Genomic DNA, 51,916 nt, shown 5'->3' with positions numbered 1-51,916 from the left:
CCGCTGCGCTGCGTGTACGCAATCGGCAACGCTGCACTCGTGGCAGTGAGTGTCGCGCTATCATGCAGGTTGTCGATGATCATGCGCATGTTCGGATAGTTCAAAACAGCACCCCCAGGTCAGTAATGCCCGCCGTGGGCGAGCGCGAAATAGAGATAACGCTGCCGATGCGGCCGTCTAATCGAGGGTGGATTACGCTGAGCGCGTCAGAGACATCGATGATGGGAAGAAACGTCTCAATGCTGTACACGTCACGGCGCTCAGAGTGCAAGGCTAGCAGGCGGTCACGCTCAGTTGCGGCGTCAGTTGCGTTCGATATTGGTGTGCTGATAGAGCGTTCTTCGGCAAGAGGGTAGTCGGGTAGTGACTGCGTGCCGCGCACTTCGCTCCATTCGCGGCGTAGGCGGTCGGCGGCAACCTCATCAACCGTGCCTGCCACTTGCGATAGCGTTGAGTAGTTGCGACCCCAGCGCAGCGTTAGTGCTGACCAAGGCGCTTGTGTTTCAGATAGTGCTATCTGCCCATCTCGAATGTCATCGCCAACCAGTGTCACGTCCGCGACAGTCGGCAAAGTCCGCTGACGAACTACCAGCTCGCCAGTCGCATTTAGATACCAATACGCGCCCAGGCCATCGCACAGGTCGTTAAGCACCTGTGCTCCGGAGGCCTCGCTGTTGTAGTAGAGGCCTACGGTGTAAGCGGGCATTTCAATATCGCCGACAGCGATGCCGTATTGCGCGGCAACCCATTCTGCAATGAGAGTAGGTGTGTTGTGCTGCTCCTCGATGTCGACTGTCAAAGTGCCGACAATTCCCGCCGCAAGCTCAAAAGAGCCGTTAGCTAAGTTGTCGGTGTGCGACACTGGATTGCCGTTGTCCTTCGGATTCAGCGCTGTGACCGCAAGAAAAGAGGCTTTAAATTCGTAGGGGCTGGCTGTGAGCAGGTACGCGGGCGCGTTAAACACGCTGCCCAATGCCAGCGGCACGGGTCCAGCGTTATCCGGCAGTTGCCCTGTATCAATCACTTCATCTAGCAGCGCAGACTGATCAACCATCTCGAACGTAATCAGTCCGCGTGTAGCGCTCATTAGACCGCCGTTAATACCTCTGGCCAGCAGACGAAAATCGTCACGCGACCAGTCAGGCCCGCCCAGATATAAACGGATGCCGTGGCCACGCCATGCATCACCCGCCCAGTCTGTTATCTCCCCGTCGTCAGTTAATGTGATCTCTCCAAAACCAACAAGGCCATCGATACGTGTATCTATATCGACGGCCTCTCTCATTAAATCGTCATAGATGCGGTTAGGGTCGCTGTCTGTCGGCCTGGATATGTAGGGCTGGGACGCTACGAAGCGCGTCCCGCCTGCATAATCAAGCTCGCACAGAACGACCCTGGCTGCCGATGTGCTGGCTAGCCAGTTGTCGTACTCTTGGTCTGTCATGGAGTGCGCACCTTCTCCTTAATGTTGCGATTGATCTTATCCAGCTTGTAGCTTTGCTGCTCGCGCTGCTGATGCGCGTCTTTTCCGACACCCATAACTGCGTCACGCGTCTGGCCTGTGTTGCCTCGCACCTCTTTCAGCAGCTCAACTATCTGCTCGTTTTTCTGCTCAATAGTGCGCTGCATGTCACGCATGACTTGCGTTACGTCTTGCGTGTTAAGGAGCGGGAATTGGGGCAGGGGAGGCGCAGAGTAGTTCTTAATACCCAGGCCATCAGCGCCCATGTGTAAAGGCACAATGGCTTCAGGTCCAGCTTCGCCCATCAAGCCCATATTGAAAGGTGTTGGGGAATCGACGATGGAGTTTGTGAACACCCCGCCTTTGGCAAAATAACGGTCGATGGCATCAGTTTGCCCAGGCCCATCTAGCCAATGCCATTTTGCGAAGTCTATGTATGTACTGCCACCATACTTTTTATGAAAAGAGTCCGCGTTTGACTGGTAATACCTTTGTAAATCAGGGTAGCGCTGATAGTACAACCTAGCTCTCTCGTTCAGCGACAGTTGCTCGGTAGATGAATTGCCACCACCACCACTAGAGCCGCTACTCGATCCTCCATTCGAAGGACTGTAATCAAGCCCCCCGCCACCTGAGCCGCTGAATGCTGGGGCGCCCATATCTGCCCACTTTGTGCCCCAGTTATACGCCATGTCGATTAACCCTGACGGGTTGTGGTGACGACCGATGGAAATCTTCATGCCCTCGGTATTGGGGTCTATAGCATCTCCTGTGTTCTTTTCTATGTCGCCCAACTTATCTAAGTCAGTGGCATTAAATGCGACATCGGCCAGCAGATCTAAACGACGCGTGCCCGATGCAGCGTTAATCACTGCCCACTCATCATCCGTCAGCTTTAGCCCGCCAGTTTCCAGGCGTTTGAAAATCGTGTCTGATTGCGCATCAAGCAGGGCGCGCTCATCGTGCGACAGCTTGCCGTCAGCCAGGGCGGCATCAAGAGTCGTAACGAAGTGGTTGCTGTCTTCGAGCGCTAGTGTGCGCACGTCATCTGGCAGATTGGACTCAAGAATGCCGTCGACTGTTGCGAGCAGACTGTTGCTTTTCGATAGCGCGAATTTACGAACATCTGGCGATATGCCGTCAGCTAGCACAGCATCGACAATCGTTTCGTAAGTGTTGCCCGATTGCAGCGCTAGGCGTCGGTCATCGCCTCTTAGCTGCATCCCTAAAACTTGGTCAATTACGCTGATGTAGTTGTGGTTAGACTGTAGCGCCAAGCGGCGGTTTTCAGCCGTTAGTGTTTTGCCGACGATGTAATCGACGTTAGCCAGATACCAGTTGCCTTTCTCAACCGCCAGCGTTCTGTCAGCGCCCGCGATGTCGTTGCGCGTCGCATAATCAATGATCGCGTCGTATTCGTTCAGCGAGCCAAGTGCAAGATGCCGATTGCCGGCCGTTAACTCGGATCGCGTCACATACTCAACAATCGCGGTGTATCGATTAATGCTATCAAGCGCTAGCGTGCGGTCGTCTTTGCTGATGTCACGCTCAATAGCGTACTCAATCATCACGCCGTAAACGTTCGACGACTCAAGCGCTAAGCGGCGGCTCGCGTTATCCAGATCAGACCTGACGGCATAATCAACGACAGCGGTCATCGTGTTGCTACTGCTGAGTGCTAGGCGCTTATCATCCTCCTCAAGCTGGCTAAAAGTAATGTACTCAACTGTTGCAACCAGATTGTTGGTGCTGTCAATCGCCAGCCGTTCCAGATCTGACGTTAGCTGGTTTTCTCCAACGAGGTAGTTGAGAGTGCTATCAAGTCGGTGCGATTGCTCGCCCAAGATAGCGCGCAAATCGGCGGGCAACTGGTCAGTATTGGTAGCAAAATCAATCAGCGTGCTGATCGTGTACTTGCTATCCATGATTGCTCGCTCAATTTCGTCAGCGAGCTCGTTGAGGATGACATCTCTAATTCCATCAACGATAAACTGCTCAGGCGTTAGCTGATCGGGCAGTTTTTCGAGCATTCCCGTTACACGGTCGATGGTGCTAACCGTCTGCTCGCCGCTGGCTGACCAGCCCTTTTGGGCTTCGATAAATCTGTCTGCATACTGCGTGATGCTGCCCAGCGCCGCTTGATCGCCAGATAGGGCTTTAGCGTATTGCTCATCGAATGCCTGAGATGCCGCAGCAAGCTGACCACCAGGAGTGCCAAGGCCTGCATCAGTACCGCGTAGGTTGTCGATCCAACTGTCGATGCTGACGCCGAAAGACGCTAGCTGCTGCTGGGCACGCTGCCATGCGTTCGCCTCTTGCTCGATAGCTCGGATGCGCTCTTGCTGGGCACGCTCCGCCTCCCGCTGTGCCTCTTTCTCATCTTCGATAGCCCAGATTCGCTTCTGAGTCGTGACAAGACCCGCCTCCTGCCAGCCTTGAATCTCTTTCAGCGCATCGATTTCTAGCTGACGCAGTGCGTCAGTATCGCCCTGTGCTTGAAGCAGCTGTCGGTTGAGCTGACCTTGCATGCGCAGTGCTTCTGACGCCGTATCAGCAGCGCTGCCAGCGTCTTCGATGGCGGGCGTTAGTTGAGCAAACGCGCTCTCCAGTCTGAGCAATTCCACCTGCGCGGCGCGTCCCGCTTCGGTGCTTGTATCTTGGGCCAGCACCAACTTTCTAAACTGCGCCGCGTTTTCGGGCATCGCAAAGCCCAGCGCGGCAAACGCGGCGGTAACGTCCTCCGTTTTTTGCGCGGTGCGCTCGGCTTCGGTGTAGTAGTTCTGGTAAAAGCTCGAATACATGGATTCGAGGCTTTGAACACCGCCCGCCATCGCGGCCATGCCGTTGGCGACTTCGTAAGAATAACCGCCGGTGGCTTTAAACTGGACACCAAGACGTTCAGACGCACCTGTTAGAAGTTCGTGTGCCTGCCGGGCGTTTTGCGCCTGAGCAATAATCTCCTCTGTGCTGCCGCTCAAGGTGCGAGCGAATGCGCCAAAGTCACCGGACATCGCGCCGAATGCGGCTTTTGTGCGATTACCCAGCTGCTCAGTAATGCCCGCTGCGTCATTCGACTGGATACGCATTTGTTGAATAGCGTATGTCATCGCTTCAACGTCTTTCGGGCTGAGCGCAGCCATCATGTCATCTGTTGCAGCGATTGTTTCTAAATACTGGCGGGCATTGTCGAATGATCCAAACGTCTCTTCTAAACGGTTGGTATTGCCGCCGTGAAAACCAACGTTGCCAAACGCACCAGTCGCGGTAACGCCATGCTGAACGTCTTCAAAAATCGTGCGCGGGTCCTGATTTGTCGTCATCAGGTCGAAGCTGGGCCCGCGCGATTTGCCGCCGAATAGGCCGGAAATTGCTTTCGTAATACCGCCGCCTAGCAATGAATCAATGGCAAGCCCGCCCGCAATCCAGGGCATTGCAGTGCTGATGCCAGCGGCAATGCTGCTGGCTAATCCAGCCTGCGCCACACCGCCAGTGGCGGCCATGCCGTATAAACTGCCGGCCGATTGAGTCGCAGCAGCCCCCATAAAGCCGCCGCTTAGGGCAGTGCCGCTTGCAGCGGTAGAGCCAAGGCCAAGCAGCGACTTGCCGCCGCTAATTAGGCTGCCGATACCGCCAAAGCTGCCAGAGCTGGAGCCGCCACCAATACCCAACAAGCCCTGCATATCCTGCGTAAAGCCAACAACGATAGGTTTTAGCGTGGCTTGGTAGGCTAGCTCGCCCAGCAGGCGCTTAAATCCGTCCAGTAGCTGGTCGGCAAACGAGTCGAAGCTGTCGAATGCACCGGCGAAGGCGTCGGCAAAGGTTTCATCAATGCGTTCGCCTGCTTCTTCCCAAAGGCGAGCTAGCTCTTTAGCTACAGGGTCGGCCTCAAGGGCAAGCTCGGCCATCTCTTCACGCACACTCGCGACCATGCGGGCGTACTGATCGCCGTTGGCCGGATCGTTGCGCCATGCTTCGTTGATGGCGGCCAAGTCAGTGCTAAGCTGCTGGGCTTTTGCATGCGCCCGGTCGTAGGTATCGGTGAGCGACTTCATGCGCTTAGCTGCATCGTCGCTGCCTTTAGTGGCCTCGGCATAACGCTCAGTCAACAGGCCAACTAAGCGGTTGTACTCAGTCATTCCCTCGATGGTGGTGGTATCAATCGCTTCATTAAGCAGCTCGATACCTTCCCAGAAGTCCATTAGGGAGGAGTAGGAGGGGTCTAGTTGGCGTTTTAGGGACTCGAAGTTGTCGGCTAGGGTCTTGGCGGCTTTGGCGGCATCTTCGCTTGCTGGGTCTGCTAGCGACTGATTCAGTTGATCTAACTGTTCCTGTAAAAGCTGCGCCTGGGTTTTTCCTTCGCTAAATCCCTCTGCTACTAAACCGAAGCCATTGCGAGACATGCGGGCCACAAACGCAGCATCAGAGATGCGGTCACCCAGCGCCTCAAAATCAGCGGCGACAAATTGAGCGCCGCTGCTGAGCGAGTCAAAAGCTTCACCCAGATAGTCGCGACCCATATTCTCACGGAATGCTGAACCTATCTCTCCGGCAGCGCCCGCCATTGTTTCAACAAAGCCGCTTTTTAAATTATCAACGGCTGAATTGAATGCGCTAAATGAAAGGTCACCGCTAAATACTGCCTGCACCGAATCCCAGAAGCCGCCCGCAACAGAAAGAATGTTGTCAAACGCACTAGTAAACAGCGTCTGCATTGTGCGCGTGACGATGCCTACCACATCAATGATGGTGCTGAAGTAGCCGATTATGGAGTTAATGGTGGTTTGGACAATGCTGCCCAGGTTGGTCATTAACGCTTTAAAGGTTTCCCAGATGTAGCTAGTTACGCCGCCAACTGGCTCCGCCATTGACTCAAACAAGCCGATAACAGAGGTGATTGCACCATCCCAATTCTCACTAAACACCTGAGCATTTACCTGCCAAGCACCACTCATCCAGTCTGAAACGCTAGCCTGAGTATCACCGAACTCAATGGTTCGACTCCGAGCCGTATAGAGCGCCCCGGACAGAGATGCAATAGCTCCGGCTGCTAGAACAATAGGGTTCACGCGCATAATGCGCACGAATGCTGTTTGAGCCGCGTGGGCCGCCCAAGTTGCTGCTGTCAGCCCCACATAAGCCGAAGTCAGGCCGCCCACCGCGCCTGCGGTCAATGATATAGCCGTGGCGGTGGTATTTAGATTCCTGGCTTGGTCTTCAGTTAAGCCGTTAGCTTCGCGGAATTGGGGAAGCATCCCGTTATAAACACTGATAACGCCAGTGGCAGTATTAGTGACCTCTTGAAGCGCGGCACTCATGCCGCTGTCGCGGCCTAGCTGGAGGGTTGATTCTCCAATAGCGCTATTTAGTGACCGGAAAGAACCCTCCAACCCAGAACCGAGAACCAGGGCCGCGCGCTCGGCCGTGCCTTCAGCCAGCTCTAGCTCGCCCGTAAACTCATTAACACGGACTGCGCCGGAAGCCAGAATTTGCGCGGCAGGGCCTGCTTCAGAGCCAAATATTTTGAATGAGTCAGCAGTGTTGATATTTGCCTGTTGCAGTCGATCAAGTACGGCAATTAAGCCCTCTTGTTCAACATTCACTTCCGCAGACGTAAGCCCATATCTACCTAAAGCTGCCGTTGCATCTGGCGTCAGGTTTGATAGCTGACGAATAAACCCAAGCAAGCCAGTGCCAGCGCGAGAGCTTTGCAAACCGGCATCTGAAAGCACGCCGATAGCTGCAGCGGTCTGTTCGATAGAAACGCCAGCGGTGGCCGCAATAGGCGCGGCATAGGATAGAGCATCACCAAGTTGGCTAATGCTAGTGTTAGACTTAGCAGCGGTGGCTGCAAGAACATCATTAACCCGGTTAAGCTCTCCAACTTCAAGGCGGAAACCGCCCAGGACGTTAGAGGCTAGATCCGCCGCACTTGCCAAATCCATCTGCCCAGCAGTCGCAAGCTGTAGTATCCCGGGCGTAGCTGACATTACTTCGTTTACGTTCATGCCAGCCATCGCTAGAAAATTCTGCGCATCCGCCGCCTGCTTCGCTGAAAACATGCTGGTAGCGCCTAGCGTCCGCGCCTGGCTTTCCATTGCTGCAAGCTGAGTGGTAGTGGCTCCAGAAACAACTTGTAGCTTTAGTAGGCTTTGCTCAAACGAGGCAGTTTCAGTGATAACTTTGCCAGCACTAAAGCCGCCAGCAGCTGCAGCAGCAGCACCTAGTGCAATTTTAAGCACACCCATGCCTTTGGCTAAGCGGTCACCAGAGCTCTGGGCACGATCTAGCTGATCCTCAAATGCCCTTAATCGCTGCTCACCAGAGCGACTATCAACGATCAATTCAAGGCGCGACTGAAAGCTCATGGCAAACTCCGGGCACAAAAAAGCCCCGGCGAATGCCAGGGCTTAGAAAAAAGAAAACCCGCCGGAGCGGGTTATGTCAGCAGAGCTTTTGCGCTCTCTGAATTATCGGTGTGATAGGTATTCGGGTGCCTGGAATATCTGGATTCCAGCGCCAAATAGAATTGATGCTCGTATAGCCTAGCTGGCTAGCCGTTCCATTGAGCTGGTATTCAAACTCGCCACGCACAAACACCAAAGCTCCTGCTTCACGGCACTCAATGCGGCCCTCGTCAACAGTGAATGGCCAGTTTTCCCCGAATTCGTCTTTTGTTACTAGTTCGCCAGCCAATATTTCATCCTCGCTATTCTTTACTTCTTGCTGATTGGCTTGCATTGCCTCTGGATTAACCATGTAGGCCACAAAGCCAAACACGACCAAAAATAAAAGCAACCCAACTCCAGTCTTGGCAATATTCTTATTCATCCTTCCCCCTTGTTATTCGCAATCCGAAATAAATAGCTTTGTAATCTCGCCGTCTTTCAATAAGGCTTTCGCTTTTACTTTGATAGGCTTATCGCTTCCCACGGCCGCGCTGTACTTGTTGTTGGTAAACTGGATAGCGGGATCGGTTATTTCCGCATTAATCCTGGGCGGCAATCCACCTTCATCAGAATCAGTAGCGGCATCGTCACCAAGCAAGTGAACTTTGCAGCGCCTGTACAGCTTGTCGAACTCCGTAAGCATGACGGTATATTCGCGCTCCTCAAGCAGCTCCCCATCTTCGGTAGAAAGGATTGCTTCTTTGTCGGCAAGGTCAATGCTTTTGTGCTTGGAATCATTGGCGTATAAATCAATGCGGCTACAGCTCTCACCTACGGGAGAAAGAGACTTCTTGATCGAAGGGCCAAGCCCGCTAGTCAAGCGTTCGATAGTATCCATCGCTCGGTCAAGGTTCTTTTGGTTATGCCCCATTTGCTGCTCTAGAAGCTCTCTGAGGTGTCTCATCTCTTCACTCTTGTCGTTACGTTTGCCAAGCGCATAAGTAACTATAGCCCCAATTAGCGCACCAACCGAGCCCTCGAACATTCCTGCCTGTGCGGCGGTACTTATATACCCAACAATGCTGAAGCATTTGGCCTCGGCTTCTTGAGCGTATGTTTTTACAGAGAGCGCCTGAGCCTGCTTGGCATACTGACCAGTAGCCGCGTAGTGACCAATTACTGAGTATATTCTACCGAACCCTTGCAGTGATTCGCCTAGCGACATCATGTCTATTTGGTGCCGCTCGGCATCAAGCCCCTCATATCGGATCTCGAATTTTATTAGCTCTTCGCCAGCGCCATCAATTACAACTGAATCAGACATACCTGCTCCCCATTTATTATCAAAGGGAGCTTAGCGCGGATCAGGGCTAGGGGGTAGGGGAATGTTCGGCGGGTTTTGGTCGGCTAGGCTGCCGGGTAAACTAGACGCAATTGCCCAGGCTTGCCGTAGGCGTGCGTGCATCGTGCAACAAAGTCTTGATAGTCAATGCAGGCGCTGGCCAGGGCGGTGATGTTGATCAACTGTAACTCAACAGCCTTTAACGCGCCGTGAGATAGCCACTGATGAATCTTCTCGCCTGGGCGGCACCGCGCCTTTGCCTCTTCGTATGCGCGCTCATCTAAAGCTACTCGATACACCCAGTCGCGAGTAATGCGAGCAAATAGAGGCGGCGTTCCGCGAGAGTGTCCATTAAATGGCATGCCAGTCATTTTTCCAAGTGACTGATAAAAGCCATCCATGAATCGCTTCTCCCAGCTTGCAGCATCCGGCAGCAACACATGGCCGAGCATGGTGGATAGCGCAGCTTCTTCACGGGCGCGCTTAAAGGCCATCACTAGGTTGGCTTTTAGATCCACTACTTCATCGGTATTTCGAGACAGCGACAGGAGGAAGTAGGCCTGATCTTCATTAAGTAGCGCGTAACGCTCACGCTTGCCGCCGCCTTGTTGACGATTACCATCTGCGTTTTCAAAACACATATGGCCGAATCGCTTAAATCTTTCCAGGTACTTATCGACAAGCCTGATAGAGTGACGGTGCTTATTGCCTAACTGCTCTGCTAGCTGGCGGCTATCAACACGAGTTTCGCCATTGGCATTAACGAGGGTGATATCGGTCATTGCGTCTTTCCTTCTTTAGGAAGAGCCCAGTCGCACAGAAACGCCAGCCCCAAGAGAAGCTCGCCAGCTTTTAACTGACGCTTCACCTGGGCTCTTTCTGAAAAAGGCTCTTGGGTTATTGCGCCGTGCGAGGCGCATACAAAAAAGCCGCCTGATTAGGCGGCTTGGTGTTGCTGTTTTTGCTGGTTGATTTCTCTGAAAGCGTCATCCATTGCGATAACCACAGATAGTGCTTCTTCAGGATCACACGGCCACTCTAGCCGTTCAGCCAGGTCAAGCACCGTTACTGGATTAATCGGGCTGATGCCGCTCATGCCGGGTTGGCGCGTGCGATGGAGAATTGAGAAAGCGCCCATCCAAAAGTTGGTGCGCTCATCAAGCTCAGGGGCGTCATAGTCGACGCCCAAGAATTCACAGTCTGCGCGATACTCCTCCTGAGCCTCTAAGAGGCTTTGGCCTTCGCGGCAGAACTGGCTTTGCCAGCGGAGGAAGCCCGAGGCTTTTTTGCCTGCTCTTCGGCTTCGATGCGATCAAAGCGCTCAAGGTCTACCGCTTTCTGTGCGATGAATGGAACCACGTCAGGGCGGTTCTGCAGCAGATCGGCGACAGCCTCAATGCTGTATGGAACCGGCACTTCATCGCCATCTTCGTTGAGCGCAGTAACGTTGCGCCAATCGCGAATCAAGCCTTCTGCGACAAGCTGAGCTTCTTTGCGGTCTTCCTGCTCAGCGGTCAGCTCGTCGCCATGATCCTTGCGATAGCGTTTATCCAGTTTGCGCTTAACATCGCGGTAAACAGAGTTGTGCATGCGGGCAATTTTGAACTCGCCGCCCATAATTTCGCACCATTCGCCGTCGGTGAATTTAGATGCGTCAAATTTGTCGATACGGAATGACATAGCTATTTCCTCTCAGTCTGTGGGTGTCTGTTAGAAGAAAAGAGGCCCCGTCACGCGACAGACGGGCACGCTTAGGGGCCAAAGCGGTTAGGGGGCTGGGATGGTGCGGGCAATGCTCATCATTACGCCGTTCTCGTCACGCGCTGGCGTGATGTTGAGCTGCTGGTCAAGTATGGCGTCGAGCGCGCCGCTGGGCAGTTCGCCAGACAGGAACACGCGGGGCAATGCCAAGATGTAGGAATAATCTTCAGCCGATAGCGAGAAGCCGAAGGCAATCGGGTCGCTGAGCAGGCCTTTACGCCACAAGCCCATAGCGGCGGTGGAGAGCCGGAAATTGACGTTGCCGCTAAAGTCAAACGTGCCCGGCTCATGATGCTGGTACAGGCTTCCCGCGCACTGATCGCTTTGGAATCCGCCATTGATGGTAATGTCGAAGCCCTTAACACAAAGCCCAGTGGGCGTGGCGCCATCGATCAGAACGCTATGGAAGTTATTGCTCATATCCATGATGATCGTCGCTTCCGGCTCGACGAAGGTATCACCAGATGGGTCGTATTCGTCGTCGTGACCACGCCCCATGACAGTCACTTGGCCGGTTACTTTCTGGCCGGACGTGCCGGATAGCTGTAGCTGAGTTTCCGATGCGTCAGAGATGCGTACGTGCTCATCAATATCCATGTAGCTTTTCAGATATTCCCAGCGCGTTTCTGTGACGCCGTTGCTGAGTGAGTCAGCTACCCACGCATTACTGAGCACAGAAGACATGATCGAATCGAAGTTGGCCGCCGTGAGCTCAAAATCCACGGTGCCGTTTGGATTGATCATTGTCGTTTTCTGGTCGCCTCGAGTGCGGTCGTCGCGGCGCTCGTCTGAGCGCTGAGTTTCCGTCGCAACCGTCAGGCCGTCGCCTGTTGTACGCAGAACCTGCCAGGGGTCAGTTGACCCTTCAGGGCGGCGCGCAATACGGATTCGGGATCCAGATGCCATATTTAGTTACCTCGTGTGGGTTTCAGGTATTAAAAAACCCGCACGATGGCGGGTTGGTGGTGGTGCTTGGTTGGGCCTTACCCCATACGGAAAGGCGTAGTTGCGTTGTACTGATACCAGTCGTTGCTTTCACCAATGCGCTGAACGCTCATTGCCTGCGTTTCAAAGTGGCCGTCTTGGTAGAACTCAAATAACGGTACCAGCGAGTCAGCGAGCAACGCGGCAGGGCGTGAACCTCGATGCTTTGGCGTGAATACTTGGAACTTAACAAGCCCGGTGCGCCGTACACACGGCTCCGAGGCGTTGCCCGCAGGAATAGAGGCGCCGTGCTGGATAGTGCAGCGCACCCAGCTCTCTTTGTTCTCAATCGCTGCTCTAACATCGGGCGTCTGCGGTGCGCCGTCGTACTCGACCGGTACGCCGCCCCAGGTGGACAGACGCCGCTCAATGGCAAGGCGGATGGATTCGAAGGTTGGGTTAGCCATATTTCTCCTTCAAATCGTTAGCTGTCAGGCCATAGATGCCGTGCGGTGCCTGGGTCGAGCTTCCGCTTTCCAGAACTTCACCGTAAGGGGTTGTATTCACGGCGTGAAACACATCGCCAGGGCGAAGAGAGGCGATAGCGCGCCTTGCGTTGGCCAGCGCATCTTCACGCCGAATATCGCGTTTTTCTGGATCATAACTTTCGTCAGGCTCGTTTATGGAGAAGTTGTTGTTCGCCAAGAATCGAGACGTGTCTTTAGGCGAGCGGTATATGATGCCCCGCGCTGCCTCTTCTGACGCCGCAGTCATAGTAACCATCATCATGTCGCGCGACTGATCAATAAAGCCTGATAGCGGCTTACTCCATCCTCTAGCCATGCTCACGTCCTCCGTAGCTGGCATATCCACGACACTTTGGCTGGGTCCTGCTTAACATCCATCACCGTCAAGCCGTTGATAACGTCATCAATCTGAGGTGCGTCAGGAGTATTCGTGACCTCGCCATTTACCACGCGCCAGATTTCGTTTTGCAGCACTGTCAGCTTGGTATCGGTCGCCATGATGCGAGCGCCGTCGATCTCAAACTGGCGAAAGCCGCCGAAAACACCGCGACCTTGATAGCCTATGGTGGTCTGAGGCGTGGTGCCAGTCTCGGGGTCATAGCCGCCGGTGACGATCTCTCGCGTGCAGCTAAACGACGCCACGGCGTCGGCCAGACCGTCTTCATCGTCGAACGCCTCGGCAATATCGGCCTGTAGCTCGTCACGTAAGCTCATGGTTCCCGTACCCCACAGTGATGCCCATCGGGATGACTCGGTATTGTTCAATCAGCGCTAGGGCGAACTGCACGCGCTCAGGCAGTGCTGCATTCTTGCCAAAGGTGGCTGACACGTCTGCATAGCGCTTTTCGCTCTCTACCGTGCCCGCCTTGACGCGTTTCTGCGTCATCACGCCTTGCGTTTGCGTAACGTACAGGCTGCTATCTGCTGCCGCCGCTGCCAGTTCAGCACCGGCCAGCTTGATCTCGTCCGGCACGGGGTCGGGTAGTTGGATGTGTAGCGCCGAAAGATAGGCGTTAGCCATGGCCACAAAGCGAGCCTTGTCAGCTTCCGGCGCCCAGGCTTCGCCCAGCTTTTCATCTACATCGGCAACGGTGACATATTGCATGGCAGCCTCTTGGAATTAGGGAGGGGCGCTTGGCCCCTCGGGTTACTCGGTTTTACCGCCGTCTTTCTTGGTCGGCACCGGGTCCGGCTTGCTTGCCGTCGACTTGACCAGCACGCCGCGCTTGAGCATGCGAGCGAGGCCGGGAGCCTTGTCGTCAAACTCGGCTGTTTTACCGGGGGCGCAGAACGCGCCGCTCACATTGATGACGCCCTTGGTGGTGTTGCGATACAAACCCATGATCAAACTCCCACGGCTTTAGTGAGTGACAGCGGGCGGTAGATGGCCACGCCAGAGCATTTGGCGATGCAGTCGATCACCATTTCGAGGTTGCGCTTTTCGGCAGGTAGCTGCTCGAACGGACGCGGAATTTCGATGCTCATGTTGTCGACGTCGCGCTCGTACATGACGGCAGTCGACTCGTTGCCATTCGCCGCGCTAGGCTCAAGCTCGGTTGAGGCGATGATGTTCACGCCAGGATAGAGCGACTTGAAACGCGCCATCACGCTTTCCCAGTTGCCGCCTTCGTTGACGTTCTTGCGCATTAGCGCAGAGCGGCGAGTCGGCGCTAGGGCTAGCGTATTTGGAATGTGGTTATCGAATGACTGGATTTGCACGGCGTCGTACATGGCGAGCAGGTCATCGAGGATCTGCTGGCCAGTGGTCGCCGGGTTGGTCCAATCGCCTGTTACAGCGGTTTCGCCCAGGTTGGGGTGGTTGGTGAATCCGTAGAAGCCGTGAGCGGCATCGCCCACCAGGGCAACCTTGTTCACTAGCTGGTCAATGGCCTTGCGAGCAACGCGGCCTTTGCGCTCTGACAGGTTGGTGCCCATCGCATTAGCCAAGCGCATTTCGTCCAGGCTGTAGCCGTAGGCATCACCCATGCTTTTCAGCTTGAGCGTTTCCTCTTTGCCGACCACATCGACGCGAGGCAGATCATCGGCGTAGTTCGAGATGAACTTGGCCATGCCTACTTCGTCATAGGTGCGGTAGGTGAACGACTCGGCGTACTCTGGCACCTCGGTGGAAACTGGCACCAGCTGCAGGCCGGTCAGCTGTGGCGTCAGGACTTCGTAAATTCGAGTCTTCACGTAGTCGAGCTGACGTGCCAGGAAGATGCCTTCATCTTCCCGCTCGATGCCCAGGCGTTCGCCTGCATCCATTACCGCCGACAGGTCAGCGGCGTCGTAATTCATATGCTGTTCGAACATTTCTCAGTTCCTTATGCGAAAGGGTGGGCCAGCTCGACGCAGGCGAGGCGAGTGCCGTCGCCCATTACTTCGAGCGCAGAGCGGAACACGGCGTTAGGTACAGCTGTACCGGCGTCCGCGTCTTGCACCTTGCCTGTGGCGTCGACCTCAACGGCGCCGCCATCGGTCACGGTGCCTGCGTCGGTGACCACGCACCACGCTAGGCCACGCGTCAGGACAGACACGTCGTCGTACTGGACGTAGTTATCGATCTTGGTGTGCGTATGCAGGGCGATGCCCGCAAAACGTGTGCCAGCGCCGTTCACAACAGCACCATCGGCATTGACGCCGACTACATGGCCAAAATTGACCACGCCTGCCGCCGGGAAGGATTCGACGCGATCAAAACCAGCATCTGCCTTCATACCCGCTCGGGCTTTATCCATTTCGTAGATCATTGGTCACCCTCCACTTTTTCGCCGCGAAGACGTGCGGACATTTTTTGACGCGCTGAGGCAGCACTAGCCTGGGGCTTCTCGACTGCATCTTGGTTGATGATGGTCGCCGTCTTACGCTGACTGGCGGCATCGTTGCGACGCTGGGTAGCGTCCTTGGTCACGATGTCGAAAGTAGCGTCCACATAGGCATCGGACTGGCCATCAAGAGCGGCATCGGTGCGCAGCTTTTTGATAACTGCTTCTTTGATAGAGCGGTCAGTCGAGTCTTGCTTGATTTCGACGCCATGCTCTTTAGCAGCCGTTTCCAGCTCAACGCGAGCACGCGCCTGCTTAACGCCGTCTTGCTTAAGCTGCTCGATCTCTTGATCTTTAGCGGCCAGCTTGGATTCAGCATCGTCAGCGCGGGCTTTTTCTTTATCCCGCTCTGACTCAATCGCCTTGGCGTCGCTGCGCGCTTGGTTGTACGCCTGGGCCACTTCGGGAACGGCGTCATACTCGATGCCGTTATCCAGTCGGATCTTATTCATAACGGGAGAATCCTCGTTAGTTGGGGTTTCGGCATCGTCGACGCCTTCGATGATGGTTGCGGCGTCGGCCGCGTCCAGATTCAGCCGTGCATTACCTGCCCGACCGATGGGCACAACCGCTAGATGATTCACGCGGATGTTGGTTTGGATAGCGTCGTAACGCTCTCCGTTGTATTCGCCGGGCTCGTCGATCAGATCGACCGCGTAGCCAACGGATAGCTCTTTCCAGCCGTCTTGCTTGATCACGCGAGGGTCGTGAATGACGATGTCGCTCACCACGTTATCGCCGTCCTGGCGCCCCTCGCTGGTGACGGTGCCAATCTGGTGGGCTTTGAGGTTGCCAGCGTTGACCTTGCCGGGGTGCCCCTTGGTGATGGGCTTGTTGCGGTAGGTGGCTAGGGAGTCAGCCTTGAAAACGTCTTCCGGCAGCCGCAGCTCTCGCCGTTCTTTGCCGTTGCCGTCTCTGTAAACGAAAACGCCCGTGCGAGTCAGCACGGGCGAGTCTTCTAGGTAGCCGTCTTCGGTGAACTTCGCACCGATAGGCACCCGGTCGTAGCGGTTTACGCTCATGTCAGTCTTACCTCGTCGCGTTCAGGCCATTTGGGCTCAGCCCAGCAGCGGCATCTAACGGGAATGCCTGGATGACCATCGGGTGGCGGCTGGCTCCACTTGAATGCCTGGTTGTTGCGCCTCTTATGCTCGGGACGCTCGCGGCCATCATCAACGCCGCGCCATGTGTACTCACTGACACCCACGCTCTTTTGACGGTATTCCGTCAGGTTGGCGTTTAGCTTGCCCACTTGGTCGTTGGCGATGAGCTGAGCGCGGTTAACTGGCTGGTCATAAGTAGCGCGTATCGTCTCTTTAAGCTGCGTGACGTTCTGGCCTTCGTTGATAGCCCGGATGATCGTGCCTTGAAGGTTATCGACGTACTGCTCGGGGATAGAACGAATCAGCTTTAGGTTTTCCAGCTCCCAGGCGCGCATCAAGTCATCAAGCCATGGTTCAGCGCGGTTATACGCCTCGCCATAGCGCGCCCGCGTGAGCCTGCGAACTTGCCGCAGGTTGAAATCTTTGATCCGCTCAGCAAAGCGTTTAACGTCCACGCCATCGAAGTTGGCTGTTGATCCGGTGAAGGCGCGAAAGGCGCTTGAACCCAGCGTGACCGACAGCACAGAGTTAAGCAGCTTGTTGAGCCGATCAACCCATGTGCCCTGGTCGCCATCATCACCAATGGAGTCAGGACGGTACCGGTTAGCCATTTCATGCAGCGCCGATATTTCCGGCATCAACTGCTTATTGATCTCTACCCGGCATTGCTTGGCCACGCGCTCAATATCTTTCTGATACTCGCGCTCGATGGCCTCGGGGTGTGCCCACTTAGGCCGAGCCATTAGCCACCCCCAGGTCATAGCGACCCTCGGCAATAGCGGCTTTGCGCAGCTCAGTCTCGCTTACCACGCCCATGTCGTAGTCGATCTGCCGCGCCTCCGCTTCCGCCTTATCGGCTTGAGCGTTCTTATGCCGCGTCTCGGCTTGCTGCGCATCGGTAGGCGTCCAGAGCGAAGGCCAGTCGATTTTCCAGTCGGCAGGTAGAGTTACGCCTTGCTGCTTTCCAATCGCCTCAATAAGCCGCTCGATGGCAGGCTGTGCTGAGGTCTTCTGTATGCCTTCGCAAAGGTCGTACAGGGATTCGAGGTCATTCTCCCCTGTGTTGTTCAGACCAGCAGCCGAGCGCCCAAACAGCTGAGTAACTGGAATACCTGTATCGGCTGATACGGCCACCTGATATTCACCGATCAGGTCTTTAATACCGCTGACGTTCTGGTCATAAACCGTGTAATTGTCCTCAGCATCGACCGCTACGCCATTCATCAGCGAGCGAACGTCATCAACTAAGTCGACGCGCTTGCGAACCAAGTCCTCTTGCTTGTTCTGGATTAGCTCAGCCAGGCCTTTCATTTGGTGCACGGCTTGCTGCTTACGCTTGAGTATTTCGAGCGCCAGAATAAGAGACTTTTTGTACTTCTCGATGGAGTTGTACGCCTCAATCACGGCAGGGCGACCCAGCCACGGCACGCGGGCGCCAATCTTTAAGCGCCCAGGCAGAGGCTCGCCATAAACAGGTAGTAGGCGTGACTCATGGACTGTGAAGAAATTGACGGATACCGACATGCCTGCCTGCTGGGCAGGGCGAACCTGATAAATCTCAGGCTGGCCAAAGGTGGGCAAATTGGGATCGCCGTAATACCCGCCAGGGGCAACCGATAGCTGGTCAATCTCAACCACCCGAATCTCAGTAATGCTGCCGAAGCTTTCAGGCAGCGGCTCATCCAGCGTGCCTGTGTCAGTCAGTAGCATTAGCGCCGAGCCGCCGTCCAATCGCGCCCAGCGAATAGCGTCGGACATATTGCCGACTAAATCGAGTCGGTCGAATTCGTTGGTGATAACGCCCTTATCATCGCCCTTGACCTCAATGCCTCTCGACATGCAGAGGTCGGCGGGAATATCAACTACGCGGGAATAGATGCCGCCGCGTGCGTACAGGGTGGCGTAATCGACAACCTGAGACTGTCGACGGCGACCGCCGGTCAATGCCGAGCGATAGCCGTCCTCGTTGTAACTCGGCATGGTGTCTCCTAGCTGGCGAGGGCTTCAAAGCGACTCTTAAAGTTTTTGCCGCCGATCATCGGCTGCAGTGCGTAGCGAATGGCATCGATGCAGTGGTTGTGCTTATCAACGATTGTGGTCAGAACGTCGCCAGTGAGACGATCTACCTTGTAGCTGTACAGACGCGCCTCTTTGAGCGTTTCCATGCAGCGAGGATGAATAACGATCTCTTGATAGCTGCGAAGATGGGCAATGCCGTCCTCGACGCTACCCGGCCATTTCTCCACGGCCTCGATGCGCGGCAGGTTTTGGCGAGCACCACCGTTATTTGATGCGACGTGATTAATGGTTTCGGGACGCGCCGAGTCAGCGCGCACCACATGGCGCTCGATCTCGGGTATGCGCTCGATCATGTACTTGGCAATGTCGTCGTTCTCCAGTGCGACTTTGCCCGCTTCATATTCGATATACAGGCGCCGGTCATTCACCCAGCACTTGACGCCAGCCGTTGGGTCTTGCGAGAAGCCCCAGTCGATACCGTAATAGGGACCCGACCATTCATCTGTCGGCTCGAACTCTGCAACGCGGTACTTGCCAGCGAGTATTTGCGCCTCACTGTTCTCGCGATACGCGCCGTCCCATATCCAGGCATACGTCTGGTCATCGAGGGTTTCGCGGTCGTTTAACCGCTCCATGTCGAGCACAGCGGGGAACCAGGGGTTGTCGGTGTAGTTGATCTCGACAATCTTGGAGCCTTCCGGCGCGTTCTTGCGAAAGCGGGTATCGGTAGGGCTGCCGTCTTTCTCAGGGTTCCACGTTATCCATACTTCGGAATTTTCTTCGCGCACCGTGGGCAGCAGCTTTTGCCACGCTATCTCGCTGACCGTTTCGGCCTCGTCCACCCAGGCAAGCAGGATGCGGGCCTTTGACTTGATGCTGTCGAGGTTGTGACGCAAGCCTGCGAATGTGTACCAGACGCGGCGGTTTTTGGTGCGGATGTACTTCTCGCCAATGTCAAAATAGGCGTTCAGCCAGTCGACCGAGCGGATCGCCTGCTTCACTTCCTCCATACTCGAGTCTTCGAGGGAGTTCATGTACTCGCGACCGCACAGGATGACCCCAGACTGCTCAGCCTCGGCGAACATGTAGGCACGCACAGCCGACATTAGGGCGAATGTGCGAGTCTTGGCAGACCCGCGCCCACCGTAGCCGCCACGGTAGCGTACTTGCTCTCCTGGCTTGTCAGTGAATACGGGGATTAGCTTCGGCGGTAGCTCAAGCGTCGCTGTCGTCATTGGGCGCTACCAGCTGGATGGTCGTCGGCTTCGGTGTCATGCTGCCGTCACTAGATATGTGATCGTGTTTCTGCGCCGACTCCCAGCCCTGCATCTTGGCAAGCTGCTGAAGAGCCTGAAGCGGGGAGTGCGTCTTTATCTTTATGCCATCTTTACTGGCATTCAGCTCGGCAATGGCAGAGAGGGCGTTAGCATCTTGCAGGGCAGAGTCGCGGATTTTCCACGTCGACTGAATGACCGGCTCGCCATCAACCTCTCCAAGCTCGTATGAACCAAACTCCACCAAGTCGGCAAGGTCGGCGCGGGCGAAATTGGAAAGTCGCTCTAAGGCCTCCTGTCGAGTCATAACAGCGTCCGTGACGGCTGACTGATTAAGCTCTTCAAGCCTTGCCCTAATCTTGCCCATAGCTAGCAAGCGTGAAGCCTTCTCGTTGATCGTCTTGGGGGTCATGCCCTTGGTGCTGTAAGCCTGGCGATACGCCTCGCTAGCATTACCTAGCTTGAGGTATGCCAAGCAAAACCGCTCCTGCTTTGCGGTCAGCTTTGTGCGAGGGTTATCGTTAGCCATTATCTCTCTCTGCTTGCTTACGAGCCTCTACGTACTCGTGCATGTTGGTGATACGAAAGGGGAGGCGTTCTCGAATCTTCCGAGCTAGCTCTTTAATGCGCTCTCTGCGGCGCTCGCAGGCTTTACAGGCCATTTGCATAATCCTTGTCGATTATTGCCCGTGACTTAGCGCACCCGTTCGCGAGCCTGTGTAACTATTCGCCGCTTTTGTACAGCTTTCGCCTACGATGCCAGTACGCGGACATGAGGAAAGCGCCCACAATCCAGCGAACGCGCACCCAGGCCGAAAGGCGTCTACTCGCATAACGAATCCAGCATCGCGCCTTGCTCATCGCTAAATGCCCACAGTTGGTTGATGTACGATTCAATACGCCGGTACTCAGCGTCGCCAACGGCATCCCACAGCTCGCCGCGGTCGATCTCGGGTAGCGCGGGCTGAGGAGGTGGCGTGCATTGCGGATTAACCGGCACATACTCGACCGTTGTGCAGCTAGCGACGAAAAGAGCCAGCGGGGCGCTCAGTAGAAGGGCGATTATCGGCTTCACGTTGCACCTCATTGGATTTCTCGCGCACCTGGGCGCGGGCATCATCAATAGCGCGCTCGGCTTCAAGCACAGCGCTCTTGCTCTTAGCCTCAGCCTTGGCACGGCTTGCGGCTTCTTTTGCTCGATCACGCTGACCGCTGGTGTACAGCAGCGCAGCACCGAGCAGGCCAATAACCATTGCCAAAAAGCCGGCGATTTTTGCCCATAGATTGCTAAACATGGGTCTTTCTCCGCTCTCGCTCTGTAGTGACGCGCTGCTGGGGGATTAATCGAGCAATCACGCCAGCGATGGCTACCAGTGAGGCGAGCAAGGCATAAGCCCACTCAGGCATAACGCCCTCCCAGTGGGGCAATACGGGCTGTAGTCCGCAGAGAAGGGCGGCGATGACTCCGAGGCGTACAGACCACATTGACGGAGCTTTGCGCCACTCAGGGATTAGGTTCATTTCTTCGCACCCCTCACGCGATCAGCAGCGGCCATCAAAATTAGATCGATACTGCGAGGCCCAGCCCAACCGCACACACCGGCAATCGCCGCCGCTGGCCAACCGTCTAGGCCGAAATAGACGTTTACGCCCGCAGCCATCGTAATCATGACGACCAGCGCAGGTGCATCAAGCCACAAGCGGCGCGTAAAGAATCGCTCACGCTCGCCGCTCTTAACTTCGTGCGCGATTTTAGCGAGTAGACCCATAACGACTGCTACCGACGTGCCTAACGCCAGTAGCACCTCCTGTATTAGTCCTGTGTTTCGCCATGGCATTAGGCGGCCCCTATTTAGGTTTCGTTGTAAAAGACTTCGCGAGCATTGCCATTGGCGTACCCTTCAAGATAAACGGCGCGCACTTTGGCGGCTGCCTCGGCTTTGGTTATGCGCCCATCCTGATCAGCGTCTAAGCCGCGATTTTGCGTATATGCCCGCGTGCCATCGTTGAACAGCACAGTGCCGAGCGGGCTGGAAATGTACTTCGGCATGAGAATCGCCATGTACATGTCTTCCAGGCAGCGGACGCGCTCATGCCATCGGTACTTGGTGAAGTAGGCGTAGACGTATTCGAGCTGCTCCACTGCAGTCATGCGAGCTAGGGCGTCAGTAGTGGTGTCTAGATCGCGGGCAGTTGCTTCCATAAACTGGATCAAGCCTCGACCGCTGCTGCCCGCTTGGTTTTTGATGCTGGGCGAGAACGTCCTGGCAGATTCAAACGCCATGCATCCCATTAGCTCGTCGGCTAAATCAGGGCCCCAGCCCATGCGCTCGCAGATCTCAAATAACTTGTCGATAAACGCATCATCGACTTTAGCGCCCCACGGCAGCATGAACGGCTGCGGGGTATACGTAGCCGTACCCTCCTGGGGCACTTCTCGCAGGAAGGTGAAAGCCATGGGATGCCTCAGAAATAAAAAAAGCCGCCAGGGGAAGGAGGGCGGCAAAATCGAAAAGGGAGAAACGAAAAAGCCCGCACAATGGCGGGCCGGTGAGCTCATGCATTTTCTGCAATAGCTCAAATAGAAAAGCCCCGCGATTAGCGAGGCTTTAAGGTATTTGGCGTCGTCTGACTTTTATCGCCAGAATATCAAAAGTGTACATTTGCGAGCATTATTTCGTCAAGCTGCATTTTTTAGAAAGTTGCGAATTTCTCGGTTTGTTTGGGAAACAGCATTGCGAACGGGCTTCATGGCGCAATCTTCGAGGCTGTCAATGATAATTCCCAGCAATTCCCAGACAGCCACCCATCCATCTTGATACCAGTTGTTACGGATGATCTTTACGCCGAGATACTCTGATGCGAACACGCAAACCTCTTGAGGCGTCCACCCCTGTCGGCTTCCGTCAACATTGAGCCGATCCTGCATCATGCGCGCCTGGATTAATGCCTTTGCGCGCTCTTTGCGCTTGTCGCGCCATTCATCCCATGCCGGGGTATTCATGATTAGCCGCATCAGCACAGTGTCGAAAACGTCATCGTGGTAGCGGTTGGCTTGCTCTGTGTCATTCAGGCTCAACCAGTGGCCTACATTGGCCAGGGTTTTGTTGTCACGCTCAAGCTTGATAATTGCAGAGTATACGGCATGGTAGCTGTCGCCAAACGCGGCTCCTGGGCCGCCCTTGCGAGAGCGGTCTTGGCTCGCGCTAATCTGCTCTCGCGTGTACGTGACTATCTTTCCATCATCATTGAAACCGAGCACGTAGCGCTTACGCTTACCGCTCTTAACGATGACAGGATCAGTCTGGCTTTCCTCAAGATCAACCATTGCCTGGGTGCGAATACCGCTTTCAAAAGCCATTGCCCAAGCCTCGCGCGGATTGTTAGCTAGATATTTCATGCCTTCACCTCGCCACGCAGCCATTCATGCAGAGAAGGGCTTGCAGAAACCACCTTCAGCTCAGACTCTTTGCTTTCGCCAACAGTGGGGCCGAATATCTCGAACATTAAGCCGTGATCTTCAGTAACCACGATCAGCTTCTCGCCTTTGCGCTCCAGCTCTTTAAGGCCGTTCCAACTCGAAACCTCCCGCCAGCCTTCCTTCATCACGCCGCCGATTTCGATGTCGTAGAAACGCTCTGTTCTGACTGTCGCTTTCATGCCGCCCCCTTGCGCTTTTCGTTGACCACCTCATCCCATACCGCTTTCACTGCGGCTTGCGTTGCGTGCGGGAATTTCTTTGCCCACTGTGCGTGTATGGCTAACCGGTTTCCCTTGGGCGCTGCCAGCATCTGCCGTGCGATGAACTTCACCTCGCATTGCCGCGCCCATTCATGCCATTCGGGCGGGTAGCCGTTCTCGCCACCGAGTTTTCGACCATCCGGCCACTGTGTAGGGCGCTCGATCATGCAGTCACCTCAACGGGTATCAGCTCAACCCACGTCCCGCTTTCGGCCTTCCGATCAATCTCGGGCGGGTCCATGATGACTCGGCGCACGTACTGTCCACGGTCGTCGGGCAGCAATCCGGCAGCCACCAAGCCATCCTCTATGTGCTTCATGCTGATCGAATAATTACTGGTATCCCGCACCCGCTCGCCTTTACCCAGTCGTGGACGGAACACCAGATCGACCTTGCCGGTAATCGGTTCGACGCCCTGGCAAGCCGCCTTGCACGCCCATGCGGCGGCTTTCACCTCACGGTTGTTTGCGTGCTTATTGGCTCGCAGGGCTACGTTGGTACTGCTGGCGATGTAGGGGACGAATATCAGCATTATTAATCTCCCTCCGCTTCGTGGTGGCCGTTGGCGATCAACTCTTGACTCACCTCTGCGGCACTCGCTTGCCATTCATGACGCGCGTCAGTCAGGGCTCTATTGCAGGCAGACACCTCTTCGTCGTCGCGGCCTTTAATAGCCTCGTTGATTGCGTACTCGGCGACCTGTAGCCGATGCGCTGCTTTGGCCAGCCGCTGACCGGCCTTCGCGCTGATAGATATGCGCTGCTCATACATGTCGCAGTTTTCACAGACGCCGCCATTAGCCTCAATAAACCCCGCGCCGTAACTGTTAGCTGGATAGGAGTCGCCGCATTTGCAATGCACGAACTGTTTTTCTATCGACTCGGGCGGCGCCGTTCTGGCTGGCGGCGTATGGTTTTCTCTGTTCATTCCTCACCCTCCATTGGCTCGCCTTGCTCATCCAGGCCTTTGAAAATGAACGCCGCGAACGCGATCAGCACGACGGCTCCAATGCCCAGCAGGGCGGGGATGGTCCAGATGCTCATTGGTCGCCCCTCAGTGCCAGCTCCAACCGAAACAGGTCACAGCAAATCTTGTGCGCTAGGTGGTGGCAGCCGGTTTCGTCGTCATGCGGCCCATGTAGCGCTAGGGCTAGCTCATGGCGCATCGACGCGGCTTTATAGCGGCGCTCGGCGTCGTCAACGTGCGCCCAGTTACCGGGTGCGTACTTCACTGCCCCTTGGGTGAGTACGTCGATCACTTCATCCAACGCGTGCGGCATATCAAGCAGCAGGTCAGCGCGCAGTTTCTCGCCGTCGAATTTCATACCTCGATTTAACCCTGTAGATCCATTCACAGCACGCCCTCCCGTAGTGCGGTATCCAACGTTCTCGCCACCCACTCCCATTGCTGGTCCCATAGCTCAGGCGTCCGGTGTATCTCGTCGTGGTGGCGGCGGCAGACAGGTATCGCCATCGAGTCAGGCGCAGTCGTGCCCATCCCGCTCATACGGCCAACGCCAATAATGTGATGGGGATCGTCAGCAGGCGCGTGGCACATGACGCAGGGCTGACGCTTTACCCAGTCCAAATACTTACGGTTGCGGTAGGGCTTTTGCTTGAGCATCTAAGCCACCTCCCTGTAATCATGCGGGTTGATTCCCTTTAGGGCGGGATCCGTCAGGCGCATGCCCAAGCCGGCGAAGTGTTGGTAAATCGCATCGAGGTAGCGCGACTTTTGCTCTTTGGTCATTAACCGCGTGCAAGGGAAGTCCAACGGCTCCTGCATCAACTCCAGCTTGGCCTCATACGGCAGTGGCTTAACGATGCGGTCGTACTTCTCTTTGAATTCGGGAAGCTCCCAGCGCAGGATCGGCACGGCGAAGTGCAGCTTGCAGAAGCCACGGTACTCCTCGGCGGTCTGGTCGCCTTGGGCCTCTGCCTCTAGCAGCCATTTGCGTTGGAGCTTGTTCTGATCAACGCTCCGCTTTACCTGTCGCTTTTGAACGATGATCTCCACGTCTCCCCATAGCTGGATAGCGTCAGTCAGCACACGGGGTAGTTTGGAGATAGCAGCCATAGCCTCTTGTAAAGTGGCGGCACGGCTGACGAACGGCTTATTCGCTGGCTTACCCATGCTCCACCTCCCGCGCCCTTGATCTCGCCGCCGCGACTTCAGCTATGTCTCGCAGTGATGTGCCAACTGGTAACGATTTGCGCCAGTGGTAGAACTGGGCCTTGGTGATGCCGTGCTCTTCCAGAAGCGCTTTGACATGCCCTAGCTTCCGCGCCGGTTTTGTAGCTGCTTTTTTGATGTCCCAGCCATAGGAGTTCACTCGTTTCTCGTATGTGATGTACGCAATTCCATTGGCCTTGGCGGCAATCAGTCCTTCTCTGTAGTTCATTTGTCACCGTCCCCGCTAGTCGCCCAGTAAAACAGCGCTAACAGCGCGGCTATGGTGATAATCATGCCTATGCCGATTCCGGCGAGTAGTTGCCAGCTCATGCCGAAGCCCTCCGCTGTTGCCAGTAGCGCAGGGTCACGCCCCGAGCCAACGCCATGATCTGATTGTCGAGCTGCTTCACTCTGTGCAGGCGCGGTGCTGCCTTCACTTGACGCAGCATGTAGCCGTGGGCTTTCACCTCGCCGAACCGGTACGGCTCAACCTCAAGCAGACCGGCGTACTCCGGCAGCTCGCCGTCTTGCACGATGCCGGGGGCCGTCACCATCCAGAAGTAGTTCGGCGGTACTAGGCCACAGCAGTTTGAGCCTGCGGCGTGCATCCTTGACGTTTCTTCGGCGCGCTGTTTGGCGCTGGCCAGCACATGAGCTCGCCACCACTTGGCCGTCTGGCTGTCGCCTCGAATCTGGCGCAGCTCGGAAAGCCAATCGGCACGGCTCACCTTGATCTCGTAGGCATGACCTAGCCGTGACTTGGTGATCGACGCTACATCAGCTTCCGAGCCCCATACAGAGCCGCAGTTCGGCACCGTGATTTCGTGCTTGGACGCTTTGCAGCTGGCGTACACGAGGTCTTGGACGATTGCCTCCGTTAGTGCTGGCAATGAGCTCATGCGACACCCCCGATCCATGCAGTTAGCCGATCCATAAACCCAGGCTTGGCCATCGCTTTTAGGTCGCTTGCCGTGTAATAGCGCTCACCCTCGGGCGTTGAGCACTTCACGCTGCCGTTGCCGTACTCGATGCGGACAACGATTCCCTTGGCTCGGAGCTGGGCGCGTTGTTTAATTGAAAGGGTCATAGGTCGAAGCCCCCGTTTGCTGTGAGCTGAAAGCGAGGTCGCTAAACGTGAAGCAGCGAAGGTTTCCAGAGGCGCGGACGGTGCCGATGCTTCCGCCGCGATGTTTCCTGACGATCAGCTCGGCCACGCCTTGTTCTTGTGTTTGCTCGTTGTAAACTTCGTCTCGGTAAAGCATCACGATCTTGTTGGCGTCCTGCTCAACGCTGCCTGACTCTCGGAGGTCGGCCATTAGCGGGCGTTTATCAGGGCGCGTTTCGACGTTGCGGTTTAACTGGGATAGAAGGAGTACGGGGCACTGGCATTGCATGGCCAGCATCTTCAAGGCGCGGCTATATTCGCCAACCTCAATAGCGCGATTAGCGTTACGACTGCCTTTTGAGCCCACTAGCTGTAGGTAATCAACGACAATTAGGTCGAGAGGCTTCTGCTGGTGGAGTGATCGGCATTTGGAGGCAATACCCTCAATGTCGAAAATGTTATCGAAGCATTTAAGGTCGGCTTCTTTAAGCGCCTTAACAGTCGGGCCGAGGTGTTTATAAAGGCCGTCATCGTCACTCTTGGGTGCTGCGTAGCGATCCGCCCATACCTTCCCGCCCTGGCAAAGCATTCGGTCAAAAAGCTCGCCAGCATCCATTTCGAGGGAGAATACGGCGACGCGCTTGCCTTGCATGGCATTCAGGCGCGCTGCTTGTAGCGCAAGGGCGCTCTTGCCCATTGCGGGCCGTGCAGCTAACACCACTAATTCGCCAGGGCGCATGCCGTAGCAGAGGTTATCTAGGTCTTTCACGCCAAACGTAAGGCCGATGTGCGAGGCTTTGCCTAGCATCCGGTCTTCCAGCGCCATGATGCGCTCGTCGATAATGTCGCGGTTGGTGCGCTCAGCCTTTGGTGCGTCGTCTTCAATGCCTAGCAATAGCTCTCGGGCGTAGTGCAGCAGCATATCCGCATCGTGATCAGATTCAGCCAGCGCACTCAAACCGCTAGCTAGGCGTCGACGGCGAGCCTTACCGCTAATGACGCTTGCCCAGGCGAGCACTAGTTCAGGGTTTGTGCTGTAGCACTCGCGCATAGCCTCAGCAAGCAAGCCAGCAGGGGCAGCGCAATTATCGGACACGCTCACCAAGTCAGGCGTCACGCCCTTGGCTGCCAGTGACTGCATCGTCTGCCAAATTTCAGCGTGGTACTCGCCACCCAAATCATCAGCGCGGACATTCGTTTGACTGATTAGCTCAGGAGACCTAAGGCATGCACCGATTAGTAGCGACTCGTAGTGGATTAGCTCGCTCATCGTGTGGCACCTCCTTGGTTGCAGAGGTTGCCATTGGCAGCGCGGCCAAAGCGGCCCTTGTAGAACAGGCTCCAAATGTCAGCATCAGCGCTGCGGAAGTCTTGTTTGGCGGCGATGGTCTCTAACGCCATGCGCCACCACTTCAAGCCAGTTTCTAGCGAGTCATAGCGAACGCGGCCATTGACCTCAACGCCGTAGAACTCAGCCCAGCGTTCAGCCAGCGCGTCAGCAGACTTCGTGCCTTGCCAGTCAAGCAGGTTGGGCGCTTTTCCTTTCACCTTGCCGCAAGTGTCGTCCCAAATGGCTAGCAGGTCGGCATGGGGGCAGGCGGGGAGGTTGGGGCTGTTTGCCGCAGGCGTCTGCCGCTCCTCGATATCATCAAGCCAGCGCTCGTTGTTCAGGTACGTGGTGGGGTGGAGTAATTCAAAACCTTGCTGTTCGGCAGCGAGGCGCTTACCAATGTCGCTGGCCAGGAATTCGGCAAACTCCATTGGGTCACGCTTGAGCCGTTTGGCAGTGCGCTTGAATTTTTCCTCGGCACGTTTGCGGTCTTTTTTCGGTAGTCCAGCGTTGTAAAAAACTTCGAAGGCGTCACGCAGAATTTGCGCATTAACTACTGCGTCAGCAGTAGTTATGTCTTTCATGTCTTTAGAAGGCAGGTCGTTTTGACCTGAGACAGATAGGTCGTTTTGGCCTGAGTCAGTGCGTTTTGTTAATGGCTCAGGAATGACGCGCTTTGGCTGCTCAACCTTCCATTCTTCAGCATGCTTATTTAACGATACAGGTGACCTGCTGCCACCCTTGCGAACGATGACGTCTTTCTCGATAAGGCTGGAAAGAACCTTTGCGCAAGTGGTCGCATGAATACCCGTCAGCTTTTCCAGCAGGCCGCCTGTAACGCGAGCCTGCTTGCGATTCCAGCCATAGGTGAGGCGAATGACGGCCATCACCACACGAAGCTCTCTCAGCGTGAAAGGCGCTGCCATGACCTGCTCCAGCAGCTCATTCGCGATCCTGGTGTATCCGTCCTCCACCTGCGGGCCTCGCTTTTCCCTGACTTCGCCAGGAGGCGTTGAAGGGAATTGATATATCTCTGCGGATGCCATAGACTTTCTCCATGGATGACGTATGTAAAAGCCCGCTCGCTCCCCAGCGATAAGCGGGCTTTTTGCGTTTAGATGTTCAGTCCGATCTTGCGAATCTGAGAAGGCGTCAGCTTTCCAGTGCGCTGCATACCCGCTAGCACCTCGCTGTATTTCGTTGAACCTTTAACCTCGCTTAGCGGCAGGCGACCTTTGGTCATCCACTCCCAGACTGACTGGCGAGCTTTCCCCAGTTCGTCAGAAACGACGCGAACGCCGCCGCAGTCGGCTATCAGTTCCTTTAGGGTTGGTTGTTTATCCATGTTTATTCCAAAGGTTAGGTTAACACCTAACGATAATAGCCAATAACACCGCACGCAGGCAAGTTTATACCTAACTTTCAGTATTGAGATAACGCCCATTGCGTTTAAAATCAGGTGAATGGCTTACATGTTGGAGAAAGGCATGGCTCGCAGGAGGACTGACGACGATATAAAGCGCCGGATGTGGAGCGCGCTTTTGGCTGCGGCGATGAAGCACCACAACACTGATAGGGAGCACGGAATGCTCACAGCTATCGCAAGAGATGCGGGCGTTTCAAAAGCCTCTGTGAGCGAGTGGAAAACCGGAAAGAGCTATCCCGAGGATGCGACGCTAAGAAGACTTGCTGGTCTATACAGGGTTTCTGCAGAGTCGCTTTCTGGCTACTCGTCTAATGATGAAGAGTACGGCCCACCCGATGAATTGCTTGCTCGCGCTGCCGATATAACTCAGTCGATCATTGAAGAGCTGCTGCCTAACGGGAGCAGCGCCCAATTCATTAGCGTCATGCGTCGCGCCCATGAAATTATTCTTGAGGGCAAGGAGGACGTAGAGGCGCGAGGCATTCTGTTTGAAGAAGTTAGGCAGATGAAGCGAGAAGGCTGAGGGCGCCTAGGGTGGGGTAGTGCAACACTTTCAACTTAAAGCAGATAATTGAAAACAGGGGTATACTGATGTCAGATAAAAAATCACCAGGGCAACAGCCGCGTGACAAATCACGTCCTCAGCAAGATCAACCGAGGCCTTCAAATGAGCAATTCAACGACCGCAGAGATGGACTCAACGAAATCATGCAGAGCCGACCAGCACCGAAGCCCAAGCCAGGTAAGTGAAGATCAGGACGCCGAGTATGATTTTCGCTTTTATGTAGTCAGGAATATTAGATACCACTCCAGGCGAGCATCTTTTTTTGGGTATTGGCATCGCTTGACTGCATTTGTGGGCGTTGTATTTGGCTCATCGGCAGCAATCTCTTTTTTTGCATCTGGAAGCCCTAAGATCGCTAGTGCGCTAGCTGCAGTAGTGGTGATATTTTCAGCGATAGACCTTGTGGTCGGAGCGGCGAGCAGAGAATCACTGCACAACGAATTGCGTCGTCGCTGGGTTGCTTTGCAACGCCGCTTCGAGTCAGACGGTCTGTCTCACGAGCTACAGATTGAGAAACGCTCTATAGAGATGGACGAACCGCCGGAGCTGCCTATTGTAGAGCTTCAGGCATATAACGATGCGTCCTTATCCATCCTTGGAAAGGAGGCGCACGAACACCTGATCACATTTAAGCTCTGGCAAAAGCTGCTCGGCCAAGTCATGTCTCTTGATACGACCAAGCTGCACAAAGAGGCTGATGATCGCCAAGCGGCTTCAACCTAGCCTCATTGCTGTCCAATAACCCGCCCTAGAGGCGGGTTTTTTGTGTCTGTCTGTTTATTTAAACAGCCCCTTTGGGGGCGATGTTAGTCGCGAAGATTCCCCGTAAAATCTAATCAGATGTCTAGTTATTGCTTGCTAGACGAGGTTCTATATACTGTATCTATGTACAGTTAAAAATAAGGGGGCGCAATGACGGGAATGGAAGCAAAAAGCCAGATAGGTAAGGGGCGCCGCGCGCCATCTGAACGATCTGAGCGCCTTATGCGGGCATACGATTACCTCAGAAAAGAAATTTCGCTAAAAAAATTGCCTCCTAAGTGAATGATTTAGCCTTACAAAATATCCGCGCATAAAAAGATTGTCAGGTTTAGCTTGACGATCTTTTTTTATTGCCCTAATGTTAGGTTAACACCTGACGAGATAAAGCCATGAACCTTACTAACCGCCAGACTGAAATAGTTGAACGCTTGGCAATCGGCGCTAACTGCGAAGACATAGCCAAAGAGTTTAACCGCTCGGTTCTGACGATTAGAACGCACGTAAAGCAAGCATGTGAGCGGCTAGAAGCCAAGAACATCGCGAACTTAGTGGCTATCTCGATCAGGAAAGGACTGATCTGCCTAGTAGCAGTAGCAATGCTCACAGGCACAGACGATGCGATGCGCCGCAGTGGCAAGACTCGCATCGCCCGAAAGGCGGATCAGGTTCAGATGATCGCCTAACCGGAAGCTGACCGTAACAGCCGCTCTTTAACAATCGAATATTCCTTCCCCAGGTATACAGGGGCGACCGGCACCCAGTGTTGTCGGGCGATCACGCCACACCCTAGTGGGCGATCAGGACATGCCTTGTGCTAGCCCCTGATTTGGGCGCAAACGAATGAGCGGGAGCCTTTCCGGAGCGTTAAGCAGTAAGCGATGCGGTGGCGTGGGATAAACGAATAGCCCGTTCACTGAGCGGGCATCGGGATGGGTGAATGCGCAGGCTGATGCGCTACGGTAGCGGAAGTGTCCTTAAGTGGGCCTTGGCGAGCCGCGTAAAGTTGACGATGCACCATGAGACCGGCTGGGAAGCCGGCAAGCCGGAGATCAGCACCGGCCGCCCATCCCGATGTTTCACGGATTAACAGGAGAGCGGTATGGAAATTACGCTGCTGAAAGTAAGCACCGGCCCTGATTGGGAATACAAATTTAAGTTCTCATGGACACGATACGTTTTTGGATTTGGATTCAGCACCCCTAATTACGCGACGGGGTATTACGCAAACCCGTTCGCAGCGCTGAAAAACTTCATGACGTTTGTATCTAAGCGAGATATGAAGCTAACCGTGAGTGGCGGCTAGCCGCTAATCAACAGGAGGTGGGTATGGCAGCAGCGGATTACAGGCTTTGCGATGTATGCGAAGCAAAGACTTTTTACGATGCCGAGCTTAATTACGAGTTCGGCGGCGCTGAAATCTCATGCCGCAACGGCGGGGATATGGTTCTCGGCCAAGAGTTACAAGGACTTGGAGACTGGATTGTTATTTGCAAGAGATGCGCGCAAACGCATGAGATTGTCTTGCAGCCAAAGAGCAATACGCGAACCTCTGCGCAGTGAGGACCAAAGCCTGCCGCCTGGGCTGAGAATACAGGCGGCATCCAAATACCTCTTGCCCTGTCGGGACTCGGGGAAGCGCCAAGGGGTATCTGGATGCTAATACCGGCATCGTCCGGCGGCATCACACTGGCATTGCCCGCTCCGGCGGGCTTTTTTAATTCAGAGAGGTGAAATATGCAGCCACATCAGCAACGCGTCGTCACTGAAAAAGAAGAGCTGGACAAGAAAATATTGGCACTTGATGGGTTTATTGGTGGCGATATTTTTTCAGGGCTAGATAAAGGCGAGAAAGACCGCCTTGTCCGCCAGTACAAGCACATGTCTCAGTACAGCGCTGTGCTTGGCGAGCGAATTAGTCATTTCTGACAATCATGTCGCATCAACAGCCTGCAAGCAGCAGGCTTTTTTACACCGGAATGGCTGTATGAGTAGCCATTCCCGCGCTGCTTCCCTCATTAACCTGCACTGGCACTGCGAGAGCCGCGAGGCAGCGCGCCTAATTAGAGAGGTGTTTATGGAAGCATCAGACGAGGTCGTTCGAGATGTAAAGGCCGCTTGCCATCATAGATTGGACACATCCAAGAAGGGTGGCCACGTCAAAAAGCAGTGGCTTGAGTGCAACAAGGTTCTGAACATTATCTATCGCATGGAAATGGCAGAGCAGCGATTAGCCGAACTGGAGCATACCGATGGCTAACCGCCCACTCGACAAAGAAGCGCTCGACAGCAAAGACAGGGCGGCGCAGCGGTTGCTCTATCGCCGCCGTATTGCAGCGGATCACAAGCGCGCTGAGCTAGCGCTACAGCGAGAGCCTAAGGAGTGGGTATGGGTGAGCTAGTGAAGGTAGAGGTCAGCAAGCTAGAAGGCGAAGCGCTTGATATAGCGGTAGAGAAGGCGCTTGGCGGCGTGCGCGAAGGCCATCGAGTTGATTTCCCTAGCGGCTACTGGTGTGTAGGCCTATATCGGCCTTCGACTGAGTGGCAGCAGGGCGGGCCGCTGATTGAGGAGTACGTGACGGCGTTGAATCAGTCTGATTATGGCGGCTGGTGGGCGCATTCAGGCGACCATGTCGGCGAAGCGCTAATGCCGCTAATCGCTGCCATGCGCGCCATTGTTACCAGCAAGTTAGGCGACACCGTAGAGATGCCCAAGGAGCTGGTTACATGACCGTCCGATACATCATCCAGCAGCCCTACCAGGGCCGCATCGTACCACTGGCCCATAAGGGCCTTTTTTATGGCCGTCGTTCTGCCCGCATGGCAGCAAAACACCACGGCCACCCACCCCAGTTAATCAAGAAGGTGACGAGACATGAACGCGAGAACGCTTAGTTTAACCGTCCTAGTGGTGATCATCGGCAGCATGGTACTAGCCGCCAGCCTGGATGCGGCTGACGAAAAGAGCCTGCACCAGGGCTACTGCACGGAAGTGGCAGTTTGGCAGGCCGAGGAGGCGCGCGGCATTGATCCGCTAGATCGCACCGGCCATCCAGATTTTAGAGGCATCGCTGCTGAGTCGTGCCCTGGCCTACGGCCTGCGCCGTGATGCCGCTCGATCTACTCATTCAAATATCCGCAATGTTTGCCGCTGGCGTAGCGGGATTTTGCTGGCTAGCTAGAACCAATTAGGAGGCATGACATGACAGCGATTCAAAAAACGCCACTTGAGCGCTTTCAGGAGACTATTGGCGAGCACCAACTAACCGTTATTCGCGATGACGGCCTATATCGTCACCTGCGTTGCGCTCGACCCCAGAGCAGCGACCGTTATTTCAACATCACCACATGGCCGGGCTTCCTGTGCATAAGCGGTGACATGGGCTGCTACGTGTTCCAACGCATCGAGGACATGTTCGCGTTCTTCCGTAATGACGAGATAGGCATTAACCCCGGCTACTGGGCAGAGAAGCTGCAGGCTGGGCCGAGCATCGCGCCGGACGAGATCAGCAAGGAATGGGTCGAAGACAAGTTTCGGCTTGAGATTAAAGAGTGGTTCGAAGACGCCACCGAGGATTGGAGTGAAGAAGACAAAGCCGAAGCGTGGGAAGAGGTAGAGAGCGAGGTGCTGAGCGAGGCGGACAACGAATGGCGCGCTATCAATGCAGCCATGGAGTTTCGTTTCAACGATGAAGAGCTATTCCAAGACTTTTGGGAAGTCGACTGCAAGCGGTGGAAAACCCACTACCTCTGGTGCTGCTACGCCATCGTGTGGGCTATCCAGCAGTACGACGCAGTCAAGCAGGAGGCATGACATGAACATGGCTTATGCAGTACCCGATCAAACCGCCATCCGGTATCCGCAGTTCTCGCCAGAGGCCGACACGACGCCCTCGGAAATGTTTGCAGAGGGCGATTACAACATGACCGACTCGCTCATGCGTTGGTGTCGGCAAGAGGAAAACGAGCAGTACATTCTCGACATTTTCTGTCACCGCAACGGCAACGGATGCCGAGACGAGGCCATTAAGCAGTGGGAAAAGGAATTGTTAGCGGGAGAGTGGGAATGAGCAACTGGAAAATCACAGGCCCGCCGCGCTTCTTTGAGGGCGTCGGCATGGTCTACCCAGTCACTAAAGGTGGCAGTCGCTTTAACGCCGCTGAGGAAGACGAGCTAAAGGCGCTGCTGGCTGGGTGGATTAGCGTTGATGAGCGACTGCCAGAGAAGTCTCACAAAGAGTTAGCCCTATGGAATGGGCGATGGTCATACGTGGGTAAGTATTTAGGAACCATTGGCGGTGACGGTGAGTTTTACAATCCACATGATGATCGCTTGCGCGGAATCACTCACTGGATGCCACTACCAGCCCCTCCCACCAACTAAAAAGCCCGCTCCTGGGCAAACAGGTAGCGGGCCAGATCAACGTCGAGAAGATCAACACGGAGTTTATATGAGCAACATCACCCGAAGCAACAGCGCAGGCTTTGCGCTGCAACCGTCAACGCTCAATGAAGCGTTTGAAATGGCCAACATGCTGTCTGCTAGCCAGATGGTGCCGAAGCACTATCAGGGAAAGCCGCAAGACACTTTGGTCGCCATGATGATGGGGTCAGAGATTGGCCTTAACCCCATTCAGGCGTTACAGAACATCGCGGTAATCAACGGCAAGCCCGCCATCTACGGCGATGCGCTGTTAGCCCTGGTGCAAAGCCACCCGAAGTTTGGCGGCCATGAAGAGAGCTTTGATGACGCCACTATGACGGCAACCTGCACTGTGTGGCGAAAGAGCGACGCTAGCAAGCATACGGTGAAGTTTAGCCAGGAAGATGCACAAAAAGCAGGCCTGTGGAGCAAGCAAGGGCCGTGGAGCCAGTACCCAAAGCGCATGCTGATGTGGCGCGCACGCGGCTACGCCTTACGCGACAAGTTTGCCGACGCGCTGGGCGGATTAATCACTGTCGAAGAAGCCCGCGACATTCCCGAAGAGCGCGAAATTAACCCGATGCCAGCGGAGCAAGCGCAGCCCCAGGCACTGCCGCATTACCCAGCCGAATCCTTCGACAGCAACTTTCCGAAATGGCAAGGCCTGATCGAGTCAGGCAAGAAAACGCCGGAGCAAATTATCTCCATGGTTAGCAGTAAAGCAGAGCTAACCGACGACCAGAAAAAAGCGATCCGCAACGTAGCGAATCAGGAGGCAGCATGAACGTATATGAGGTAGCCCAAGGCTCACAGGATTGGCACGCATTGCGCGCCTCTTGCTTCACAGCGTCTGAGGCTCCCGCGATGGCTGGAGTCAGTAAATACCAGTCGCGCTCTGATCTGCTCAAGACGAAATACACAGGCGAGGTGCCGGAGGTGACGCCAGCGCAGCAGCGGATCTTCGACAAGGGCCATGCCGCCGAAGCCAGCGCACGCCCGATTGCCGAGCGCATCATTGGTGAGGAGCTATACCCCTGCACTGCCACCCACGACGAGCACGACTGGATGCTAGCCAGCTTTGACGGTTGCACCATGCTCGAAGACGTTATTTGGGAGCACAAGCTCATCAACGACGAGCTGCGCGCCGCCACGGCCGATACGTTGGCCGAGCATTACAAAGTGCAGATGGATCAGCAGCTAGCCGTCAGCGGTGCCGAGAAGTGCTTATTTATGGCCAGCGACGGCACCGAAGACGACTGCAACTACTTTTGGTACACCACCACGCCGGAGCGCATCGCGGCGCTGTTCGCAGGCTGGGCGCAATTCAAGGCCGACCTAGAAGCCTACCAGCCCCAGGCGCAAACGGTAGCACTGCAAGGCGAGGCGCCGGACAAGCTGCCCGCGCTCAGCATTCAAATGACTGGCGGCGTGCAAGCATCCAACCTTCCCGACTTCAAAGCCAAAGCGCTGGCCATGATCGTAGGCATCAAGACCGAGCTGGTCACCGACAAGGACTTTGCCGACGCTGAAAGCACGGTTAAATGGTTGCAGAAAGGCGAAAAGCAGCTTGATGAAAGCAAGCAGCGCGCCCTTGAGCAGACCGCCAGCATTGCCGAGTTGTTCAGCACCATCGACGAGTTGCGCGAAACCATGCGGCAAAAGCGGCTGCACCTGAACAAGATGGTGAAGGCTGAGAAGGAAAACAGGCGGTTGGAGATTGTCGGCAATGCTACTTACGCCTTTAATCAATTCCTTGAGTCGCTGGATTGCCCTGTTGAGCCAGTACATAGCATTGATATTCCAGGCGCTATAAAGGGCAAGAAGACGATAAGTACCTTGCAGGCTGCTGCCGATGATGAAGTCGCTCGCGTCAAGATCGAATGCCAGCAGTTGGCGAACGAGATCAATGGCAACAAAGTGCTGCTCGATAAGGAGCAAGGTGAATACGCTTTCCTGTTCAGCGACTGGCGCGACCTTATCCAGAAACAGCGCGACGACTTGCAAGCGGTGATTGCTGCCCGAATCGCTCAGCATAAAGAGGTTGAGCAGAAGAAGCAGGATGCCGAGCGCGAACGCATTCGTCAGGAGGAAGCCGCCAAGGCGCAGCGTGAAGCCGCCGAGGCGGAAGCTAAGCGCCAAGCCGAGGAAGCCGAGAAACGCAAGCCAGAGCCTGAACCGATGCCTGCCGCTGCCGAGCATAAGCCTATAGATACCAGCCGTATTAATGCCGCTGCCGATTCATTCCAGCGTGGTAGCCAAGTTAAAGCGCCGGAGCAAGTGACGATCAGTCGAAAGGAATATGACCAGCTACTGGCAGACCAAGCGCGACTTCATGCCCTAGAAGATGCAGGGGTATCTCACTGGTCAGGCTACAACGAAGCCATGAAGCAACTGAACGCAGCCTAGCCCCTCACGCAGGGGCTTTTTTAATACCTGGAGATAATCATGCCTAATTGGGTAACCAACGTAGTAAAAGCGCCGAAACACGTCATTGAAGCCATGACGAACGAAAAGGGTAACGTCGACTTCTCTTTAGCCATCCCTTTTCCAGGGCCTAACAATGACTGGAGCGGTATTGCTAGCGACGCCGAGCAAGCGGCAGAGATAATTTGCGGCATTCCAACGAGCGAACACCCGCTTTTGCGAGACTTACAAGCTGCAAGTCGCCAGCGATTCGATATTAAGACTCTATCCGATGAATCATTTCAGCAGTTTATCGGGATGGTCGAGAATTACCGCGCCTGCGGCTATTTGCACGGCATGGAGTTTGCGCGAAAAGTCTGGGGCACTAAATGGAATGCCTGCGAAAGCGACGTAAAGGCAGATGAAGGTATCGCTCGTTTTGATACCGCGTGGTCATGCCCAGAGGGCGTGCTGGAGTCAGTTTCTAAACGTTTTCCAGATGACGTGATCGAGGTCACGTTTGCCGATGAAGATATTGGCAGCAACTGCGGGACATTTAAGCTCAAAGACGGCGAAGTCCTGGAGCCGAATATAGCGCCCAGCTGGCAAAAGATGGACGAAGAGGAGCGTGCCAAGTGGTCAACCTTTGCGCTTGACGTGAAGGGCTGGGATGCGGAAGAGGAGGAGGGCTAATGTGGTTCAAAAACCTTCACGTCTACCGCCTGCATGCCGAGCAAGCCATAGGCCTTGAGCAGCTAGTCGAGCAAATGGCGTGCTATGCCGCCAAGCCGCTAGGCGATGCAGACGCCCGCCGCCTGGGTTGGACGGCGCCCGCTGGCCGATTGGGCAATGGCCAGCTTGTTCACGAAATACAGGGTCACCGGCTCCTGTCCGCACTGCGCCAAGAGCGGCTTTTGCCTGCATCGGTCGTGAAAGAGGAAGTCGACGAGCAGGTGGCTGAGATCGAAGCCCGCGAAGGCCGCAAGGTAACGCGCAAGGAAAAGACAGCGCTTAAAGAGAGGGTCACCGAGGAGCTAATGCCCCGCGCCTTCGTGCGCAGTCAGAAAATAGACCTCTGGTGGGACACTGAGCGTCAACTGATCGGCGTTAATGCCAGCAGCCGAAGCCGAGCGGAAGATGTTCTCGACCTGCTTCGGGAGACTCTGGGCAGTTTGAAAGTGACGCCTCTGAGTAGTCAGGTGTTGCCGATTCGAGCAATGACGACGTGGTTGGGTGACCCATCATCGCGGCCTGCCGACCTACAGCTAGGCGATACCGTGGAGCTGAAAGCCAAGGGTGATGACGGCGTGGTCAAGGGGCGGCAAGTCGATCTCGATAGCGACGAAATGCAGCAGCTCTTAGAGAGTGGGCGGCAGGCTAGCAAGCTGGCGTTGAGCATCGAGGGTCAGCTTTCATTCGTCTTGCACGATGATTTGGCGCTGAAATCACTACGTTTTGGCGACGCGCTGATTGAAGAAGCGGATATGACGGACGATGGAGACGACGCCCTGGCGCGACTGGAAACAGACTTTGTGCTGATGGCCGGATGCCTACGACAGAGCGTTGCCCGCATTGTTGAATGGTTGGGCGGTGATGCTTACGCGCCGCCGGAAAAATTCAAGATGGAATTAACCGACTAGGGCCCAAGAGGGCCTTTTCTTTTGGAGGCTATATGGCTCGCAAATACCGCCGCTGGTCTCGCGATGAGTACGACCGGCTGGAAACGCTCATAAACCAACGTTGGCGGTATGCCGATATAGCCGCCGATATGGGTAGAGAGATTTACAGCGTAATCGGCGCTGCACAGCGCATCGGGCTTATGTCAAAAGAGCGCCAAGGCTGGCGAATGAGAAAAGACTGGTTAGAGACAGACAGAATCCTAATGGACTGCATCGAAGCCAGAATGATGACCGTACCGCAAGCGCACGATTACATGGCCGGAATTGGCCAGCCTGTCGCCATGGGCGCGCTATACCGAAGGCTAAAAACCATGCCAATCGACGTACGACGAAGAGCAAAAGAAAACGCGGTTATGCGGATGACGGCGGTGTGTCAGCGCGTACACCGTCGACGCAAAAGCAAAGCGATGGCGATATGACGACCTACGAAGAAATAAGCGCCTGCCGCAAAAGGAATCGACGCTTCTGGAACCAGGATTGCCACTTTGCCATCGCTCAGATCAGGGAGGCGCGGCGGGTAAGCGATGCAAAGCTTGAAGCCAATCATCGGCGATGCCTGAAAAACGCCCTAAAGCACCGGGCAGAGCATACCTATCTGAAAGCTGGATTATGAAACCCACCACCAAGCAATGCCCAAAGTGCGGCTGCACCCGCCTACGCCTTTTCCGCTCAATCAACAAGAAGCAGTGTGACGAGTGCTGGCACATGTTCGATTGGCATTTAGAACCAGGTCAAAAGCCGCTAGTAGGGCCGAGCCGCGACCGTTACATAATCACCGGAGATACCCATGGAACGAAAAATTGAGAATTTAGAGGCTGTCATTGAGCAGCTTAGCCAGCGCAATGATGATTTAGTCAGTGAGCGGCTTGACGCGCTTGAAAAGCTGGATGCTGCCGAGGCAGATAACGCACGTCTGCAGGCCGAGAACGATGCACTGGAAACTGATAACAAAGAGCTGCGGCGGCAGCTTGTTAGCATGAGGGCGGCATAGATGGCTGACCAATACGCAAAGCGCGACATCATGGCACTGGATAAGCAGGGCGGGCATTACTGGCGTCATGCAAATGCTATGACTGCCGAGGGCTTGCATAGCAAGAGCGACATTGCAGCCGAGCTGGCTTATCGGGATGCCCGCATTGCCGAGCTGGAGCGCGAGCGGGATATGCACAAAGCTGCAGAGGAAGCGCAGATAGCGTTGCGGCAGAAGATGGAAGGTGAGCGGGATGCGCTGGCGGCGCATGTGGAAAGCTTGGCGCACGAAATTGAAGGCGCTTTGCGCATAAAAGACCTCTGGCTTCCCACTCATTGCGAGCCAGAACATGAAGGAGAGTGTCAGGCGCTCGCAATGATGCACAGTGCATTTGCACGCGCCGCCGTGGAAACGCCCGAAACCAGCCTCGCCCGCCGCGATGCTGAGCAACAGATGATCGGAGCCGCGAGCTTTAAGGCAGAGGCGCACAATGCATCCATATTGCCAGTCAGGATTCACCTGGAGGGCGTTTTTGCTGCTTGGATGAGTAAGCATGAGAGAGGCTACCAATGACCCACCAACCCAAGGGCAGCCTCTGCATGGCCTGCCGCCACACTTTCGACGACTGCAGCCGCCTGCCGTTTTCCACCATGCCCGCAATGAGCAAAAGCAAAAGCAAAAGCCGCGTTATCGTGCGCTGCACGGAGTTTGAGCATGCTCGATCAGCTACCCAACGCCCGCCGCATCGCCGCGCTGGCAGTGCGTAGGCGCATACCTGATACGCCGCTCTGGCGGTTATCGACACGACTTTTCAAAGACTACCGCCAGTGAGCGGTTTTTTATGCGAGGTTTTTATGAATATGCGAATCAACGTAGAAATATGCACGCCAGAAGAAAAAGCGCAATGGCGAATAGCAGGCGGCAGGCACCACCGATGCGGCGGCAGGATAAAGGTGCTATGCAAAAAAGGGCAACCCTTAGGCTTATTCATGCATGGGTCGCCTGTCGCCTGCGAAAACTGCGGTAAAGAAGGTGAGGTTTTCGCAGAAGATGGCGGAATCGAATTTGTGTGGCATCGAAAGCCGGAGGATGTATGAAAAGTAATCTCAAAAAGGGTTTCGGGTGGCTAATACTTGCAGTGATTTCCTTGGCTTTGTATTTGCCTATTGCTGATCATTATGGCCATCCAGCGGCCCTTGGTGGATTCGCCTTAGCAGTAGGCTTAACCAGCGCAATAGGTTTTGCTATCCACCTGCTAACGGAGTGATCCATGCAAAAGCCCCGGCTAAGAAAAGACGGCACGTATTGGCGCTGCCACATGCCCGATGCTCAGGAAGGCCATATCAGCGTCAGCGGCGATACGACAACGGCGGCGCTGACTCGGTGCCTGTATGAGTACATCCATCGAATGCAGCTTGATGGCACGACTAAGGAGCGGGCGCTATACAACGCTGTGCTTAATATCTGGCACGAAGTCGATAGCAATATCAGCGAAACGGCCAGGGAGATACTGGTGCACACCGATAACGGGCGCGGGAATGAGATTCGCGACTATTGCGGGCGGGTTGAGGAGATTGTTAATCAGGCATTGGAGCTAATGGAGTGACGATGACAGAGCGAAAACACCTCGGCCAGATGATACTGGCCAACTGCCCAGTATGCGGCGGCAACGTGGCGATGGCGTGGATCAATGACGGCGAGACGCTGGACGAGCGAAAGCACATGGTCGGTGACTGGCACTTGCGCGGCTTGTCGATCAGCACCGTCGAGCGATACGAAGGCGACCCAATGCCGCCGCCGTGTACTGAGCGAGAAGCGCATCAATAACAGCCGCCACCAGGGCGGCTTTTTAATGGAGGCACGTAATGTGGGTTATTGAATGGGGCTTTACCAAGCTCAGTATCAAGAGGGGCAAGCTGTTTGGTCGTCATGCCAACTACCCGATACTGACTATCCGACTAGGGCTGGTGACCGTCACTAGCATGAATGAAAAGGCGGGCGGTTTGATCATTGAGGCAGTAAGGGGATTGTCCGAGGATCCAGATTGGCTGCACCTGAACAGCAAGCGGGCGCATGACGCCATTGAGGATTACCGAAAGCAGCTTTACAACTCTGCCGAGGAAAGCGCTAAGCGTGACGCTGAGAGGGCTGAGGCGCGAGCATCAAAGCATGAGCAGGAAAATATGCAGCTACGAACCGAGAACCATACGCTCAGGCAAGCGATACGCATCGTCAATGAATCTTAACAGCCGCCCAAGAGGCGGCTTTGTTTTTCCTGGGAGGCAACATGGATATTGAGCGGGTGGCAGTCAGCCGTTTCTTGATGGGCATCGTTCGCAGTGATGAAGAGAAGGATGCCTTGGTTCGTAAGAACATCAAGCAGTTCTATGAGCAGCACGGACCTTGCTGTGCTGGGTGCGATCATTGGGATCCATTGGGTGCGAGCGTGGGCGAATGCACTCGGACGGCGCCAGTGGCAGGCATGGATAGAGTGTCAATGTTGGGTTGGGATAACTGCACTATGCGAATTGATACGGGGCATATCGTTACGCCACGTGAGCATCATTGCGGTGAGTTTATTGAAACCGAAGTTTGGTGAGGTGTTGCCATGAAAGCACTGGTCACATACGCCGAGGCCGCTGAAATGCTCAGCGTCTCGCACTGGACGGTACGACAGATGGTTCGGCAGGGAAGGCTAACGGCAGCCGGTGAGGGAAAAGGCCGGCGGGTCACTATGGGCAGTATTCGACGCATTGGAGAGCTTGACGCCGACGCGCTAGAGATAGAAAGTCACAGCGCGCCCGGCGTGCAGAAAGGGGAAAAATCTGTATGCCACATAAAAGGAAAGGCTCGCCGTTCTGGTGGGCATCGTACAACGACCCAGGCGGCAAGCGAATTAGACGCTCTACTGGGTCAACGGACTTAAATGAAGCAAAGGCGGTGGAGGCGAAGTGGCGAGCCGAGTCGCACCAGAGCAAGCACTGGGACGTGAAGCAGCCGCGAAGCTTTGAGGAAGTGATGGTGGAATATCTGCGCGGGTCAGCACACTTGCGCAGCTTGGAAACCATCAAGTATCAGATAGGCAATCTGCGTCGCTACTTTGGCGGCGTAGAGATCGGGGCTATCACCGGCGCAGATGTTAAAGGCTATATCCGCTATCGCCAATCAGAGGGCAGGGCTAACGCAACTATTAACCGAGAGCTGGCCGCACTGTCGTCGGCGATCAACTACTGCAATCGGGAATGGGAGTGGGGTTTAGACAATCCAGTCAAGGGAAGGCTGACGCGGGAAGCCCGGCATCGGGAGAGGTATTTGACCCGAGGCGAGGTTGGCAGACTGGTAACGGCCGCAAGGCAGCAAAGGCATGGGGAGTTGCTGGCCGATTTTATCGAGATAGCCGTTCACACTGGATGCCGCCGCGGTGAATTGCTTGGTCTTGAGTGGTCGCGCGTTAGTCTGGACCCAGGTAGAGAGTCGCTGACGTTACTCAGCAGTCACACGAAGTCTGGCAAGCCTCGAAATATTCCGCTTAATAGTGTGGCTCAGGCAGCAATAAGGCGGAGACTATCCTGGCGATCCAGTAGTGCCCCAGGCTGTCCATGGGTATTTGCCAGAGAAAACGGTGAGCGTGTTAAGTGTATTCGCGCAGGATTCGCTCAAGCAGTAAAAAGGGTAAGGCTAGAGGATTTGCGGATACACGATTTACGCCACACGGCAGCATCTTGGCTGGTGAGCGATGGGGTTCCACTGGAAGTAATAAAGGAATTACTGGGGCATTCGAGCATCACTATGACTGAGCGATATGCTCACTTGGCACCGCAGAGAGTGAGGGAAGCCGTAAACAGGCTAGGTCACAATCCGGTCACACAAGACAATCTAGTGAGTATTGAGAAAATGCTAGGAAAGACAAGAAACTAAGGTAAATCAAATTGGTGCGGATGGGGAGACTCGAACTCCCACACCTTACGGCACTAGAACCTAAATCTAGCGTGTCTACCAATTCCACCACATCCGCTGAAGACGAGACGTATATTAACAGCATTCGTATTAATGTCAACGGTGTGTCACTAAAATTGTTAATTAAATCAGTCTGAGGAAAGTATGCTCCTGACGCGGTTAGTACATTGTGCAAGCGCTTGGGCCAAAAAGGGGTTGCCAGGTTATTGTGCGTTTTGCCTATCTCCCCAGCAAACCAGTAGTGGTTGGTGCCAGGAGTGCTTTGCACAGTTGCCCTGGAATGCTCATGGCTGCTGGCAGTGTAAAGAGCCCTTGGCGGTTGGGGGCGAGGCATCCGCCCAACCCGTCTGTGGGCACTGTAGAGAGAGCCCTCCTGCGTTTACTGCCGCGACGGCGGAGCTTTTATTTGAAGAACCTATAAGAGCGTTGGTTCATGACTTTAAATTTAATGCGTCACCCCGTGCGGGCATGCTGCTGGTAGAGCTGATGATGAGTAAACCACCTAGTAGCTTGGGGGAGGGGCTATTGCCGGTGCCGATGCATAGCACCCGAGCGCGGAAGCGTGGTTTTAATCAGTCTCACTGGTTGGCTGGTCAATTAGGCAAGCGGGTCAAATTGCCCGTAGTAACGGCTGAATGTAGTCACCAGTTGCCGTCTCAGCGGACGTTAAGCAGAAAAGAGCGAGCAAAAAATTTGATAGGTGCTTTTCACATTAATGGCCCTCTGCCATCACATCTCACTATCATTGACGACGTTGTTACTACTGGCGCAACCTGCCAAGCACTTGCTGAAGAGGCGCTTCGTGCGGGTGCTAAACGTGTCGATATTTGGGCGGTTGCTCGAACACCTCTGGTGCATAATTGATAGAATGCAGGCTTAATTGCACAGGAGCGGTATATGCCACACCCGTTTAGTACGCTTTCTCCGGACACTGTGATGTCTGCTGCGGAGTCTGTTGGGATTTGGCCGGCTGGTGAGCCGTTTGCACTTAATAGCTATGAAAATCGAGTGCTGATGTTTCGTGACGATGACGGTGAGCGCTGGGTTGTGAAATTCTATCGTCCTGGTCGTTGGTCGGATGAGACTATTCAGGAGGAGCATGATTTTCTTCAAGAGTTGGCTGCTGCAAATGTGCCCGTTGTTGCGCCCTGGTGTGACCCGCATGGCCAATCACTCCATACTTACCAGCAATTTCGCTTCACGCTTTATCCGCAGTGCAGTGGTCAAGCGCCTGAGCTAGACAATCCGTCGCATCTTTTTGCATTGGGTAATGCATTAGGGCGGCTACATGCAGTGTCATCGCGAAAGGCGTTTCAGTATCGTCCAAGCGTAGCGTGGCAGCACGGTATTGATGATGCGGTGGCGCGTGTTATCGACAGTAAAAGACTAAGCAAGCATCAGCAGCGCGCTTATCATAACGTTGTCCAGAAAATACTAGCTCAACTAGAAAAGCACCCTATTGCCAGCGATCAAATGATTCGAACGCATGGTGATTGTCATTTGGGCAATGTGTTAGGAAGAGATGACTCATTTACCTTAGTGGATTTTGACGATTGTCTTATGGCGCCCGCTATCCAAGATATATGGATGTTGTTACCTGTTGATGATCCATCCGGTTGGCGAGCGCAGCTAAGTGAAATTGTTGAAGGCTATGAAGAGGAGCAAGCATTTCCGCAACACCAGCTGTCGCTGATCGAGCCATTGCGGGCTTATCGCCTTATCCGATACACCGCATGGCTTGTTTCTCGTTGGGATGACCCGGCCTTTCCTCGTGCCTTTCCATGGCTGGCGGAGAGCGGATATTGGGATCAGCATATCCGCCAGCTTGAACAGCAGCTGTTACAGCTTGAAAAGCCTATTTGGCTAGCATAACAATTGCAGCGGTAGTTAATTAAGCCTCGCCCCCATTGACGATGAGTAACGTGGTTCTATTCAGGTTGATTGACGGAGCGTGGGTTTTCAGCGCTTGCATCGGGATCAGGCCGATCTGAAGGGATGGGGTTGGCTACGCCTTCTCCATCAGCCTCCCGTCGAGCAGCATTAATTTCCGCTGAAGGGTTGTCTTGAGCGTTGATGTCGATATCTTCATCCAGCGTTACCACGAATGCTTGGCCTGGCGATAGGGTACAAGACGGCTCATCACAGGCAAGGCCGTACTGTCCATCTGCCGCATAGGCACCTGCACTAAATGAACCTGTAAAAATAGCGCTTTCAGCATCGTGTGTTTCAATGCAGGTTGCGTCTTGCGTTGTAATACGAATACGCCCATTAGTGAGCTGTGCATTGGCAACTAAAACGCAGTATTCGGGTAGCTGGTGTGAGGCACCGCCAGCTTGAGTGGGATGAAGTAAGATAGCTTCATAACGCGATTGGCTGTCGCTAAAAGCAAACTCTTCGATCACCTCGACACCGACACTAGCACCTTTAGGTAGTGTTAATGTCTGTTCAGCGGCTAATAAGGGGGTTGCCAATGCAGTTCCCAATAGAGCAGTTAAGAAAAATGGTGCAGATTTGAATGACATAAGGAAATCTCAGATGAGCGCTACGAATTAAGCTGGCTAGTTCGATCCATGATAGCACAGCTTAAATAGTCTCAAAGGGGGGTGCGCGGCACTCTGCCACAGCACGGTTAGGTGCGTTAAAATAACCGGGTGTGGTGTTTCTTATTGTGCAAAAGTTGTTTCGCGTATATTTTTTGTACATGATTGGCGCACGGCTCTCAGCTATTGATAGATAGCAATATTTCGCCGTTGAGTAAACGCTCTAGTAGAGCAGACGTTTTTCAATGGCTAGCACGTACAGTTTTGATGAGGCTTCAAATGACCGACGACATTGCTCAACACTACCGCCACATTATCACCGCAATCGGTGAAAACCCTGACCGTGAAGGGCTGCGCGATACACCCAAAAGAGCCGCAAAAGCAATGCAGTTCTTAACTGCTGGCTATCAGCAATCACTTGAGGAGATTGTTAATGGCGCGGTATTTGAGTCGCAAACAGATGAAATGGTCCTTGTAAAAGACATTGAGCTGTACTCCATGTGTGAGCACCACTTGCTACCCTTTATTGGCAAATGTCATATCGCTTATCTGCCTAGCGGAAAAGTACTCGGGCTTTCAAAGTTTGCCCGCATTGTTGATATGTACGCTAGGCGTATGCAAATCCAAGAAAACTTGACGCGTGAAATTGCCGAGGCAGTGCAGCAAGTTACCCAATCAAGAGGTGTCGCTGTGGTGATTGAGGCACGCCATCTTTGCATGATGATGCGCGGTGTGGAAAAGCAAAATTCAAGTATGACATCTTCTGTGATGCTGGGGAGTTTTCGCAGCAATCAAGCCACGCGGCAGGAATTCTTAACGTTAATCAGTTGAAATACTGGCTAAGAATCTTTGGCAGATTTCATTGTAAAGATTTGGTTAAACACGTGGTTTCGTCTTAGCATGAACAGGTCAATGAGCCCGTGAGGCCAATATTTGGTCAGGAGTCTGTCATGGAAGCGCTGAAAGAAACACAGCTGTATTGCCCGTTTGCCTATATCGATGGTAGCTGGGTAGCCGCCGACAGCGGTGAGCAAATTAATGTCTTAAACCCTGCAACCGGTGAGTCCGTAGGCGACATGCCTCGACTAGGTAAAGCTGAGACAGAGCGCGCTATCGATGCAGCGGATGCCGCGTTACCCGCTTGGCGTGCGCTGACAGCTCAAGAACGAGCTGATCTGTTGCTGAAGTGGCATGATCTTATGCTGGAGCATAAACATGATCTCGCCTTGCTCATGACCTACGAGCAAGGCAAACCAGTAAAAGAGGCAGAGGGCGAAATTGCCTACGCCGCTAGCTTTTTACGTTGGTTTGCTGAAGAAGCGCGCCGTGTTTATGGCGAGACTATTCCCGCCGCTAAAGCAAACCAGCGTATTGTAGTGACAAAACAGCCTGTCGGTGTTGTGGGGGCTATTACGCCTTGGAATTTTCCGGCTGCTATGATCACGCGTAAAGCCGGTGCCGCGTTGGCAGCGGGGTGTACGATTGTCGTTAAGCCTGCAAGCCAAACGCCATTTTCTGCAACGGCTCTCGCCCTGTTGGCAGAGAGAGCAGGCATTCCTCGTGGCGTGTTCAATGTGGTGCCTGGCAGCGCTGCGGATATTGCCAGTGCGCTTACTCAATCACCCAAAGTGCGCAAAATCACCTTTACGGGTTCCACAGAAGTTGGCCGCAAGCTTATGGCTCAGGCGGCTGAGCATGTGCAAAAAATATCCCTTGAGCTGGGGGGGAATGCGCCCTTTATCGTGTTTGAAGATGCAGACCTTGATGCCGCTGTAGAAGGTGCCATGGCTGCGAAGTTTCGTAATGCTGGTCAAACATGCGTGTGCACTAACCGGTTTTTGGTGCAGTCTAGCGTTATTAACGCCTTCTGTGAGAAGTTGGCGGTTGCTATGAATAGTGAGCTGTACGTTGGTAATGGTACCGAGCCCAATATTAACATTGGCCCTTTGATCGACAGTGACGCAGTCAAAAAGGTCAGTGAGCATGTGCAAGATGCAGTCGATAATGGGGCAGAGCTGCTGCTAGGTGGTCATCCGCATCCGCTAGGTGGCAACTTCTTTACTCCAACGCTGATTAGCTTTGCAACAGATAAGATGAAGGTGGCTCACGAAGAAACCTTTGGCCCTCTGGCGGCGGTTTTTCCCTTCGATGAAGAGGAAACTGCTATCGAGATGGCTAATGATACTGAGTATGGTTTAGCCTCCTATTTCTACTCCCAGGATCTGGGGCGCGTTTGGCGCGTCGCTGATGCGCTTGACTATGGCATGGTGGGCATTAACACCGGCCTTATTTCTAATGCGGCCGCGCCTTTTGGTGGCGTTAAAGCATCCGGTCTTGGGCGTGAAGGTGGGCACCAAGGTTTGGAAGAGTACCTTGAGACAAAATATCTGTGTATTGATCTAGGTTAAGCACAGGCGCAAGCTCTATAAATAAACAGTGCTATAAATAAACAGCGCTATAAATAAACAGCGCTATCAGCAAGCAGGCCCCCATCGGCAATCCGTTGGGGGCCTGCTTTTATGGCAGGATGAGGCGATTAATGACGGAAGTGGCGCATGCCGGTAAATACCATGGCAATGCCCGCTTCGTTAGCGGCATCAATGACTTCCTGGTCACGCATGGAACCGCCGGGCTGAATAACGGCGGTAATGCCTGCGGCTGCGGCAGCATCAATGCCATCGCGGAACGGGAAGAATGCATCTGACGCCATTACCGAGCCTGGCACTGAAAGACCTTCATCTGCCGCTTTAATGCCCGCAATTTTCGCTGAGTAAACGCGGCTCATTTGGCCGGCGCCAACACCGACTGTTTGACCCTCTTTGGCGTATACAATCGCATTCGATTTAACGAATTTAGCGACTCGCCAAGCAAAACCCAGGTCACGCAGTTCTTGTTCTGTTGGAACGCGCTCGCTAACCACCGTCAGTTCTTCGCGGGTGACCATACCCTGGTCGCGCTCTTGTACCAACAGTCCGCCGTTAACACGTTTAAAGTCAAAAGCGGGCTGTGTTTCGCCAGGCCAGTGGGCGCTGACATCAAGCAGGCGTACATTCTGCTTCTCTGCCACGATAGCCGCTGCCTCATCACTCACGCCGGGGGCGATAATCACTTCAACAAACTGGCGATCAATAATTGCCCGAGCGGTTTCAGCATCTAGCGCTACGTTAAACGCAATAATGCCACCAAAAGCACTGGTCGGATCGGTAGCGAAGGCTTTGTCATATGCTTCAAGTGCAGTGGCGCCAATAGCTACACCGCAAGGGTTGGCATGTTTGACAATCACACAAGCAGTTTCATCAAACGCTTTAACGCATTCAAATGCTGCATCTGTGTCAGCTACATTGTTAAAGGAGAGTGGCTTACCTTGTAGGCTTTTTGCAGTGGCGACGCTTGGCTCGCTGGCTTGAGGGTCTATATAAAAAGCAGCTTGCTGATGTGGGTTTTCGCCGTATCGCATGTCCTGCTTTTTGTCTAATTGCAGGTTGAAAGTGCGAGCAAACGTTGCGTTTTCGCTAGTCACTTTACGGCCTAGGTAATTGGCAATGGCGCCATCATAACCGGCGGTGTGCTCAAATGCTTTCACGGCCAGGTCAAAGCGGGTGGCGGCGCTCACTTGACCGTCTTGCGCAGCCAGCTCTCCCAGTACCCGAGCATAGTCATCAGCATTTACCACGATGGTGGTAAAGGCGTGATTTTTGGCGCATGCACGCACCATGGTCGGTCCGCCGATATCGATATTTTCGATGGCGTCTTCCAGTGTGCAGTCTGGGTTGGCGACAGTGGCGGCAAATGGGTAAAGATTAACAACCACCATGTCGATGGGGGCAATGTCGTTTTCTGCCATCACTGCATCATCCTGACCGCGGCGTGCCAGAATTCCACCATGGATCTTGGGGTGCAGTGTTTTTACACGGCCATCCATGATTTCAGGAAAACCCGTGTGCTCAGAGACTTCTTTAACAGGAACTGAGTTTTCCTGAAGCAGTCGGAAGGTCCCGCCAGTCGACAGAAGTTCTACGCCGTGCTGGCTTAAGCCGCGGGCGAATTCAACAATGCCGGTTTTATCGGATACGCTCAAAAGGGCGCGACGGACGGGGGTAGCAGTACTATCAGCCATTAGAGTGCTCGTGTGCAGAGTCAAGGAGTTAACATCGAAAATTACAAACAACAACGCCCCTTATGGGGCGTCACCTTCAATCAATCCATAGAGCTTAAGTTTTTTGCGCAATGTGCCACGGTTTAAGCCCAATACATCCGCGGCGCGGGTTTGGTTGCCTTCAGTATGTTCCATTACGCAGCTAAGTAGTGGCGCTTCTACTTCGGCCATCACCATCGCGTAGAGATCAGTTGCCTGGCTGCCATCGAGATGCTCGAAGTAACGACGTATCGCCGTTTCAACCGCTTCTCTAAGTGGTTGAGGCGGTGCGCTCGCGGCAGGGTCTGCCAGAGTGCCTGTAAGACGGTGAGAGAGCTCGTTCGAAAGCAGGTCGCGTTCAGTCATGCAGCATGGCTTCCTTTAGCTAGCAGACGCTCTGCAGCGTCTTGCGTCATGGCATCATTAATCCAATCAAGTTGCGATGCTGGGGTGGCAAGCGCATTAAATTGCTGCTTCAGCAGATAATACTGTTTGTCGTTGAAGCGCGGGTCTTCATTCAAGTACCAACCAAGGTGTTTGCGTGCTATACGAACACCCATTGTATCGCCGTAAAACGTGTGCAGAGCTTGTAAGTGTTCATTGAGAACGTCGCGGCGCTCATCAAGAGTCGCGGGTGTTAGCAGCTCACCATGGGCAAGGTAGTGGGTAATCTGCTCGAATATCCATGGGTTACCTTGCGCTCCGCGGCCAATCATTACTGCATCTGCACCTGTATATGACAAGACCTCTTTGGCCTTTTGAGGGCTGGTAATATCCCCATTGGCGATTACCGGTATCGTCAGGTGCGACTTAATTTCAGCGATAGTGTCGTACTCAGCCCATCCAGTATAGCGCTGCTCTCGATGACGTCCATGTACTGCTAAGGCTTGGATGCCTGCGGCTTCCGCGAGTTTAGCAATGCGTAGGCCATTGTTAGCTTCAGCAGACCAGCCTGTGCGGATTTTTAAGGTAACTGGAATATCAACAGCCTTAACAACGGCGTCCAGAATCTCGGCTACAAGCGCTTCATCACGCATTAGGGCAGAGCCAGCCGCCTTATTGCAGACCTTTTTAGCCGGGCATCCCAT

The 51,916-nt window shown here is 54.5% G+C and carries 76 protein-coding genes and 1 tRNA gene (2 of these 77 only partly in view); 31 read left to right on the top strand and 46 right to left on the bottom strand.

Going from position 1 to position 51,916, the window contains the following annotated elements:
• From IR195_RS11110 to IR195_RS10910, 41 genes are all read right to left on the bottom strand, one after another.
• Positions 1-104, bottom strand: partial view of a hypothetical protein gene (locus IR195_RS11110; protein ID WP_206047543.1) — the start only. Its footprint begins 721 nt before the window's first position; 104 of the gene's 825 nt are visible here — the first part of the coding sequence; it begins with the start codon at positions 102-104; its stop codon lies off the left edge, out of view.
• Positions 101-1,444 carry a hypothetical protein gene (locus tag IR195_RS11105; RefSeq protein WP_206047542.1) on the bottom strand — a complete coding sequence of 448 codons (1,344 nt, stop codon included), beginning with the start codon at positions 1,442-1,444 and terminating at the stop codon, positions 101-103. Before IR195_RS11105 ends, IR195_RS11110 begins: the two co-directional genes overlap by 4 nt.
• On the bottom strand, positions 1,441-7,827 hold the full coding sequence (locus IR195_RS11100; protein WP_206047541.1) for a phage tail tape measure protein: 6,387 nt from the start codon (positions 7,825-7,827) through the stop codon (positions 1,441-1,443). The genes IR195_RS11105 and IR195_RS11100 overlap by 4 nt, the downstream gene beginning before the upstream one ends.
• 76 nt (positions 7,828-7,903) lie before the next feature.
• Positions 7,904-8,290 (bottom strand): DUF2511 domain-containing protein, encoded by a 387-nt coding sequence (locus tag IR195_RS11095; protein ID WP_206047540.1) that lies wholly within the window; start codon positions 8,288-8,290, stop codon positions 7,904-7,906.
• A gap of 12 nt (positions 8,291-8,302) precedes the next feature.
• Complete coding sequence (locus IR195_RS11090) at positions 8,303-9,172, bottom strand: DUF7946 domain-containing protein (protein ID WP_206047539.1); 870 nt, start codon at positions 9,170-9,172, stop codon at positions 8,303-8,305.
• Between the two features lie 83 nt (positions 9,173-9,255).
• Complete coding sequence (locus IR195_RS11085) at positions 9,256-9,972, bottom strand: Rha family transcriptional regulator (RefSeq protein WP_206047538.1); 717 nt, start codon at positions 9,970-9,972, stop codon at positions 9,256-9,258.
• Positions 9,973-10,127: 155 nt separating this feature from the next.
• The gene (locus IR195_RS11080; RefSeq protein WP_206047537.1) at positions 10,128-10,379 is read right to left on the bottom strand and encodes a hypothetical protein; all 252 of its coding nucleotides are present in this window, start codon (positions 10,377-10,379) and stop codon (positions 10,128-10,130) included.
• 35 nt (positions 10,380-10,414) lie between these two features.
• Entirely contained in the window at positions 10,415-10,870 is a 456-nt protein-coding gene (locus IR195_RS11075; RefSeq protein WP_206047536.1) for a hypothetical protein, read from the bottom strand.
• Positions 10,871-10,957: 87 nt separating this feature from the next.
• Entirely contained in the window at positions 10,958-11,857 is a 900-nt protein-coding gene (locus IR195_RS11070) for a phage tail tube protein (protein WP_206047535.1), read from the bottom strand.
• A gap of 77 nt (positions 11,858-11,934) precedes the next feature.
• Positions 11,935-12,342 (bottom strand): phage tail terminator-like protein, encoded by a 408-nt coding sequence (locus IR195_RS11065; protein ID WP_206047534.1) that lies wholly within the window; start codon positions 12,340-12,342, stop codon positions 11,935-11,937.
• On the bottom strand, positions 12,335-12,718 hold the full coding sequence (locus tag IR195_RS11060) for a hypothetical protein (RefSeq protein WP_206047533.1): 384 nt from the start codon (positions 12,716-12,718) through the stop codon (positions 12,335-12,337). The genes IR195_RS11065 and IR195_RS11060 overlap by 8 nt, the downstream gene beginning before the upstream one ends.
• Before the next feature lie 2 nt (positions 12,719-12,720).
• Positions 12,721-13,116, bottom strand: a complete 396-nt coding sequence (locus tag IR195_RS11055; RefSeq protein ID WP_206047532.1) for a glutamate 5-kinase — start codon at positions 13,114-13,116, stop codon at positions 12,721-12,723.
• Positions 13,103-13,507, bottom strand: a complete 405-nt coding sequence (locus tag IR195_RS11050; protein WP_206047531.1) for a hypothetical protein — start codon at positions 13,505-13,507, stop codon at positions 13,103-13,105. Before IR195_RS11050 ends, IR195_RS11055 begins: the two co-directional genes overlap by 14 nt.
• A 42-nt stretch (positions 13,508-13,549) precedes the next feature.
• Complete coding sequence (locus IR195_RS11045) at positions 13,550-13,744, bottom strand: hypothetical protein (protein WP_206047530.1); 195 nt, start codon at positions 13,742-13,744, stop codon at positions 13,550-13,552.
• Between the two features lie 2 nt (positions 13,745-13,746).
• On the bottom strand, positions 13,747-14,715 hold the full coding sequence (locus IR195_RS11040) for a DUF2184 domain-containing protein (RefSeq protein WP_206047529.1): 969 nt from the start codon (positions 14,713-14,715) through the stop codon (positions 13,747-13,749).
• An 11-nt stretch (positions 14,716-14,726) separates the two neighbouring features.
• Entirely contained in the window at positions 14,727-15,152 is a 426-nt protein-coding gene (locus IR195_RS11035; protein ID WP_206047528.1) for a structural cement protein Gp24, read from the bottom strand.
• Positions 15,149-16,249, bottom strand: coding sequence for a DUF2213 domain-containing protein (locus IR195_RS11030; RefSeq protein WP_206047527.1), 1,101 nt, complete (start codon positions 16,247-16,249; stop codon positions 15,149-15,151). Before IR195_RS11030 ends, IR195_RS11035 begins: the two co-directional genes overlap by 4 nt.
• Positions 16,246-17,073, bottom strand: coding sequence for a phage head morphogenesis protein (locus IR195_RS11025; protein WP_206047526.1), 828 nt, complete (start codon positions 17,071-17,073; stop codon positions 16,246-16,248). Before IR195_RS11025 ends, IR195_RS11030 begins: the two co-directional genes overlap by 4 nt.
• Positions 17,060-18,310: a phage portal protein gene (locus IR195_RS11020; protein WP_206047525.1), complete on the bottom strand. Its 1,251-nt coding sequence runs from the start codon at positions 18,308-18,310 to the stop codon at positions 17,060-17,062. Before IR195_RS11020 ends, IR195_RS11025 begins: the two co-directional genes overlap by 14 nt.
• Positions 18,311-18,318: 8 nt before the next feature.
• Entirely contained in the window at positions 18,319-19,584 is a 1,266-nt protein-coding gene (locus IR195_RS11015) for a PBSX family phage terminase large subunit (RefSeq protein ID WP_206047524.1), read from the bottom strand.
• Positions 19,565-20,152, bottom strand: a complete 588-nt coding sequence (locus IR195_RS11010) for a terminase small subunit (RefSeq protein ID WP_206047523.1) — start codon at positions 20,150-20,152, stop codon at positions 19,565-19,567. Before IR195_RS11010 ends, IR195_RS11015 begins: the two co-directional genes overlap by 20 nt.
• Positions 20,145-20,285: a hypothetical protein gene (locus IR195_RS11005; protein WP_206047522.1), complete on the bottom strand. Its 141-nt coding sequence runs from the start codon at positions 20,283-20,285 to the stop codon at positions 20,145-20,147. The genes IR195_RS11010 and IR195_RS11005 overlap by 8 nt, the downstream gene beginning before the upstream one ends.
• Positions 20,286-20,446: 161 nt before the next feature.
• Positions 20,447-20,623 carry a hypothetical protein gene (locus IR195_RS11000; protein WP_206047521.1) on the bottom strand — a complete coding sequence of 59 codons (177 nt, stop codon included), beginning with the start codon at positions 20,621-20,623 and terminating at the stop codon, positions 20,447-20,449.
• A 19-nt stretch (positions 20,624-20,642) separates the two neighbouring features.
• Entirely contained in the window at positions 20,643-20,918 is a 276-nt protein-coding gene (locus IR195_RS10995) for a hypothetical protein (protein WP_206047520.1), read from the bottom strand.
• A complete protein-coding gene (locus tag IR195_RS10990) occupies positions 20,911-21,144 on the bottom strand; it encodes a DUF7940 domain-containing protein (protein ID WP_206047519.1) in 234 nt (77 codons plus the stop codon). The genes IR195_RS10995 and IR195_RS10990 overlap by 8 nt, the downstream gene beginning before the upstream one ends.
• Positions 21,141-21,461: a hypothetical protein gene (locus tag IR195_RS10985; RefSeq protein WP_206047518.1), complete on the bottom strand. Its 321-nt coding sequence runs from the start codon at positions 21,459-21,461 to the stop codon at positions 21,141-21,143. The genes IR195_RS10990 and IR195_RS10985 overlap by 4 nt, the downstream gene beginning before the upstream one ends.
• 14 nt (positions 21,462-21,475) lie before the next feature.
• Entirely contained in the window at positions 21,476-22,081 is a 606-nt protein-coding gene (locus IR195_RS10980; RefSeq protein WP_206047517.1) for a hypothetical protein, read from the bottom strand.
• 222 nt (positions 22,082-22,303) lie between these two features.
• Entirely contained in the window at positions 22,304-23,023 is a 720-nt protein-coding gene (locus IR195_RS10975; RefSeq protein WP_206047516.1) for a hypothetical protein, read from the bottom strand.
• Entirely contained in the window at positions 23,020-23,283 is a 264-nt protein-coding gene (locus tag IR195_RS10970; RefSeq protein ID WP_206047515.1) for a hypothetical protein, read from the bottom strand. Before IR195_RS10970 ends, IR195_RS10975 begins: the two co-directional genes overlap by 4 nt.
• On the bottom strand, positions 23,280-23,531 hold the full coding sequence (locus IR195_RS10965; protein WP_206047514.1) for a hypothetical protein: 252 nt from the start codon (positions 23,529-23,531) through the stop codon (positions 23,280-23,282). The genes IR195_RS10970 and IR195_RS10965 overlap by 4 nt, the downstream gene beginning before the upstream one ends.
• Positions 23,528-23,896, bottom strand: coding sequence for a hypothetical protein (locus IR195_RS10960; RefSeq protein ID WP_206047513.1), 369 nt, complete (start codon positions 23,894-23,896; stop codon positions 23,528-23,530). Before IR195_RS10960 ends, IR195_RS10965 begins: the two co-directional genes overlap by 4 nt.
• A 2-nt stretch (positions 23,897-23,898) precedes the next feature.
• Positions 23,899-24,291, bottom strand: a complete 393-nt coding sequence (locus IR195_RS10955; protein ID WP_206047512.1) for a hypothetical protein — start codon at positions 24,289-24,291, stop codon at positions 23,899-23,901.
• Between the two features lie 112 nt (positions 24,292-24,403).
• A complete protein-coding gene (locus tag IR195_RS10950; protein ID WP_206047511.1) occupies positions 24,404-24,718 on the bottom strand; it encodes a dATP/dGTP diphosphohydrolase domain-containing protein in 315 nt (104 codons plus the stop codon).
• Positions 24,715-24,987 carry a DUF968 domain-containing protein gene (locus IR195_RS10945; RefSeq protein ID WP_206047510.1) on the bottom strand — a complete coding sequence of 91 codons (273 nt, stop codon included), beginning with the start codon at positions 24,985-24,987 and terminating at the stop codon, positions 24,715-24,717. Before IR195_RS10945 ends, IR195_RS10950 begins: the two co-directional genes overlap by 4 nt.
• Entirely contained in the window at positions 24,988-25,497 is a 510-nt protein-coding gene (locus tag IR195_RS10940) for a hypothetical protein (RefSeq protein WP_206047509.1), read from the bottom strand.
• Entirely contained in the window at positions 25,490-25,765 is a 276-nt protein-coding gene (locus tag IR195_RS10935) for a hypothetical protein (protein ID WP_206047508.1), read from the bottom strand. The genes IR195_RS10940 and IR195_RS10935 overlap by 8 nt, the downstream gene beginning before the upstream one ends.
• A 97-nt stretch (positions 25,766-25,862) precedes the next feature.
• The gene (locus IR195_RS10930; RefSeq protein ID WP_206047507.1) at positions 25,863-26,435 is read right to left on the bottom strand and encodes a hypothetical protein; all 573 of its coding nucleotides are present in this window, start codon (positions 26,433-26,435) and stop codon (positions 25,863-25,865) included.
• Positions 26,432-26,623 carry a hypothetical protein gene (locus IR195_RS10925; protein ID WP_206047506.1) on the bottom strand — a complete coding sequence of 64 codons (192 nt, stop codon included), beginning with the start codon at positions 26,621-26,623 and terminating at the stop codon, positions 26,432-26,434. The genes IR195_RS10930 and IR195_RS10925 overlap by 4 nt, the downstream gene beginning before the upstream one ends.
• The gene (locus IR195_RS10920; protein WP_206047505.1) at positions 26,607-27,911 is read right to left on the bottom strand and encodes a replicative DNA helicase; all 1,305 of its coding nucleotides are present in this window, start codon (positions 27,909-27,911) and stop codon (positions 26,607-26,609) included. The genes IR195_RS10925 and IR195_RS10920 overlap by 17 nt, the downstream gene beginning before the upstream one ends.
• A complete protein-coding gene (locus tag IR195_RS10915) occupies positions 27,908-29,017 on the bottom strand; it encodes a replication protein (protein WP_206047504.1) in 1,110 nt (369 codons plus the stop codon). Before IR195_RS10915 ends, IR195_RS10920 begins: the two co-directional genes overlap by 4 nt.
• 68 nt (positions 29,018-29,085) lie before the next feature.
• Positions 29,086-29,316, bottom strand: coding sequence for a hypothetical protein (locus IR195_RS10910; RefSeq protein WP_206047503.1), 231 nt, complete (start codon positions 29,314-29,316; stop codon positions 29,086-29,088).
• A gap of 241 nt (positions 29,317-29,557) precedes the next feature.
• Between IR195_RS10910 and IR195_RS10905 the strand changes: the two genes are divergently transcribed.
• The 27 genes from IR195_RS10905 to IR195_RS10775 all read left to right on the top strand — a co-directional run bounded on the left by IR195_RS10905 (position 29,558) and on the right by IR195_RS10775 (position 44,114).
• Complete coding sequence (locus IR195_RS10905) at positions 29,558-29,920, top strand: helix-turn-helix domain-containing protein (protein WP_206047502.1); 363 nt, start codon at positions 29,558-29,560, stop codon at positions 29,918-29,920.
• 144 nt (positions 29,921-30,064) lie between these two features.
• Positions 30,065-30,685: a hypothetical protein gene (locus IR195_RS10900; protein ID WP_206047501.1), complete on the top strand. Its 621-nt coding sequence runs from the start codon at positions 30,065-30,067 to the stop codon at positions 30,683-30,685.
• A 428-nt stretch (positions 30,686-31,113) separates the two neighbouring features.
• Positions 31,114-31,407, top strand: coding sequence for a LuxR C-terminal-related transcriptional regulator (locus tag IR195_RS10895; protein ID WP_206047500.1), 294 nt, complete (start codon positions 31,114-31,116; stop codon positions 31,405-31,407).
• Positions 31,408-31,823: 416 nt separating this feature from the next.
• Positions 31,824-32,027 (top strand): hypothetical protein, encoded by a 204-nt coding sequence (locus IR195_RS10890; RefSeq protein WP_206047499.1) that lies wholly within the window; start codon positions 31,824-31,826, stop codon positions 32,025-32,027.
• 23 nt (positions 32,028-32,050) lie between these two features.
• Positions 32,051-32,284, top strand: a complete 234-nt coding sequence (locus IR195_RS10885; protein ID WP_206047498.1) for a hypothetical protein — start codon at positions 32,051-32,053, stop codon at positions 32,282-32,284.
• Positions 32,285-32,458: 174 nt separating this feature from the next.
• Positions 32,459-32,650, top strand: coding sequence for a crAss001_48 related protein (locus IR195_RS10880; protein ID WP_206047497.1), 192 nt, complete (start codon positions 32,459-32,461; stop codon positions 32,648-32,650).
• 58 nt (positions 32,651-32,708) lie between these two features.
• Positions 32,709-32,981 (top strand): hypothetical protein, encoded by a 273-nt coding sequence (locus IR195_RS10875; RefSeq protein WP_206047496.1) that lies wholly within the window; start codon positions 32,709-32,711, stop codon positions 32,979-32,981.
• Positions 32,974-33,123 (top strand): hypothetical protein, encoded by a 150-nt coding sequence (locus IR195_RS10870; RefSeq protein ID WP_206047495.1) that lies wholly within the window; start codon positions 32,974-32,976, stop codon positions 33,121-33,123. The genes IR195_RS10875 and IR195_RS10870 overlap by 8 nt, the downstream gene beginning before the upstream one ends.
• Positions 33,111-33,452, top strand: a complete 342-nt coding sequence (locus tag IR195_RS10865) for a phage protein NinX family protein (protein WP_206047494.1) — start codon at positions 33,111-33,113, stop codon at positions 33,450-33,452. The genes IR195_RS10870 and IR195_RS10865 overlap by 13 nt, the downstream gene beginning before the upstream one ends.
• Before the next feature lie 144 nt (positions 33,453-33,596).
• A complete protein-coding gene (locus tag IR195_RS10860; protein ID WP_206047493.1) occupies positions 33,597-33,830 on the top strand; it encodes a hypothetical protein in 234 nt (77 codons plus the stop codon).
• Between the two features lie 93 nt (positions 33,831-33,923).
• Positions 33,924-34,535: a hypothetical protein gene (locus IR195_RS10855; RefSeq protein WP_206047492.1), complete on the top strand. Its 612-nt coding sequence runs from the start codon at positions 33,924-33,926 to the stop codon at positions 34,533-34,535.
• A gap of 1 nt (position 34,536) precedes the next feature.
• Complete coding sequence (locus IR195_RS10850; RefSeq protein ID WP_206047491.1) at positions 34,537-34,791, top strand: hypothetical protein; 255 nt, start codon at positions 34,537-34,539, stop codon at positions 34,789-34,791.
• Positions 34,788-35,105 (top strand): DUF551 domain-containing protein, encoded by a 318-nt coding sequence (locus IR195_RS10845; protein WP_206047490.1) that lies wholly within the window; start codon positions 34,788-34,790, stop codon positions 35,103-35,105. Before IR195_RS10850 ends, IR195_RS10845 begins: the two co-directional genes overlap by 4 nt.
• A 67-nt stretch (positions 35,106-35,172) precedes the next feature.
• Positions 35,173-35,928: a recombinase RecT gene (locus tag IR195_RS10840; protein ID WP_206047489.1), complete on the top strand. Its 756-nt coding sequence runs from the start codon at positions 35,173-35,175 to the stop codon at positions 35,926-35,928.
• Positions 35,925-37,550 (top strand): lambda-exonuclease family protein, encoded by a 1,626-nt coding sequence (locus tag IR195_RS10835; protein WP_206047488.1) that lies wholly within the window; start codon positions 35,925-35,927, stop codon positions 37,548-37,550. The genes IR195_RS10840 and IR195_RS10835 overlap by 4 nt, the downstream gene beginning before the upstream one ends.
• A 39-nt stretch (positions 37,551-37,589) precedes the next feature.
• A complete protein-coding gene (locus IR195_RS10830; protein ID WP_206047487.1) occupies positions 37,590-38,240 on the top strand; it encodes a DUF1281 family ferredoxin-like fold protein in 651 nt (216 codons plus the stop codon).
• Complete coding sequence (locus IR195_RS10825) at positions 38,240-39,187, top strand: recombination-associated protein RdgC (RefSeq protein ID WP_206047486.1); 948 nt, start codon at positions 38,240-38,242, stop codon at positions 39,185-39,187. The genes IR195_RS10830 and IR195_RS10825 overlap by 1 nt, the downstream gene beginning before the upstream one ends.
• 32 nt (positions 39,188-39,219) lie before the next feature.
• On the top strand, positions 39,220-39,645 hold the full coding sequence (locus IR195_RS10820) for a hypothetical protein (RefSeq protein ID WP_206047485.1): 426 nt from the start codon (positions 39,220-39,222) through the stop codon (positions 39,643-39,645).
• Positions 39,642-39,839: a hypothetical protein gene (locus IR195_RS10815; RefSeq protein WP_206047484.1), complete on the top strand. Its 198-nt coding sequence runs from the start codon at positions 39,642-39,644 to the stop codon at positions 39,837-39,839. The genes IR195_RS10820 and IR195_RS10815 overlap by 4 nt, the downstream gene beginning before the upstream one ends.
• Before the next feature lie 174 nt (positions 39,840-40,013).
• Positions 40,014-40,217, top strand: a complete 204-nt coding sequence (locus IR195_RS10810) for a hypothetical protein (RefSeq protein WP_206047483.1) — start codon at positions 40,014-40,016, stop codon at positions 40,215-40,217.
• A complete protein-coding gene (locus IR195_RS10805; protein WP_206047482.1) occupies positions 40,218-40,769 on the top strand; it encodes a hypothetical protein in 552 nt (183 codons plus the stop codon).
• A 697-nt stretch (positions 40,770-41,466) separates the two neighbouring features.
• The gene (locus tag IR195_RS10800) at positions 41,467-41,802 is read left to right on the top strand and encodes a hypothetical protein (RefSeq protein WP_206047481.1); all 336 of its coding nucleotides are present in this window, start codon (positions 41,467-41,469) and stop codon (positions 41,800-41,802) included.
• Between the two features lie 2 nt (positions 41,803-41,804).
• Positions 41,805-42,023 carry a hypothetical protein gene (locus IR195_RS10795; RefSeq protein WP_206047480.1) on the top strand — a complete coding sequence of 73 codons (219 nt, stop codon included), beginning with the start codon at positions 41,805-41,807 and terminating at the stop codon, positions 42,021-42,023.
• Between the two features lie 38 nt (positions 42,024-42,061).
• Positions 42,062-42,442, top strand: a complete 381-nt coding sequence (locus IR195_RS10790) for a hypothetical protein (protein WP_206047479.1) — start codon at positions 42,062-42,064, stop codon at positions 42,440-42,442.
• Positions 42,443-42,483: 41 nt separating this feature from the next.
• Positions 42,484-42,795: a hypothetical protein gene (locus IR195_RS10785; RefSeq protein ID WP_206047478.1), complete on the top strand. Its 312-nt coding sequence runs from the start codon at positions 42,484-42,486 to the stop codon at positions 42,793-42,795.
• Between the two features lie 9 nt (positions 42,796-42,804).
• A complete protein-coding gene (locus IR195_RS10780) occupies positions 42,805-43,122 on the top strand; it encodes a helix-turn-helix domain-containing protein (protein WP_206047477.1) in 318 nt (105 codons plus the stop codon).
• Between the two features lie 62 nt (positions 43,123-43,184).
• Positions 43,185-44,114, top strand: a complete 930-nt coding sequence (locus IR195_RS10775; protein ID WP_206047476.1) for a tyrosine-type recombinase/integrase — start codon at positions 43,185-43,187, stop codon at positions 44,112-44,114.
• Positions 44,115-44,126: 12 nt separating this feature from the next.
• On the opposite strand, the gene IR195_RS10770 is transcribed toward IR195_RS10775, so the two are convergent.
• Positions 44,127-44,211: transfer RNA gene (locus IR195_RS10770), tRNA-Leu, on the bottom strand.
• Between the two features lie 86 nt (positions 44,212-44,297).
• Between IR195_RS10770 and IR195_RS10765 the strand changes: the two genes are divergently transcribed.
• Together IR195_RS10765 and IR195_RS10760 are read left to right on the top strand one after the other, a co-directional pair.
• The gene (locus tag IR195_RS10765) at positions 44,298-45,017 is read left to right on the top strand and encodes a ComF family protein (protein ID WP_125748254.1); all 720 of its coding nucleotides are present in this window, start codon (positions 44,298-44,300) and stop codon (positions 45,015-45,017) included.
• A 33-nt stretch (positions 45,018-45,050) separates the two neighbouring features.
• Positions 45,051-46,025: a serine/threonine protein kinase gene (locus IR195_RS10760; protein WP_125748251.1), complete on the top strand. Its 975-nt coding sequence runs from the start codon at positions 45,051-45,053 to the stop codon at positions 46,023-46,025.
• Positions 46,026-46,081: 56 nt separating this feature from the next.
• Here the strand turns inward: IR195_RS10760 and IR195_RS10755 are convergent, their stop codons facing one another.
• Positions 46,082-46,675: a hypothetical protein gene (locus IR195_RS10755; RefSeq protein ID WP_125748248.1), complete on the bottom strand. Its 594-nt coding sequence runs from the start codon at positions 46,673-46,675 to the stop codon at positions 46,082-46,084.
• A gap of 297 nt (positions 46,676-46,972) precedes the next feature.
• Here IR195_RS10755 and folE point away from each other — a divergent pair, with 297 nt between their 5' ends.
• Together folE and IR195_RS10745 are read left to right on the top strand one after the other, a co-directional pair.
• Positions 46,973-47,524, top strand: coding sequence for a GTP cyclohydrolase I FolE (gene folE / locus IR195_RS10750; RefSeq protein WP_125748245.1), 552 nt, complete (start codon positions 46,973-46,975; stop codon positions 47,522-47,524).
• 119 nt (positions 47,525-47,643) lie between these two features.
• Entirely contained in the window at positions 47,644-49,101 is a 1,458-nt protein-coding gene (locus tag IR195_RS10745) for an NAD-dependent succinate-semialdehyde dehydrogenase (protein ID WP_206047475.1), read from the top strand.
• 128 nt (positions 49,102-49,229) lie between these two features.
• Here the strand turns inward: IR195_RS10745 and purH are convergent, their stop codons facing one another.
• The 3 genes in view from purH to dusB are tightly spaced (at most 60 nt apart) and all read right to left on the bottom strand, a layout consistent with a single transcriptional unit that may run on beyond the window.
• Positions 49,230-50,810: a bifunctional phosphoribosylaminoimidazolecarboxamide formyltransferase/IMP cyclohydrolase gene (gene purH / locus IR195_RS10740; RefSeq protein WP_125748239.1), complete on the bottom strand. Its 1,581-nt coding sequence runs from the start codon at positions 50,808-50,810 to the stop codon at positions 49,230-49,232.
• 60 nt (positions 50,811-50,870) lie between these two features.
• Complete coding sequence (fis, locus tag IR195_RS10735) at positions 50,871-51,194, bottom strand: DNA-binding transcriptional regulator Fis (protein WP_125748236.1); 324 nt, start codon at positions 51,192-51,194, stop codon at positions 50,871-50,873.
• Positions 51,191-51,916, bottom strand: partial view of a tRNA dihydrouridine synthase DusB gene (gene dusB / locus IR195_RS10730; RefSeq protein WP_206047474.1) — the 3' portion only. It continues 315 nt past the right edge of the window; only the last 726 of its 1,041 coding nucleotides appear in the window; its start codon lies beyond the right edge, outside the window — the gene reads right to left on this strand; the stop codon is at positions 51,191-51,193. The genes fis and dusB overlap by 4 nt, the downstream gene beginning before the upstream one ends.

The sequence above is a fragment of the Vreelandella venusta genome, from assembly GCF_015689495.1.
Lineage (GTDB): Bacteria > Pseudomonadota > Gammaproteobacteria > Pseudomonadales > Halomonadaceae > Vreelandella > Vreelandella venusta.
Note: the sequence above shows the minus strand (reverse complement) of the source record. Positions and strands in the feature narration are given on the sequence as shown.

Coding starts and splice junctions, on each gene's coding strand:
- IR195_RS10760 (WP_125748251.1), top strand. CDS start 45,051: ATGCCACACCCGTTTAGTACGCTTTCTCCGGACACTGTGATGTCTGCT.
- IR195_RS10925 (WP_206047506.1), bottom strand. CDS start 26,623: ATGACCCTTTCAATTAAACAACGCGCCCAGCTCCGAGCCAAGGGAATC.
- IR195_RS11090 (WP_206047539.1), bottom strand. CDS start 9,172: ATGTCTGATTCAGTTGTAATTGATGGCGCTGGCGAAGAGCTAATAAAA.
- IR195_RS10960 (WP_206047513.1), bottom strand. CDS start 23,896: ATGCTGATATTCGTCCCCTACATCGCCAGCAGTACCAACGTAGCCCTG.
- IR195_RS10795 (WP_206047480.1), top strand. CDS start 41,805: ATGACAGAGCGAAAACACCTCGGCCAGATGATACTGGCCAACTGCCCA.
- fis (WP_125748236.1), bottom strand. CDS start 51,194: ATGACTGAACGCGACCTGCTTTCGAACGAGCTCTCTCACCGTCTTACA.
- IR195_RS10885 (WP_206047498.1), top strand. CDS start 32,051: ATGGCAGCAGCGGATTACAGGCTTTGCGATGTATGCGAAGCAAAGACT.
- IR195_RS10980 (WP_206047517.1), bottom strand. CDS start 22,081: ATGGCTTTCACCTTCCTGCGAGAAGTGCCCCAGGAGGGTACGGCTACG.
- IR195_RS11015 (WP_206047524.1), bottom strand. CDS start 19,584: ATGACGACAGCGACGCTTGAGCTACCGCCGAAGCTAATCCCCGTATTC.
- IR195_RS10875 (WP_206047496.1), top strand. CDS start 32,709: ATGAGTAGCCATTCCCGCGCTGCTTCCCTCATTAACCTGCACTGGCAC.
- IR195_RS10815 (WP_206047484.1), top strand. CDS start 39,642: ATGACGACCTACGAAGAAATAAGCGCCTGCCGCAAAAGGAATCGACGC.
- IR195_RS11030 (WP_206047527.1), bottom strand. CDS start 16,249: ATGAGCGTAAACCGCTACGACCGGGTGCCTATCGGTGCGAAGTTCACC.
- IR195_RS10800 (WP_206047481.1), top strand. CDS start 41,467: ATGCAAAAGCCCCGGCTAAGAAAAGACGGCACGTATTGGCGCTGCCAC.
- IR195_RS10860 (WP_206047493.1), top strand. CDS start 33,597: ATGAACGCGAGAACGCTTAGTTTAACCGTCCTAGTGGTGATCATCGGC.
- IR195_RS10830 (WP_206047487.1), top strand. CDS start 37,590: ATGCCTAATTGGGTAACCAACGTAGTAAAAGCGCCGAAACACGTCATT.
- IR195_RS11060 (WP_206047533.1), bottom strand. CDS start 12,718: ATGGCTAGAGGATGGAGTAAGCCGCTATCAGGCTTTATTGATCAGTCG.
- IR195_RS10790 (WP_206047479.1), top strand. CDS start 42,062: ATGTGGGTTATTGAATGGGGCTTTACCAAGCTCAGTATCAAGAGGGGC.
- IR195_RS10990 (WP_206047519.1), bottom strand. CDS start 21,144: ATGAACCTAATCCCTGAGTGGCGCAAAGCTCCGTCAATGTGGTCTGTA.
- IR195_RS10935 (WP_206047508.1), bottom strand. CDS start 25,765: ATGAACTACAGAGAAGGACTGATTGCCGCCAAGGCCAATGGAATTGCG.
- IR195_RS10880 (WP_206047497.1), top strand. CDS start 32,459: ATGCAGCCACATCAGCAACGCGTCGTCACTGAAAAAGAAGAGCTGGAC.
- IR195_RS10805 (WP_206047482.1), top strand. CDS start 40,218: ATGGCTGACCAATACGCAAAGCGCGACATCATGGCACTGGATAAGCAG.
- IR195_RS10985 (WP_206047518.1), bottom strand. CDS start 21,461: ATGCCATGGCGAAACACAGGACTAATACAGGAGGTGCTACTGGCGTTA.
- IR195_RS11050 (WP_206047531.1), bottom strand. CDS start 13,507: ATGCAATATGTCACCGTTGCCGATGTAGATGAAAAGCTGGGCGAAGCC.
- IR195_RS10945 (WP_206047510.1), bottom strand. CDS start 24,987: ATGCTCAAGCAAAAGCCCTACCGCAACCGTAAGTATTTGGACTGGGTA.
- IR195_RS11075 (WP_206047536.1), bottom strand. CDS start 10,870: ATGTCATTCCGTATCGACAAATTTGACGCATCTAAATTCACCGACGGC.
- IR195_RS10995 (WP_206047520.1), bottom strand. CDS start 20,918: ATGTTTAGCAATCTATGGGCAAAAATCGCCGGCTTTTTGGCAATGGTT.
- IR195_RS11100 (WP_206047541.1), bottom strand. CDS start 7,827: ATGAGCTTTCAGTCGCGCCTTGAATTGATCGTTGATAGTCGCTCTGGT.
- IR195_RS10745 (WP_206047475.1), top strand. CDS start 47,644: ATGGAAGCGCTGAAAGAAACACAGCTGTATTGCCCGTTTGCCTATATC.
- IR195_RS10900 (WP_206047501.1), top strand. CDS start 30,065: ATGAGCAATTCAACGACCGCAGAGATGGACTCAACGAAATCATGCAGA.
- IR195_RS10850 (WP_206047491.1), top strand. CDS start 34,537: ATGAACATGGCTTATGCAGTACCCGATCAAACCGCCATCCGGTATCCG.
- IR195_RS11095 (WP_206047540.1), bottom strand. CDS start 8,290: ATGAATAAGAATATTGCCAAGACTGGAGTTGGGTTGCTTTTATTTTTG.
- IR195_RS10765 (WP_125748254.1), top strand. CDS start 44,298: ATGCTCCTGACGCGGTTAGTACATTGTGCAAGCGCTTGGGCCAAAAAG.
- IR195_RS10895 (WP_206047500.1), top strand. CDS start 31,114: ATGAACCTTACTAACCGCCAGACTGAAATAGTTGAACGCTTGGCAATC.
- IR195_RS10920 (WP_206047505.1), bottom strand. CDS start 27,911: ATGAGCGAGCTAATCCACTACGAGTCGCTACTAATCGGTGCATGCCTT.
- IR195_RS11025 (WP_206047526.1), bottom strand. CDS start 17,073: ATGGCTCGGCCTAAGTGGGCACACCCCGAGGCCATCGAGCGCGAGTAT.
- IR195_RS10910 (WP_206047503.1), bottom strand. CDS start 29,316: ATGGATAAACAACCAACCCTAAAGGAACTGATAGCCGACTGCGGCGGC.
- IR195_RS10965 (WP_206047514.1), bottom strand. CDS start 23,531: ATGATCGAGCGCCCTACACAGTGGCCGGATGGTCGAAAACTCGGTGGC.
- IR195_RS10835 (WP_206047488.1), top strand. CDS start 35,925: ATGAACGTATATGAGGTAGCCCAAGGCTCACAGGATTGGCACGCATTG.
- IR195_RS10915 (WP_206047504.1), bottom strand. CDS start 29,017: ATGGCATCCGCAGAGATATATCAATTCCCTTCAACGCCTCCTGGCGAA.
- IR195_RS11045 (WP_206047530.1), bottom strand. CDS start 13,744: ATGGGTTTGTATCGCAACACCACCAAGGGCGTCATCAATGTGAGCGGC.
- IR195_RS11070 (WP_206047535.1), bottom strand. CDS start 11,857: ATGGCATCTGGATCCCGAATCCGTATTGCGCGCCGCCCTGAAGGGTCA.
- IR195_RS10930 (WP_206047507.1), bottom strand. CDS start 26,435: ATGAGCTCATTGCCAGCACTAACGGAGGCAATCGTCCAAGACCTCGTG.
- IR195_RS11010 (WP_206047523.1), bottom strand. CDS start 20,152: ATGGCTAACGATAACCCTCGCACAAAGCTGACCGCAAAGCAGGAGCGG.
- IR195_RS10855 (WP_206047492.1), top strand. CDS start 33,924: ATGACAGCGATTCAAAAAACGCCACTTGAGCGCTTTCAGGAGACTATT.
- IR195_RS11055 (WP_206047532.1), bottom strand. CDS start 13,116: ATGAGCTTACGTGACGAGCTACAGGCCGATATTGCCGAGGCGTTCGAC.
- IR195_RS10820 (WP_206047485.1), top strand. CDS start 39,220: ATGGCTCGCAAATACCGCCGCTGGTCTCGCGATGAGTACGACCGGCTG.
- IR195_RS10975 (WP_206047516.1), bottom strand. CDS start 23,023: ATGAAATATCTAGCTAACAATCCGCGCGAGGCTTGGGCAATGGCTTTT.
- IR195_RS10905 (WP_206047502.1), top strand. CDS start 29,558: ATGCTCACAGCTATCGCAAGAGATGCGGGCGTTTCAAAAGCCTCTGTG.
- IR195_RS10870 (WP_206047495.1), top strand. CDS start 32,974: ATGGCTAACCGCCCACTCGACAAAGAAGCGCTCGACAGCAAAGACAGG.
- IR195_RS10955 (WP_206047512.1), bottom strand. CDS start 24,291: ATGAACAGAGAAAACCATACGCCGCCAGCCAGAACGGCGCCGCCCGAG.
- IR195_RS10780 (WP_206047477.1), top strand. CDS start 42,805: ATGAAAGCACTGGTCACATACGCCGAGGCCGCTGAAATGCTCAGCGTC.
- IR195_RS11035 (WP_206047528.1), bottom strand. CDS start 15,152: ATGATCTACGAAATGGATAAAGCCCGAGCGGGTATGAAGGCAGATGCT.
- IR195_RS10940 (WP_206047509.1), bottom strand. CDS start 25,497: ATGGGTAAGCCAGCGAATAAGCCGTTCGTCAGCCGTGCCGCCACTTTA.
- IR195_RS11040 (WP_206047529.1), bottom strand. CDS start 14,715: ATGTTCGAACAGCATATGAATTACGACGCCGCTGACCTGTCGGCGGTA.
- IR195_RS11105 (WP_206047542.1), bottom strand. CDS start 1,444: ATGACAGACCAAGAGTACGACAACTGGCTAGCCAGCACATCGGCAGCC.
- IR195_RS10890 (WP_206047499.1), top strand. CDS start 31,824: ATGGAAATTACGCTGCTGAAAGTAAGCACCGGCCCTGATTGGGAATAC.
- IR195_RS10970 (WP_206047515.1), bottom strand. CDS start 23,283: ATGAAAGCGACAGTCAGAACAGAGCGTTTCTACGACATCGAAATCGGC.
- purH (WP_125748239.1), bottom strand. CDS start 50,810: ATGGCTGATAGTACTGCTACCCCCGTCCGTCGCGCCCTTTTGAGCGTA.
- IR195_RS10840 (WP_206047489.1), top strand. CDS start 35,173: ATGAGCAACATCACCCGAAGCAACAGCGCAGGCTTTGCGCTGCAACCG.
- IR195_RS10755 (WP_125748248.1), bottom strand. CDS start 46,675: ATGTCATTCAAATCTGCACCATTTTTCTTAACTGCTCTATTGGGAACT.
- IR195_RS10865 (WP_206047494.1), top strand. CDS start 33,111: ATGGGTGAGCTAGTGAAGGTAGAGGTCAGCAAGCTAGAAGGCGAAGCG.
- folE (WP_125748245.1), top strand. CDS start 46,973: ATGACCGACGACATTGCTCAACACTACCGCCACATTATCACCGCAATC.
- IR195_RS10810 (WP_206047483.1), top strand. CDS start 40,014: ATGGAACGAAAAATTGAGAATTTAGAGGCTGTCATTGAGCAGCTTAGC.
- IR195_RS10785 (WP_206047478.1), top strand. CDS start 42,484: ATGGATATTGAGCGGGTGGCAGTCAGCCGTTTCTTGATGGGCATCGTT.
- IR195_RS10845 (WP_206047490.1), top strand. CDS start 34,788: ATGAGCAACTGGAAAATCACAGGCCCGCCGCGCTTCTTTGAGGGCGTC.
- IR195_RS11085 (WP_206047538.1), bottom strand. CDS start 9,972: ATGACCGATATCACCCTCGTTAATGCCAATGGCGAAACTCGTGTTGAT.
- IR195_RS11020 (WP_206047525.1), bottom strand. CDS start 18,310: ATGCCGAGTTACAACGAGGACGGCTATCGCTCGGCATTGACCGGCGGT.
- IR195_RS11005 (WP_206047522.1), bottom strand. CDS start 20,285: ATGGCCTGTAAAGCCTGCGAGCGCCGCAGAGAGCGCATTAAAGAGCTA.
- IR195_RS11065 (WP_206047534.1), bottom strand. CDS start 12,342: ATGGCTAACCCAACCTTCGAATCCATCCGCCTTGCCATTGAGCGGCGT.
- IR195_RS10825 (WP_206047486.1), top strand. CDS start 38,240: ATGTGGTTCAAAAACCTTCACGTCTACCGCCTGCATGCCGAGCAAGCC.